The 57,671-nt window shown below is 50.7% G+C and carries 40 protein-coding genes and 3 tRNA genes (1 of these 43 running past the window's edge); 33 read left to right on the plus strand and 10 right to left on the minus strand.

Features of this window, described 5'->3' with window-relative positions; all coding sequences use genetic code 11:
• Positions 1 to 400: 400 nt before the first annotated feature.
• The 21 genes from metK (at position 401) to ST42_RS02150 (ending at position 27,464) form a co-directional block, all read left to right on the plus strand.
• Entirely contained in the window at positions 401 to 1,675 is a 1,275-nt protein-coding gene (gene metK, locus ST42_RS02050; protein ID WP_044072086.1) for a methionine adenosyltransferase, read from the plus strand.
• A 235-nt stretch (positions 1,676 to 1,910) separates the two neighbouring features.
• The gene (locus tag ST42_RS02055; RefSeq protein ID WP_022317028.1) at positions 1,911 to 2,939 is read left to right on the plus strand and encodes a DUF4271 domain-containing protein; all 1,029 of its coding nucleotides are present in this window, start codon (positions 1,911 to 1,913) and stop codon (positions 2,937 to 2,939) included.
• 7 nt (positions 2,940 to 2,946) lie between these two features.
• Positions 2,947 to 3,699 (plus strand): uroporphyrinogen-III synthase, encoded by a 753-nt coding sequence (locus ST42_RS02060; RefSeq protein WP_022317027.1) that lies wholly within the window; start codon positions 2,947 to 2,949, stop codon positions 3,697 to 3,699.
• Positions 3,700 to 3,713: 14 nt separating this feature from the next.
• A complete protein-coding gene (gene rnpA, locus ST42_RS02065) occupies positions 3,714 to 4,184 on the plus strand; it encodes a ribonuclease P protein component (RefSeq protein WP_082026233.1) in 471 nt (156 codons plus the stop codon).
• Positions 4,185 to 4,190: 6 nt separating this feature from the next.
• Positions 4,191 to 4,433: a membrane protein insertion efficiency factor YidD gene (gene yidD, locus ST42_RS02070; RefSeq protein WP_022317025.1), complete on the plus strand. Its 243-nt coding sequence runs from the start codon at positions 4,191 to 4,193 to the stop codon at positions 4,431 to 4,433.
• Positions 4,434 to 4,481: 48 nt separating this feature from the next.
• Positions 4,482 to 5,780, plus strand: coding sequence for a tyrosine--tRNA ligase (gene tyrS, locus ST42_RS02075; protein ID WP_044065228.1), 1,299 nt, complete (start codon positions 4,482 to 4,484; stop codon positions 5,778 to 5,780).
• Between the two features lie 180 nt (positions 5,781 to 5,960).
• Positions 5,961 to 6,031: transfer RNA gene (locus ST42_RS02080), tRNA-Gln, on the plus strand.
• Between the two features lie 609 nt (positions 6,032 to 6,640).
• Positions 6,641 to 8,842 (plus strand): ribonuclease R, encoded by a 2,202-nt coding sequence (gene rnr, locus ST42_RS02085; protein WP_044072088.1) that lies wholly within the window; start codon positions 6,641 to 6,643, stop codon positions 8,840 to 8,842.
• A gap of 226 nt (positions 8,843 to 9,068) precedes the next feature.
• Complete coding sequence (locus ST42_RS02090) at positions 9,069 to 9,947, plus strand: transketolase (RefSeq protein WP_262503192.1); 879 nt, start codon at positions 9,069 to 9,071, stop codon at positions 9,945 to 9,947.
• Between the two features lie 21 nt (positions 9,948 to 9,968).
• The gene (locus tag ST42_RS02095) at positions 9,969 to 10,895 is read left to right on the plus strand and encodes a transketolase family protein (RefSeq protein ID WP_042520306.1); all 927 of its coding nucleotides are present in this window, start codon (positions 9,969 to 9,971) and stop codon (positions 10,893 to 10,895) included.
• 8 nt (positions 10,896 to 10,903) lie between these two features.
• Positions 10,904 to 12,391 (plus strand): glycerol kinase GlpK, encoded by a 1,488-nt coding sequence (gene glpK, locus ST42_RS02100; protein ID WP_044072165.1) that lies wholly within the window; start codon positions 10,904 to 10,906, stop codon positions 12,389 to 12,391.
• 48 nt (positions 12,392 to 12,439) lie between these two features.
• Positions 12,440 to 13,867: an L-fucose/L-arabinose isomerase family protein gene (locus ST42_RS02105; RefSeq protein ID WP_022316326.1), complete on the plus strand. Its 1,428-nt coding sequence runs from the start codon at positions 12,440 to 12,442 to the stop codon at positions 13,865 to 13,867.
• 257 nt (positions 13,868 to 14,124) lie between these two features.
• Positions 14,125 to 15,717, plus strand: a complete 1,593-nt coding sequence (gene rpoN / locus ST42_RS02110; RefSeq protein ID WP_044072090.1) for an RNA polymerase factor sigma-54 — start codon at positions 14,125 to 14,127, stop codon at positions 15,715 to 15,717.
• Entirely contained in the window at positions 15,714 to 16,331 is a 618-nt protein-coding gene (locus ST42_RS02115; protein ID WP_042520304.1) for a hypothetical protein, read from the plus strand. Before rpoN ends, ST42_RS02115 begins: the two co-directional genes overlap by 4 nt.
• A gap of 124 nt (positions 16,332 to 16,455) precedes the next feature.
• Positions 16,456 to 16,965, plus strand: coding sequence for a 5-(carboxyamino)imidazole ribonucleotide mutase (purE, locus tag ST42_RS02120; RefSeq protein ID WP_042520303.1), 510 nt, complete (start codon positions 16,456 to 16,458; stop codon positions 16,963 to 16,965).
• Between the two features lie 48 nt (positions 16,966 to 17,013).
• Positions 17,014 to 18,951 carry a 4-hydroxy-3-methylbut-2-en-1-yl diphosphate synthase gene (locus ST42_RS02125; RefSeq protein WP_082028551.1) on the plus strand — a complete coding sequence of 646 codons (1,938 nt, stop codon included), beginning with the start codon at positions 17,014 to 17,016 and terminating at the stop codon, positions 18,949 to 18,951.
• 78 nt (positions 18,952 to 19,029) lie between these two features.
• Positions 19,030 to 20,538 carry a GH3 auxin-responsive promoter family protein gene (locus ST42_RS02130; RefSeq protein ID WP_044072091.1) on the plus strand — a complete coding sequence of 503 codons (1,509 nt, stop codon included), beginning with the start codon at positions 19,030 to 19,032 and terminating at the stop codon, positions 20,536 to 20,538.
• A gap of 99 nt (positions 20,539 to 20,637) precedes the next feature.
• Positions 20,638 to 22,704 (plus strand): Ig-like domain-containing protein, encoded by a 2,067-nt coding sequence (locus ST42_RS02135; RefSeq protein WP_231556876.1) that lies wholly within the window; start codon positions 20,638 to 20,640, stop codon positions 22,702 to 22,704.
• 42 nt (positions 22,705 to 22,746) lie between these two features.
• Positions 22,747 to 23,562 carry a DUF3108 domain-containing protein gene (locus ST42_RS02140; protein WP_042520302.1) on the plus strand — a complete coding sequence of 272 codons (816 nt, stop codon included), beginning with the start codon at positions 22,747 to 22,749 and terminating at the stop codon, positions 23,560 to 23,562.
• A 1,005-nt stretch (positions 23,563 to 24,567) separates the two neighbouring features.
• Complete coding sequence (locus ST42_RS02145; RefSeq protein ID WP_044072092.1) at positions 24,568 to 25,620, plus strand: hypothetical protein; 1,053 nt, start codon at positions 24,568 to 24,570, stop codon at positions 25,618 to 25,620.
• A 1,334-nt stretch (positions 25,621 to 26,954) separates the two neighbouring features.
• A complete protein-coding gene (locus ST42_RS02150) occupies positions 26,955 to 27,464 on the plus strand; it encodes a low molecular weight protein-tyrosine-phosphatase (RefSeq protein WP_044065223.1) in 510 nt (169 codons plus the stop codon).
• Between the two features lie 619 nt (positions 27,465 to 28,083).
• Here ST42_RS02150 and ST42_RS13080 read toward each other — a convergent pair.
• The 4 genes from ST42_RS13080 to ST42_RS02170 form a co-directional block, all read right to left on the minus strand.
• Positions 28,084 to 29,853: a phosphoethanolamine transferase gene (locus ST42_RS13080; RefSeq protein ID WP_052488192.1), complete on the minus strand. Its 1,770-nt coding sequence runs from the start codon at positions 29,851 to 29,853 to the stop codon at positions 28,084 to 28,086.
• Positions 29,854 to 29,973: 120 nt separating this feature from the next.
• Entirely contained in the window at positions 29,974 to 30,720 is a 747-nt protein-coding gene (locus ST42_RS02160) for a glycosyltransferase family 2 protein (protein ID WP_044072094.1), read from the minus strand.
• Between the two features lie 70 nt (positions 30,721 to 30,790).
• Positions 30,791 to 31,408, minus strand: coding sequence for a DUF4294 domain-containing protein (locus tag ST42_RS02165; protein WP_156132591.1), 618 nt, complete (start codon positions 31,406 to 31,408; stop codon positions 30,791 to 30,793).
• Positions 31,409 to 31,476: 68 nt separating this feature from the next.
• Entirely contained in the window at positions 31,477 to 32,205 is a 729-nt protein-coding gene (locus ST42_RS02170; RefSeq protein WP_044072172.1) for a lipopolysaccharide kinase InaA family protein, read from the minus strand.
• Positions 32,206 to 32,441: 236 nt separating this feature from the next.
• On the opposite strand from ST42_RS02170, the gene ST42_RS02175 reads away from it, so the two are divergent.
• Positions 32,442 to 34,391 carry an LTA synthase family protein gene (locus ST42_RS02175; protein WP_044072096.1) on the plus strand — a complete coding sequence of 650 codons (1,950 nt, stop codon included), beginning with the start codon at positions 32,442 to 32,444 and terminating at the stop codon, positions 34,389 to 34,391.
• A gap of 679 nt (positions 34,392 to 35,070) precedes the next feature.
• On the opposite strand, the gene ST42_RS02180 is transcribed toward ST42_RS02175, so the two are convergent.
• The gene (locus ST42_RS02180) at positions 35,071 to 37,917 is read right to left on the minus strand and encodes a M16 family metallopeptidase (protein ID WP_044072098.1); all 2,847 of its coding nucleotides are present in this window, start codon (positions 37,915 to 37,917) and stop codon (positions 35,071 to 35,073) included.
• A gap of 367 nt (positions 37,918 to 38,284) precedes the next feature.
• Positions 38,285 to 39,940: a nucleoside kinase gene (locus ST42_RS02185; RefSeq protein WP_044065219.1), complete on the minus strand. Its 1,656-nt coding sequence runs from the start codon at positions 39,938 to 39,940 to the stop codon at positions 38,285 to 38,287.
• A gap of 89 nt (positions 39,941 to 40,029) precedes the next feature.
• Between ST42_RS02185 and ST42_RS02190 the strand changes: the two genes are divergently transcribed.
• From ST42_RS02190 to ST42_RS02245, 11 genes are all read left to right on the plus strand, one after another.
• Positions 40,030 to 41,724: a Na/Pi cotransporter family protein gene (locus tag ST42_RS02190; RefSeq protein WP_022316111.1), complete on the plus strand. Its 1,695-nt coding sequence runs from the start codon at positions 40,030 to 40,032 to the stop codon at positions 41,722 to 41,724.
• 1,252 nt (positions 41,725 to 42,976) lie between these two features.
• The gene (locus tag ST42_RS02200) at positions 42,977 to 43,465 is read left to right on the plus strand and encodes a TlpA family protein disulfide reductase (protein ID WP_042520312.1); all 489 of its coding nucleotides are present in this window, start codon (positions 42,977 to 42,979) and stop codon (positions 43,463 to 43,465) included.
• Between the two features lie 135 nt (positions 43,466 to 43,600).
• Entirely contained in the window at positions 43,601 to 45,316 is a 1,716-nt protein-coding gene (locus ST42_RS02205; RefSeq protein WP_044072099.1) for a DUF6029 family protein, read from the plus strand.
• A 5-nt stretch (positions 45,317 to 45,321) separates the two neighbouring features.
• A complete protein-coding gene (locus ST42_RS02210; protein ID WP_022316108.1) occupies positions 45,322 to 46,143 on the plus strand; it encodes an Omp28 family outer membrane lipoprotein in 822 nt (273 codons plus the stop codon).
• Between the two features lie 109 nt (positions 46,144 to 46,252).
• Entirely contained in the window at positions 46,253 to 46,942 is a 690-nt protein-coding gene (locus ST42_RS02215; RefSeq protein WP_156139274.1) for a hypothetical protein, read from the plus strand.
• 40 nt (positions 46,943 to 46,982) lie between these two features.
• Positions 46,983 to 48,944: a hypothetical protein gene (locus ST42_RS02220; RefSeq protein WP_156139275.1), complete on the plus strand. Its 1,962-nt coding sequence runs from the start codon at positions 46,983 to 46,985 to the stop codon at positions 48,942 to 48,944.
• Positions 48,945 to 49,245: 301 nt separating this feature from the next.
• Positions 49,246 to 49,321 (plus strand) — tRNA-Gly (locus ST42_RS02225).
• Between the two features lie 6 nt (positions 49,322 to 49,327).
• Positions 49,328 to 49,413, plus strand: a tRNA-Leu gene (locus ST42_RS02230).
• 60 nt (positions 49,414 to 49,473) lie between these two features.
• A complete protein-coding gene (locus ST42_RS02235) occupies positions 49,474 to 51,153 on the plus strand; it encodes a tetratricopeptide repeat protein (protein ID WP_042520289.1) in 1,680 nt (559 codons plus the stop codon).
• 100 nt (positions 51,154 to 51,253) lie between these two features.
• On the plus strand, positions 51,254 to 52,246 hold the full coding sequence (locus ST42_RS02240) for a TlpA disulfide reductase family protein (protein WP_042520288.1): 993 nt from the start codon (positions 51,254 to 51,256) through the stop codon (positions 52,244 to 52,246).
• A 70-nt stretch (positions 52,247 to 52,316) separates the two neighbouring features.
• On the plus strand, positions 52,317 to 53,864 hold the full coding sequence (locus ST42_RS02245) for a YifB family Mg chelatase-like AAA ATPase (RefSeq protein ID WP_044072102.1): 1,548 nt from the start codon (positions 52,317 to 52,319) through the stop codon (positions 53,862 to 53,864).
• A gap of 84 nt (positions 53,865 to 53,948) precedes the next feature.
• Here the strand turns inward: ST42_RS02245 and ST42_RS02250 are convergent, their stop codons facing one another.
• The 4 genes from ST42_RS02250 to ST42_RS02265 all read right to left on the minus strand — a co-directional run.
• Positions 53,949 to 54,728, minus strand: coding sequence for an SGNH/GDSL hydrolase family protein (locus ST42_RS02250; RefSeq protein WP_044072174.1), 780 nt, complete (start codon positions 54,726 to 54,728; stop codon positions 53,949 to 53,951).
• Positions 54,729 to 55,442: 714 nt separating this feature from the next.
• Complete coding sequence (locus ST42_RS02255) at positions 55,443 to 56,933, minus strand: succinate CoA transferase (RefSeq protein WP_042520286.1); 1,491 nt, start codon at positions 56,931 to 56,933, stop codon at positions 55,443 to 55,445.
• A gap of 94 nt (positions 56,934 to 57,027) precedes the next feature.
• Positions 57,028 to 57,657, minus strand: coding sequence for a hypothetical protein (locus ST42_RS02260; RefSeq protein WP_052488193.1), 630 nt, complete (start codon positions 57,655 to 57,657; stop codon positions 57,028 to 57,030).
• Between the two features lie 10 nt (positions 57,658 to 57,667).
• Positions 57,668 to 57,671, minus strand: partial view of an SRPBCC family protein gene (locus ST42_RS02265; RefSeq protein ID WP_044072103.1) — the 3' end only. It continues 410 nt past the right edge of the window; 4 of the gene's 414 nt are visible here — the last part of the coding sequence; the start codon falls outside the window, past its right edge — the gene reads right to left on this strand; it ends in the stop codon at positions 57,668 to 57,670.

The following is a 57,671-nucleotide window of genomic DNA, read 5'->3' on the forward strand; positions in this document are numbered from 1 at the left end:
GACAGACCGATTCTACCTTTTTACAACAAAGGTACGAAACTGTCTTTAGCAATCATAGTTTTACCTTGATTATTTTGGAGTTTATGCGACTTCGTCGCAATCTTCTGCAAACTTAGAGGTCATTAGGGCTTGCTTGGATTTTGTTTTTTTTAGAAATTAGAAAAGTGTATTTTGTTTGGCTTTAATCAGTTTTTTGCATTACCTTTTAATAAGGTAAGCTGCATCTCGGTAATTAAAATAAATAAATTTATTTTGCATTACTCTCAATTTAAATAAAAACTTTGCACTCGGAAATGTGAATAAATTCCCATTTCTCTCGTTTAATCAGTTTTTTGCATTACCTTTGCAAATTCATTGCATATAGGCAATATATTCAACTATTTTTTTAATTTAAATCATTATGTCATATCTATTTACATCCGAATCAGTTTCTGAGGGACACCCAGACAAAGTGTCTGACCAGATTTCAGACGCATTGCTCGATCAGTTCCTCGCATACGACACCAAAGCGCATTGCGCGATAGAGACATTCTGTACTACAGGTCAGGTGGTAATCATGGGAGAGGTTCGCTCCGAAGAATACGTTGACCTGCAAACAATCGCCCGCAAGACGATAAAGAAAATTGGATACACCAAGTCGGAATACCAGTTCGACGGTGACTCATGCGGTGTGCTCACTGCCATACACGAGCAGAGCGACGACATCAACCGCGGAGTGAGCCGTGAGGAGGACTTCGACCAGGGTGCCGGCGACCAGGGAATGATGTTCGGCTACGCCACAAACGAGACCGACAACTACATGCCTGTATCGCTCGACCTGGCACAGCTCATCATGCGAACACTTGCCGACATCCGCAGAGAGGGAAAGGTGATGACCTATCTCAGACCCGACTCAAAGAGCCAGGTGACAGTGGAATATTCCGATGACAACATACCTCAGCGCATTGATACCATCGTGGTGTCTACACAGCACGACGACTTCATCAAGAATGCCGACGGTACCGACAACGACGAGGCTATGCTCCAGAAAATCCGCGAGGACGTGATAAACATCCTCATACCGAGAGTGAAGGAGCAGATTGGAGAGAAAGTGCTCAGGCTCTTCAACGGCGACATCAAGTATTTCGTAAACCCGACAGGAAAGTTCGTGATCGGTGGACCTCACGGCGACACCGGACTGACCGGCCGCAAGATAATCGTTGACACATACGGCGGAAAGGGAGCACACGGCGGAGGCGCCTTCTCAGGAAAAGACTCCAGCAAGGTGGACCGTTCGGCTGCCTATGCCACACGTCATATCGCCAAGAACATGGTGGCAGCGGGAGTTGCCGACGAGATGCTCGTGCAGGTGAGCTACGCCATCGGTGTGGCAGAGCCGGTAAGCGTATACGTGAACACCTACGGCAGAGGCCATGTGGAGATGAGCGACGGAGAGATAGCAAAGAAAATCAGCGAGATGTTCGACCTGCGGCCGAAGGCTATAGAGCAGCAGCTGAAGCTCCGTCAGCCTATGTATCTTGAGACGGCAGCCTACGGACACATGGGACGCAAGCCGGAGACAGTGAAGAAGACCTTCACCAGCCGCTATCATGAAACGAAGACTATCGACGTGGAGCTCTTCACATGGGAGAAGCTCGACCTCGTGGACAAGATAAAGAAAGAATTCGGTCTTTAATCCCAAAGGTGGCAGAATGACCGTTAGGGTTTAACCACAAAACGGCAAGATGACCGTTCGGGAGTCTTAGATTGAAAAAACGTGGCAAGTGGAAAGCTTGCCGAACAGCAGACGAGTTGGCAAGATCCTCTCCTGACCTCCCTTTGAAGGGAGAGACTGTCAAGTCACAGGAAAACACCTTGTCAACTCGTTTCCTTGTCAATTCGGCAGGGAGAAAAAAAGAGAGTAATAGACAATGCTACAGACAGACTCAACAGAAACGAAACATAGTCAGCAACATGGTGTGCAGCTCATTGAGCAGCATCATGAGGAGATGCGCCAGCCATATCAGGTGTTGCATGAGCTGCCCCGCGATGCCACTCCGGCACAGCAGGACTCAGCTTTGCAGACGGTGTATGGCGCACAGCCACGTGTTCAGGAGGCGGTGCCGCTCGACTCCACCAGTCTGCTCAACCGTGCCAATGCCATCGGCAAGCTGGAGAACGTGGAACTGCCGCAATACTACAAGCAGAACTTCTTCTCCACCGATTCACTGTGGCATCCGGAGCTCAACGGCGGCCGCTACGGCATTGCCGGCGACCCCGTGCCCTATACCATACGCGGCGACAACATGATTACGGCACTGTTGCTCTGCTGCTTCATCCTCGCCTTCGTGGCATTCTCAAAGTCGAGATGGTTCATAATGAGGCAGACCAAGCAGTTCTTCAGAACAGAGCGCAGCGGCACTACGGTGATGACGGAGACGACAAACGAATTCCGTTTCCAGTTCTTCCTCGCTGCGCAGACCAGTCTGCTGCTGTCGCTCGTTGCCTTCTTCTATGCCCAGGAGCGCAATTCCGACACCTTCCTCGTCTCGTCGCAGTATCAGTTGATAGCGATGTTCTTCGGCGTCTTCGCCGGGTATTTCATGCTCAAGTCCATACTGTATACTATGGTCAACTGGGTGTTCTTCACCGCCCGGCAGAATGCGTCATGGATGAAGTCGTTCCTTTTCACCACCTCCGTCGAGGGAGTGGTGATGTTCCCCGTGGTAGTGTCGCAGGCATATTTCGGACTGTCGATGAAACACACCATCCTCTATGTGGGAGCCGTTGTGGTGTTGTCGCGATTACTGTCATTATACAAGTGCTTTTTAATCTTTTTCAGACAGAAAGGCGTTTATCTGCAAATAATTTTGTACTTTTGCGCCCTTGAAATAATACCGCTTCTTGCGCTCTGCGGCACGTTGTCGGTTTTGATAAGTTATTTGAATGTAAATTTTTAAGGCATCGATGATTAAGAAGATTTTAGTTTCTCAACCCAAACCTACTAGCGACAAGTCACCTTATTATAGGATTGCAGAAGATTTTGGAGTAGAGCTGGTATTTAGACCATTCATAAAGGTGGAAGGACTCTCTTCGAAAGAATTCCGCCAGCAGAAGATAAGCATCACGAGCTTCACTGCCGTGGTATTCACGTCTCGCCATGCGATAGACAACTTCTTCAAGATTGCTCAGGAGATGCGTTTTGAAATCCCTGACACGATGAAATATTTCTGTGTCACTGAGACCATTTCATTATATATCCAGAAATACGTGCAGTACCGCAAGCGTAAGGTGTTCTTCGGCAGCACCGGCAAGATCGACGACCTCGTGCCGCTGATGATGAAGCACAAGCAGGAGAAATACCTCGTGCCGCTGAGCGACGTTCACGACAACTCCGTGAAGAAGCTCCTCGACACAAAGGGACTCCAGCATACCGAATGCGTGATGTACCGCACGGTGTGCAACGACCTCACCGAAGAGGAAGTGAAGAACTTCGACTACGACATGTGTGTATTCTTCAGCCCGTCAGGTGTGGCAGCATACAAGAAGGCATTCCCGGATGGATGCGGAGCGGCACCTATGAAGGCAGCCACCTTCGGTCCTGCAACTGCCAAGGCAGCCCACGACGCCGGACTCGACGTGCAGGTGGAAGCACCATCAGAGAAATATCCTTCGATGACGAGCGCTCTGCGCCGATTCCTCATCGACCAGGAAGACTAATATAACACCCCTTGATGACTCTCCCGACCAGGAACACCCTAAGCAAGAGTGAGCGCCTGCACGGCAGGAATGCCGTGGAGCAGCTGTTCCAGAAAGCGAAAAGAAGCTCTATGGTTGTCTTTCCGCTTAGGGCGGTATATACCCTCACCACAGAAGAGGAACAGCAGGGCGAAGCTGCAGTGAGAGTGCTTGTCAGTGTTTCGAAGAAGCATTTCAAGAGAGCCGTGAAGCGCAATCGCGCCAAGAGGCAGGTGCGCGAGGCTTACCGCAAGAACAAGCATGCTCTCGCCGACATCATCGCCGGTATGCCGGGCACAGGACTCTCCATCGCCTTCGTGTGGCTCTCGGATGAGCCGCAGCCGTCTGGCGAAGTGGAGGCATCTATGGTAGCGTTGCTCAGCAGGATAGGGGAGAAGGCGCATCGCATCTACGACAACAGCAGGAAAGCGGAGACCCACAATCTCACGGATCAGGAACAACCGTAAGGCTCTATGGGCAAGATAGTGAAGTTTATCTCCAAAGCCCTCGTATGGCTGCTGTGCCTGCCGATACTGTTCTATCAGCGGTGCATATCCCCGTTTACGCCGCCATCATGCCGCTTCACACCCACATGCTCCGAATATGCCCGTGAGGCAATAGTGAAACACGGACCGATAAAAGGACTGTATCTCGCCATCCGGCGCATTCTGAGATGTCATCCCTGGGGAGGCAGCGGTTACGACCCCGTGCCGTAGGGGGGGGATGGGAAAGTCTGGTACTTAAAGAAATAAAACATTAACGATATGAAAAAGAACTTTGTTGAAGAACTTAAATGGCGCGGTATGCTGGCTCAGATGATGCCAGGCGCCGAGGAGTTGCTGCAGAAGGAGATGGTAACCGCATATCTCGGTACCGACCCTACGGCTGACTCACTGCACATCGGACACCTTTGTGGAATCATGATGCTCCGCCACCTTCAGCGTTGCGGACACAAGCCTATCATCCTCGTCGGCGGTGCCACAGGAATGATCGGTGACCCATCTGGCAAGAGCCAGGAGCGCAACCTGCTCGACGACAAGACTCTCTACCATAACCAGGAGGCAATCAAGAAGCAGGTGAGCAAGTTCCTCGACTTTGAGGGCACCGAGCCTAACAAGGCAGAGCTGGTGAACAACTACGACTGGATGAAGAACTTCACCTTCCTCGACTTTGCCCGTGAGGTGGGCAAGCATATCACCGTGAACTATATGATGGCAAAGGAGAGCGTGCAGCAGCGTCTCAACGGTACGGCCCGCGACGGTCTCTCGTTCACAGAGTTCACATACCAGCTGCTTCAGGGATACGACTTCCTGTATCTCTACCAGCACTACAACTGCAAGATGCAGCTCGGCGGCAACGACCAGTGGGGCAACATGACCACCGGTACGGAGCTTATCCGCCGCACTCTCGGCAACGATGTGGAGACTTATGCCCTCACCTGTCCGCTCATCACCAAGGCCGACGGCAAGAAGTTCGGAAAGACAGAGAGCGGAAATATCTGGCTCGACCCTAAGCGCACTTCTCCATACAAGTTCTATCAGTTCTGGCTCAATGTCAGCGACGACGATGCGGAGCGCTACATCAAGATATTCACAAGTCTCGATAAGGAGACCATCGACGCTCTCGTAGAGGAGCACAAGCAGGATCCGGGCAGACGCATCCTCCAGAAGCGCCTTGCTGAGGAGACCACGGTGATGGTACACTCCAAAGAGGCTCTCGACGCTGCCATCGAGGCGTCAAACATCCTCTTCGGAAAGTCTACAAAGGAGTCGCTGCTGAAGCTCGACGAGCAGACATTCCTCGACATCTTCGAGGGTGTGCCACAGTTTGAGGTAAACCGCGACGTGCTCGGACAGCCGGCAGTAGAGATTTTCACACAGGCAGCTCCAGTATTCGCCAGCAAGGGCGAGATGCGTAAGCTCGTGCAGGGTGGAGGAGTATCTCTCAACAAGGAGAAACTTGCGGCTTTCGACCGTCCTGTGACAGAAGACGACCTTATCGACGGTAAGTATCTGCTCGTGCAGCGCGGCAAGAAGAATTATTATCTCCTCATCCTCAAATAAGGATTACAACGTTCTTTCAACAAGGCGCTTGGCATGGGGATAAAATTCCTCGGTGATAATTTTTGGAATAGGCAAAAAAATATAGATAGCAAAATTTGGTAATGGTATAAAAAAACATTACCTTTGCAACGCATTAGACTTGGGAAACGGTGGTTTCTCAAAACAAAAAGATGATTTGATTGTCCTATGGTGTAATGGTAGCACTACAGTTTTTGGTTCTGTCAGTGGTGGTTCGAGTCCGCCTGGGACAACGGGGAGCGGCGAGCGAAGTGATTCGGTCGCCGTTTTTGTATGCTTTTGGCAAGAGTAATCTCTTGTCTTTTATGAGCCTCTTTTACCTGTATTCAATTCGCAATAGCTCACCATTACTCATTGTCCCCAAATCGGTCATTAGGGCTTGCTTGAATTTTGTTTTTTAGAAGAGTGGATTTTGTTTGGTTCTTGATTAGTAATAGCGAGCTATTGCGAATTAAAAGCAAGCAAAAGACGCCTTGAAAAGACAAAAGACTGCAAGTAGTTGTAAAACATTACATTGAACGGACTAATGACTGATTTGGGTTACACGACAAGTTGTATCTATATCAAGAATCTATACCAGAAAAGTTTCCCCTCCCCGTTACCGATTACTAAAAAAACGTAACAAAGGCTTTACAATTATCCGGTTTTATAGACATCGAAAGAATATTTTTTGTAACTTCGCAAAAAGAACAATGCATACCCCAATGATACGCGTCACTCCCCGAAATGCAGGAAGCAGTGATGAAAACAATATTTGCCGCTTGATGATTGTCAGGGAGGATGGATGAAAGCGTGTCGGATTGTTTTTTTTGATGATATTTGTAATATAAAACTTTACTATTATGGCAAAAGGTGGAAAAGGAAGAAAACGACTTAACAAGAAGCAGATTATAGATAAGCTCCAGGACTTCTTCTTGGAGAATCCCGAAAAGCAATATAGTTTCAAGGAAATATTCCGTGCGCTCCGTCTCGACACGCATCCCGCAAAGATGCTCGCCGTTGACGTGATGGAGGAAATGGCATGGGACGACTTCCTCGTCAGGAAAGGCGAAAGCGCCTATCAGCTCAACCAGAACGGACAGGTGCAGGAAGGCACCTTCCAGCGCAAGGCGAACGGCAAGAACACCATCGTTCCCGACGACGGTGCAGCCCCGATATTCGTGGCAGAGCGCAACTCCATGTTCGCCCTCACCGGCGACAAGGTGCAGTTCACCATCATGGCGCGCCGCAAGAACCACATCCGCGAAGCAATGGTGACAAAGATACTGCAGAGAGCCAAAGATACCTTCGTGGGCAAGCTCAGAGTGGAGAGAGACTTCGCCTTCCTCGTGTCAGACGGCAATATCTTCGTAAACGACGTCATAATCCCCAAGCGCAAGCTGAAGGGCGGAAAGACCAACGACAAGGCAGTGGTGAAGATCACCCAGTGGCCATCCAAGGAGAACAAGAGCATGATAGGCGAAGTGGTTGACGTGCTCGGCGAGACCGGCGACAACGATGTGGAGATGAACTCCATACTCGCTCAATACGGTCTGCCATACAAATATCCGAAGGCAGTGGAAGACGCTGCCAACAAGATAGACCCTACGATAACCGAGCAGGACTACAAGGAGAGAGAAGACTTCCGCGACGTCACCACCTTCACCATCGACCCACACGACGCCAAGGACTTCGACGACGCCCTCTCTATCCGCGAACTGTCGAAAGGCTTATGGGAAGTAGGAGTACATATCGCTGACGTGTCGCATTACGTCACCGAGGGGTCTATAATCGACAAGGAGGCAGTGAAGCGAGCCACAAGTATATACCTCGTAGACCGCACCATACCTATGCTGCCGGAGCGACTCTGCAACTTCATCTGTTCGCTGCGCCCCGACGAGGAGAAGCTCACATACAGCGTGATATTCGACATGAACGAAGAGGGAGAGGTGTTGCGCTGGCGGCTCCATCACTGCGTGATAAAGAGCAACCGCCGCTTCTGCTACGAGGAAGTGCAGAAAATCCTTGAAGACAATGGAGTGGTGGACGGAACAGGACAGCCAGCACCGCCACCAGCCAAGGGAAAGACATATCAGGGAGAGTATGCCACGGAGCTCATAATGCTCGACCGCATAGCCAAGAAGCTGCGTGCCGCAAGGTTCAAACACGGTTCGGTGAAGTTCGACCGTGAGGAGCTGCGCTTCGACATCGACGAAAAGGGCAAGCCGACACGCTGCTACTTCAAGATAGCCAAAGACGCCAACAAACTCGTGGAGGAGTTCATGCTCCTCGCCAACCGCACCGTGGCAGAGAGCGTAGGAAAGGTGGCGAAGGGAAAGAAGCCGAAGACATTGCCATACCGTATCCACGACCAGCCCGACCCAACGAAGCTGGAGACTTTGAGACAGTTTGTGGTGAAGTTCGGCTATAAGGTGAAGACCGACGGCACGAAGGGTGCCATCACAAAGAGTCTCAACACTCTGCTCGACGAATGCGCCGGCAAGAAGGAGCAGAAGGTGATAGAAACCGTGGCGCTGAGAGCCATGATGAAGGCAAAATACAGCATCCACAACATCGGCCACTACGGACTCGCCTTCGAGTATTACACCCACTTCACCAGTCCTATCCGCCGCTATCCCGACACTATGGTGCATCGCCTGCTCACACGCTATCAGGCAGGAGGACGCAGTGCCAACAAGGAGCACTACGAGGAACTGTGTGAACACTCCAGCGACATGGAGCAGATAGCACAGAACGCCGAGCGCGACAGTATAAAATACAAGATGGTGGAGTTTATGTCAGACAAGATAGGCAACACCTACGATGCCCACATCAGCGGACTCACCTCCTATGGCATCTATTGCGAAATCGACGAGAACCACTGCGAGGGAATGGTGTCGCTGAGAGACCTGAAGGACGACTACTACGATTTCGACGAGCGCAACTACTGTCTCATAGGCCGTCGCCACCACAACAGGTATCAGCTTGGCGACCCGATACGTGTGCAGGTGGCAAAGGCAAACCTGGAGAAGAAACAGCTCGACTTCGGAATCGCTGACGAGTAGACAGCTGCTACGCTCAGGATAAACTATTGATAATCATATCGTCATTGGCAACCGGTACTCTTCCGTCATGAGAGAGTACAGGTTGCCAATTACTGTATCATAATGAGGCAGATACCGTTGCCTCCGCATCATTCCCAACCGATATCAGCCGGCAGTATCAAACAAAATATCTCAAAAAATATGAGGCTCAAATCATACCAAGTTATTTTTTCACCGTCACTAAGGCATTACAAAAGAGTCCCATCCGCGTCTTGTATATAAAAAGAACAAAAAGAAGAAGATGGAAACAAAAGAACTCATAAAACAAGCCGAGATAAACCGCAGAAGGCTTATCGAAGTGGTCTACAATGCCAAGGCCGGACACATCGGCGGCGACCTGTCATGTCTCAATGTTATGACAGCACTCTATTTCGATATCATGAACGTCAGTCCAGCCGACGTGAAGAATCCCGACCGCGACCGTTTCGTTCTCAGTAAAGGACATTGCGTGGAAGCACTCTATGTCACCCTTGAGGCAAAGGGATTCCTGAAGAAGGAAATCACCGACACGCTCGGAAAGTTCGGTTCCATACTCAGCGGACACCCCACCATTGAAGTGCCGGGCATCGAAGTGAACACAGGAGCGCTGGGTCACGGACTCTCTATCGGAGTGGGTATGGCACTGGCTGCCAAGATGGACAAGAGAGACTACAAGACCTTTGTGATGATGGGCGACGGCGAGCAGGGCGAAGGCTCTATCTATGAGGCTGCCATGGCAGGACATCAGTATAAGCTCGACAACCTGGTGGCTATCATCGACCGCAACCATCTGCAGATAAGCGGCAACACCGAAGACGTGATGGCTATAGAAGACATCGCGGCACGCTGGACAGCCTTCGGATGGGACGTGAAACGCATGGACGGTGACGACATGGAAGACATCATGAAGACTTTTGCCGCCATCGACTATACCAACCACAAGCCACATCTCCTGATATCAAACACCACTAAGGGAAAGGGAGTGTCGTATATGGAGAATGTGGCAAAATGGCATCACGGTATGCCGAGCGAGGAACAGTATCGCCAGGCACTCAGCGAGATAGACGAAAGAATAAAGAACCTTTAATACACACATTGATATAGAACTATGATAGCTTGTAGAAAGAGTTTTACTGACACTTTGCTTGAATTGGCAAAGCAGGACAAGGATATTATTGCTGTAACGACAGACGCACGCGGTTCGGTGACGCTCAACGACTTCGCCGACCAGCTGCCGGAGCAGTTCGTTGAATGTGGTATCGCTGAGCAAGACGCCGTGGGAATAGCAGCCGGTCTGGCACACAGCGGAAAGAAGGTATTTGCCTGCGGTCCGGCATGCTTCTATGTGGCACGCAGTCTGGAACAGGTGAAAGTAGACCTTGCATACAGTGAGAATCCGGTGAAGATACTTGGCGTGAGCGGAGGAGTGGCATACGGAGCACTCGGAGCCACACACCACAGTCTGCACGACATCGCGGCATTGCGCACATTCCCGGGAATGAACATCGTGTTGCCATGCGACGCGCGCCAGACACGCAAGCTGGTGAAGCTGCTCGTGGATTTCCCACATCCTGTATACGTGAGAGTGGGACGTGCGGCAGTGCCCGACGTATATGAGAACGACGACTTCGACTTCCAGCTCGGCAAGGCAAACATGCTGCTCGACGGTAAAGACCTCACCATCATAGGATGCGGCGAGACCGTATACCACGCCCTTCAGGCAGGAAAGATGCTGAAGGAGCAGGGCATCAGTGCCCGTGTGCTCGACATGTCGTCGCTGAAACCTTTTGATGCCGAAGCCATCCGCAAGGCGGCAGAGGAGACAGGACGCATCATAACAGTGGAGGAGCACAGCCAGTTCGGCGGCCTCGGAGCCATCGTCACAGAGACGCTTTCGGAGAATCCGGTGCCCGTGCGCATCCTCGGCATACCAGACGAGAATGTGGTTCACGGTACCAACAAGGAGATTTTCGCCCACTACGGACTCGATGCCGACGGCATAGTGAAGGCAGCCAACGACTTTCTCAAGAAATGACAAGACAAATGGGTGATTATATCATAGCCATAGACCAGAGCACATCGGCAACAAAGGCGATGCTCTTCAATGACAGATGCGAGATGCTTCAGCGTGTCAACGTGGAGCACCACCAGTATTATCCCAAGGCTGGATGGGTGGAACACGACGCCGAAGAGATTTACGCCAATGTGATAGCTGCCGTGAAGCAGCTGATGAAGGATGCCGACATGGAGGCAAGCTACTCCATGGCAATCACCAACCAGAGGGAGACCGTGGTGGTGTGGGACAAGACCACCGGACATCCAGTATGCAATGCCGTGGTCTGGCAGTGCATGCGTGGCGTGGACATCTGCAACGAACTGAAGGCGCAGGGCTACGGACCGATGGTGATGGAGAAGAGCGGACTGCTCATCGACCCCTATTTCTCGGCGAGCGGAGTGAAATGGATTCTCGACAATGTGGAAGGTGCGAGAGAAAAGGCAGACCGTGGCGAACTGCTCATGGGAACGATGGACTCCTGGCTGATATGGAAACTCACCGGCGGGAAACGCCATGTCACCGACTATACCAACGCATCACGCACGATGCTGATGAATATACATACGCTGCAGTGGGACGACGACCTGCTAAGACTCTTCGGTATCCCTCGCAGCATGATGCCGGAACTGTTGCCATGCGACGGCGTGTTCGGCGATACTGTGGTGGAAGGATTCTTCCTGCAGCCTGTTGCCATTGCCGGAGTGCTCGGCGACTCCCATGGAGCGCTGGCAGGACAGATGTGTTTCGAGGCAGGACTCGGAAAGGCAACCTACGGCACTGGGTCGTCGGTGATGGTGAACATCGGCGAGAAGGCGGCGCCAGCCCCCGACGGACTCGTCACCTCTATCGGATTTGCCGCCCTCGGAAAGGTGTTCTATGCCTTTGAGGGAAACATACACAGTACGGGAGCCACACTGAAATGGCTGCAGGAACAGCTCAAGATGATTGACTCGCCAGCCGACGTGGAGCCTGAGGCGCTGTCGGTGGCAGACAATGGCGGCGTGTATTTCGTGCCGGCGTTTGCCGGACTCGGCGCACCATGGTGGAACGACAAGGTGAGGGCTGCTGTGATGGGTATGACGCTCGCCACTACGAGAGCGCATTTCCTGCGTGCTGCCCTGGAGTCAATAGCATATCAGGTGAACGACCTCGTGAAGGCGATGACGGTGAAGGCTGGCATAGACCTGAAGGAGATTCGTGTGGACGGAGGACCGACCAAGAACAGGTTCCTGATGCAGTTTCAGGCAGACTGTCTGAGAGTGCCGGTAAACTGTTCCGACGTTGAAGAGGCATCGGCATTGGGAGCCGTTGTCATGAACGGACTCTCTCGCGGCGTATGGAAGAGTTTCGATGAGGTGGCACGGTTGCGCCGCAGCCGATGGACCGTATGTTCGCAGGACAACGAAGCTTGGATGGAGAAGAACATAGAGGGATGGCACAAGGCTGTGAGACAGCTCATCAATTCTCCCGAATGAAATAAACCTTCTACATGTAAAAAATAAGAAACAAAAGACAAGAACATTATGAAGAAGAACAAAAAACAGTGTTTCGGTGTCATCATCGGCACACGTGCATATTTCAACTCTGAGCTTGCCAGAGACGTGCGCAAGCAGTTGCTGAAGACTTTGGACGCCGAGGGCTACGACTATGTGATACTCCCTGAAGATGCCACTCCTACGGGAAGCAGCAGCATAGAGACAAGAGAGGACGGACTGAAATGTGCGGAGCTGTTCCGCCAGAACCGTGACCGCATCGACGGCATCATCGTGTCGTTGCCTAACTTCGGTTTCGAGATCGGCATCATAAACGCAATCAGTGTTGCCGACCTGCATGTGCCGGTTCTTGTGCAGGCTTGCGACGACGAGAACGACAAGGTGGACCTCGACAGCCGTAGAGACGCATTCTGCGGAAAAATTTCAGTATGCAACAACCTCTACCAGTATGGCATCCCATTCACAGACACCACTCTGCATACATACTCAATATATTCCGACCTGTTGGCAAAAGATATCAACCGCTTCGCTGCCGTATGCCGCGTGGTGAACGGACTGAAGCATGCCCGCATCGGTCAGATAGGAACTCGTCCGCTGGGCTTCAACACCTGTCGTGCGAGTGAGAAACTGCTGCAGGCATCGGGCATCACTGTGGTGCCGGCAGACTTGAGCGAGATTCTATATGCCGCAGAGGCGATAGAAGACAGCGACACCGACCTGCTCCGCCAGATGGAGAAGGTGGCAGGATATGCCGAGGTGCCTGAATCATACAGGGAGAAACTGCGTCTGCAGTGCAAGTTCGGCGTTGCCGTAAACCGTTGGGTAGAGGCAAACCAGGTGGATGCCGTGGCGATACAGTGTTGGGACTCGCTGGAGCAGAACTTCGGTTGTGCTGCCTGCGTCACCATGAGTATGCTCAGCGAGGCTGGCATACCGGCAGCCTGTGAGACCGACATTGCCGGTGCCGTGTCTATGCTCGCATTGACGCTGGCATCCAAAGAACCGTCGGCAATCGCCGACTGGAACAACAACTTTGCAGAAAACCGCAACAAGTGTGTATGCACCCATTGCGGAAACTTCCCTAAATCGTTCATCGGCAACGACAACCTGCGCCTTGGCCCGCTTGGCGTGCTCGGCCGCACGCTCGGCAAGATTAACACTTTCGGTGCCGTTTACGCCAAGGTGAGCGCCGGCGACTTCACCTTCTTCCGTATCTCTACCGACGATACAAAGGGAATGATAAAGGCATACGTGGGAGAGGGAAAGATGACCGACGATCCATACGGCATGGATGGCTGCATCGTTGTCACCGAGGTGCCTGAACTGCAGAAGCTGATGAAGTATATCTGCAAGAACGGTTTCGAACACCATGTGGCACTCGTGCGTGCTGATGTGGCAGGTGTCATCGAGGAGGCTCTCGACAGCTATCTCGGCTGGGACCTTTATGTGCATGAATAACACATACACACTGCAATAATAAATACATTTTTCATAGATGATTAAAAACGAAGAGGGGATGTTCCATGTGAATGGCGCATCCCTTCGCCTTTTTTCACATGTCTGGTAGAATGTCTGGATATTATGACCATTTGCCGCTTATTTGTGCATAAAAGTAAACCGGGTTATTCCATTTCGGATAATTAAAACACTCTATAACGCAATTTTAAAGATAGACTGATGATAATAACGAATAAAATACTTAATTTTGCACCGTTATGTCACAGAAGCTAATTCAAAGTCAGGAGCAGAAGACTGTTCAGGTGCAGCGACTCACGCAGCAGCAGATGCTTGCGGTGAAGATGCTGGAGATGCCGCTTACCGAACTGGAGCAGAGCATACAGGCAGAGATTGACGATAATCCCGCCATGGAAAGCTCTTCGCCGGATGATGCGGCATTTGCCGGAGATTCTGAAATGGAGTCTGCCGACACTTCGGCGTTTGCCACCAATGAAACCCCGTCTGCCGGTAATGAAGCGTCAGCATCCGCCGGCGACAGCGACGACACCGTAGACGAGGCATCCGCGGCTTTCGATGCGGCGACAGAAAGGGAGGAGAGGGCTTCGGCACTCGACGACGCACTGTCGAACATCGGTATGGACGACCGTATGCCAGATGCCGACTATCCGTCATACTACGGCAATGCCGACTCTGCCGACTATGAGGAGATGGTATATGGCGAGCAGGCTTCTTTCTACGACAAACTGAAGGAGCAGATGGTTGACGTAGACCTCGACGACCGTCAGAGGGAGATAATGGAATATGTGATAGGGTCGCTCGATGGTGACGGACTGCTGAGGAAGTCTGCCGACAGCATTTCAGACGAGCTTGCCATCTATCATAACATATACTGCACGGAGGAGGATGTTAAGAACGTCATCACCCTGCTGCAGACTTTCGATCCTGCCGGCATAGGAGCTTCCGACCTGCGCGAATGCCTGCTGCTGCAGATCAGAAGGCGGCCCGACACTGAAATCACACGACTGATGCTAAAGGTCATTGACAAGTATTTCGATGAGTTCATGAACAAGCATTGGGACAAGATTGTGAAGCAGCTGAACATTCCCCCCACTACCGCCGACACGGTGTATTCAGAACTCCTCCGCTTGAATCCCAAGCCGGGGGCATCGCTCGGCGAGACCGAAGGCAGAAACATGCAGCAGATAACGCCAGACTTCATAGTGGATACCGCCGACGACGGCACCGTGACATTCTCCATCAACAGCGGCCATGTGCCAAACCTGTATGTCTCGCCCTCGTTCACCGAACTGCTCAAGGGCTACAAGGCAAACAAGGCGTCGATGTCGCGACGCGACAAGGAGGCGCTGCTCTATGCCAAGGAGAAAGTGGAACGCGCACAGGGATTCATCGACGCCGTGAAGCAGAGGCAGCACACCATGTATGTCACCATGAAGGCGATAATCGACATACAGCGCAAATACTTCCAGGACGGCGACGAGAGCGACATGAAACCCATGATACTCAAGGATGTGGCAGACCGCACGGGTCTCGACATATCCACGATATCGAGAGTGAGCAACATGAAGTATGCTCAGACACGCTGGGGTACGTTCAAGCTCCGCCATTTCTTCAGCGACGGAATAAAGACAGAGGACGGCGAGGAGCTGTCCACACGCAAGATAAAATTGGCATTGAGGGAGGTAATCGACGGGGAAGACAAGTCGAAACCCTATTCAGACGACGCCCTCACGAAGGTACTCGCCCAAAAAGGCTGTCCGGTAGCACGGCGAACGATAGCGAAATACAGGGAACAATTGGGAATACCGGTAGCAAGACTCAGAAAGAAATGAATGTAAGAAACATCATAAGGCTGGCAAAAGGGGTGAGCCTCTTTTCCTCGCCGTTCTATCTGCCCGTCATAGGGTTGGCTGTTCTGTTCACGTTCAGCTATCTCAACCGCATGCCCTTGGGATACAAGCTCTTCGTGCTTTTCATAGCCTACATCTTCACGATACTGTTGCCGGTATCGCTCATCAAGCTATACCATCGCTACCACGGATGGACACTCTTCGAACTTGGTGCCAGGGAGCAGCGTGTGATACCCTATCTCGTGTCGATACTCTGCTATTTCTTGTGCTATTACGTCATGATTTTCTATCATGTGCCGCATCTGATGGGCAGCATTGTGGTGGCGGCGCTTGTGGTGCAGATAGTATGTGCCATAGTGAACATGTGGTGGAAGATTTCCGTACACATGGCGGCGATGGGGGCAATGGCAGGAGCCTTGGCGGCATTCGGATTCAAGTTCATGTTCAATCCCGTGTGGTGGCTCTGCGGACAGTTCCTGCTCTCGGGCATGGTGGGCAGTGCGAGGATGATTCTCCGCCAGCACAATCTCCGCCAGCTCTACATCGGCTTCATAGTGGGAGTGTTGGTGGGATTCTTCACGGTGATATTCGTATGACACGCCTCAGTCTCTTTCTGAGGCAGAGTCTTTGATGCACCAGCAGCATTTCTCATCCGACGCTGTTCTCATGGGGATGTCTGGAAAATAAATTTGATAAGGACAACGATAAAAACATAAAGATATGAAACCATTAGTAAGTATTATAATGGGCAGCACCAGCGATCTGCCTGTGATGGAAAAAGCGATGAAGTTCCTGGATGATATGGAAGTGCCTTTCGAGGTCAATGCCCTCTCTGCACACCGCACTCCGGATGCCGTGGAGAAATTTGCCAAGGAAGCGGCAGGACGCGGACTGAAGGTCATCATCGCCGGTGCCGGAATGGCTGCCGCACTGCCGGGAGTCATCGCAGCATCAACCACACTTCCGGTTATCGGAGTGCCTATCAAGGGTAGTGCCTTCGACGGTATGGACGCCATGCTCAGCATCATACAGATGCCTCCTGGCATACCTGTTGCCACGGTGGGAGTGAATGGTGCGATGAATGCCGCCATCCTTGCCGTAGAGATAATGGCTCTTGCCGACGCTTCTCTCGCAGAGAAGATGAAGAACTACAAGGATGGTCTGGGTGCCAAGATAGAGAAGGCAAACAAGGATCTTGCCGAGGTGAAATATAACTTCAAGACTAATTGATTTTCCCGTTTCGGGTCTAACTCCGAATCGTTAAAATTCATAATCCCAATGGATATAAAGAATAATCATAGCCATAATCCCCATGCATGTGCAGGAGTAGGATGTGACACTGACGGATGGAGCGGTCTTTTCAACTACTCCCGCCGTGAAGCCCATGAGGTGAATGTCGGCGACACACCGCTTGGTGGCGACAATCCCATCCGTGTGCAGTCTATGACCACCACTCCCACTGCCGACACCGAGGCATGTGTGGATCAGGCAAAACGTATCATTGAGGCTGGCGGAGAATACGTGCGTCTCACCACTCAGGGAGTGAGAGAGGCAGAGAATCTCAAGAACATCAACGCCCGTCTCCGTGAGGAGGGCATCACTACGCCGCTCGTTGCCGACGTGCATTTCAATCCTCATGTAGCCGATGTAGCGGCGCTGTATGCAGAGAAGGTGCGTGTAAATCCCGGAAACTATGTTGACCCGGCGCGCACATTCAAGAAACTGGAATATACCGACGAGGAATATGCCGAGGAACTGAAGAAGATAGAGAAGCAGTTCGTGCCGTTTCTCAATATCTGCCGTGAGCACCACACTGCCGTGCGCATCGGAGTGAACCACGGTTCGCTCTCCGACCGCATCATGTCTCGCTATGGCGACACACCGGCAGGCATCGTGGAGAGCTGCATGGAGTTTCTGCGCATCTGCAAGCGTGAAGACTTCAAGGATGTAGTGATCTCCATCAAGGCGAGCAACACGGTGGTAATGGTGGAGTCTGTACGCTTGTTGGTTGACACCATGCGCCGTGAGCAGATGGACTATCCGCTGCATCTGGGAGTGACAGAGGCTGGCGAAGGCGAGGATGGAAGGATAAAGAGTGCCGTGGGTATCGGAGCGCTGCTCGCCGACGGTATCGGCGACACCATACGTGTATCGCTCAGCGAGGAGCCGGAGGCTGAGATTCCTGTAGCCCGTCATCTCGTGGACTATATCACGAAGCGTGCCGGCCATACTCTCATCCCAGGCCGGGTATACGACAAGTTCAACTGGGTATCTCCTGAGCGCCGCACCACGGTTCCCGTGGAGAATATCGGCGGCGACAACCTGCCTGTGGTGATAAGCAGCAGAATCCATGGCGATGAGGCTCCGGCTGCAAATGCCAACCCCGACCTCACCCCCGACTATCTATATATGGGAGCGAAACTCCCGGAGAACAAGGTGGAAGGTCAGAAGTATATCGTTGACTTCAATGTCTACGCACAGATTTCAGAGGAGCAGCGCCACAACGTGTTCCCGATATTCCCATACAATGCCATCCCGTTCCTGAGCGGAGTGGAAGCGCCGCTCAAGTTCCTTGTGTTGCCATACGGAGCGCCGAGCGCCGAATATATCCCATGCCTGAAGGCGCATCCGGAGATTGTCGTCATCAGCGTGAGCAACAATGTGAACCGCCTTGGCGAGCAGCGTGCTCTCGTGCATGAACTTATGACTGAGGGCGTAGCAAATCCAGTGGTGTTCTGCCAGATGTATTCCCACAGTCAGGAGGAGAAAGGCGACTTCCAGCTTGAGGCTGCAGCCGACATGGGCGCTCTGATGTTCGACGGACTCACCGACGGTGTGTGGCTCATGAACAACGGTACTCTCTCTGATGCCGACATCGACGCCACGGCATTCGGAATTCTCCAGGCAGCCCGCCTGCGCACCACCAAGACGGAGTATATCTCTTGTCCCGGTTGCGGAAGGACTCTCTACGACCTTCGTGCCACCATCGCCCGCATCAAGGAGGCTACAAAAGACATGAAGGGACTGAAGATCGGCATCATGGGATGCATCGTGAACGGTCCCGGCGAGATGGCAGATGCCGACTACGGTTATGTGGGAGCCGGCAGGGGCAAGATTTCCCTGTATCGCCGCAAGGAGTGTGTGGAGAAGAATATACCCGAAGAAGAGGCAGTGGAGAAGCTCCTGCAGCTTATCAGAAGCGACATAAAGGAATAATGCGATGATGCTTTCCTTTTTGCGGGAGGGCGACAACTCTTCCCGCATGCCTCAAACGACAACTATATACAGATTATAATGAGTTTAACAAAGATAATACGAGGAGCGTTCGTCTCCCGTCAGAAGGAGATAGAGCGATACGACAAGGAGGCAGAGGCACTGCAGATGGAAGTGCTCCACTATCTCATGAGCAATGCCAAGCACACCGAGTATGGACGCAAGTATTCCTTCGGAGCCGTAGGCTCATACTCTGATTACGCCAGTCATGTTCCGGTGAACACCTACGAGGAACTCAAGGGTTACATCGACCGTATGCGCCACGGCGAGTGCGACCTGTTGTGGAAAGGAAGCGTGAAATGGTATGCCAAATCCTCTGGCACCACCAACGACAAGAGCAAGTTCATACCCGTTAGCCACGACGGTCTGCAGCATGTGCATTATGCCGGAGGCAAGGATGCCGTGGCTCTGTATCTGCGCAACAATCCCGACAGCCGCCTCTTCGACGGCAAGAGCCTTATCCTTGGCGGAAGCCACTCGCCCAACTATGGCGTGGCAGACTCGCTTGTGGGCGACCTCAGTGCTATCCTCATAGAGAACATCAATCCGCTTGCCAACCTCGTACGTGTGCCCAAGAAAGCCACGGCTCTCCTTTCTGACTTCGAGATAAAGCGTGACCGAATAGCCAGGGAGACGATAAACAAGAATGTGACGAACATCAGCGGTGTGCCGTCGTGGATGCTCTCCGTACTCACCAGAGTGATGGAGCTCACCGGCAAGAAGCATCTTGAGGAGGTGTGGCCGAATCTTGAGGTGTTCTTCCATGGCGGTGTGGCGTTCACTCCATACCGCAAGCAGTATGAACAGCTCATCACCTCGCCAAACATGCACTATATGGAGACATACAATGCCAGCGAGGGATTCTTCGGACTGCAAGACGACCCTGCCGACAAGTCGATGCTCCTGATGATAGACTATGGTGTGTTCTATGAATTCATCCCTATGGACGAGTTCGACAAGGATAATCCTACCGTCGTGCCGCTCTGGGGAGTGGAGACAAACAAGAACTATGCGATGCTCATCTCCACCTCGTGCGGACTGTGGAGATATGTCATCGGCGACACCGTGAGCTTCACGTCCACAAATCCATACAAGTTTGTCATCACCGGCCGCACCAAGCATTTCATCAATGCCTTCGGTGAGGAGCTCATCGTTGACAATGCGGAGAAGGGACTCGCATACGCCTGTGAGCAGACAGGAGCCGAGGTGCTGGAATATACCGCCGCTCCGGTATTTATGGACGACAATGCCAAATGCCGCCATCAGTGGCTGATAGAATTCTCCAAGGAGCCTGCCGACCTCGACAAGTTCACGGAGCTGCTCGACAAGAAGCTGCAGGAGATAAACAGCGACTACGAGGCGAAACGCTACAAGAACATCACGCTGCAGCATCTGGAGATAGTGAAGGCGCGCAAAGACCTTTTCAACGACTGGCTCAAGTCGAAGGGAAAGCTCGGCGGACAGCATAAGGTGCCGCGCCTGAGCAACAGCCGCAAGCACATCGACGAACTGCTGAAGATGAACGGCTGACGCATGCTCCGCCTTCCACAGGCATGGCATCTTCGGGATGAAGACAAGACCTATGTGGCAGCGGCGCAATGAGCACAAACAATGACACATATTATATATATGATATACAGAAGAGCAAACGACTTTTTGAGAAATACCATTCTGCATTCCTTCTCTCTTGAGAAACAGGGATGGCTGCCGGCATGCCTGGTCTTGCTGACCATCACTTCGCTGCTCTCGTCTTGTGCAAAGATGGGACAGCCCGACGGAGGATGGTTCGACGAGATGCCTCCACGCATCATCGGCTGCACTCCGGCCGACAAGGGAGTGGGGGTGAAGGCGAAGAAAATATCCATCCTCTTCGATGAGTTCATCCAGGTGGACAATCCCACGGAGAAGGTGGTGGTGTCGCCGCCACAGCTCGAAACGCCGGAGATAAAGGGTGCCGGAAAGAAGATTGTGGTGGAACTGAAAGACTCGCTGAAGCCCAACACCACCTATACCATCGACTTCTCTGATGCCATCTCCGACATGAACGAGGGCAATCCTCTGGGCAACTACACCTACAGTTTCTCCACCAGCGACCACATCGACACGCTTGAGGTGGCAGGAAACGTGGTCAACGCCCAGAATCTGGAACCGGTGAAGGGTATCCTCGTGGGACTCTATGCCGTTGGCGATGAGGCTCTCACCGAGGGCAACTTGCTGAAGGGCTATAATGCCGCCGCCGACGGAAAGTCGCTCGACCCCTTTCTCTCGCAGCCTCTGCTCCGCGTTTCGCGCACCGACAGTCGCGGACGTTTCGTGGTGCGTGGCGTGGCTCCCGGCAGATACCGGGTGGTGGCGCTGCAGGATGCCGACGGCAACTACTTCTTCAGTCAGAAGAGCGAGATGATAGCCTTCTCGGATGATGTGATAGAACCGAAATTCACTGGGGCGGTACGCCAGGACACCATCTGGCGCGACTCCCTGCATATCGACTCCATCCGTTCCGTGGGATATACGCGGTTCATCCCCGACGACATCGTGCTGAGGGCATTCACAGAGACACAGACCGACCGCTTCTTCCTAAAGGTGGAGCGCAAGGACCCTCGTCTCTTCACCGTATTCTTCAGCGGCGGTGATGCAAACCTGCCTGTGGTGAAGGGACTGAACTTCAACAGCGACGATGCTTTCATAGTGGAACATTCGCTGCTGAACGATACCGTGAGCTATTGGCTGCGCGACACGGCGCTCGTAAACCAGGACACGCTGACTCTGCAACTATCGTATATGGCTACTGATACGCTCGGAAATCTCTCCCTCACCACCGACACGCTGGATGTGCTCTCCAAGGTGTCGTATGAAAAGCGGCAGAAAGACCGTGAGCGGAAATATGAGGAATGGAAAAAGCAGCAGGACAAGGCGAAGAAGCGTGGCAAGGAATATCAGGAGCAGATGCCTATCGAACTGCTGGAACCTAAATACAATGTTGCCACATATCTCGACCCGGACAGGAACATCACCGTGGAGATGCCTACGCCGTTGGCACGCATCGACACCTCGATGATTCATCTCTATGCCCGTCACGACACGCTGTGGTATCGCTCCAAGTTCATTTTCAGAGAGCGGAAGAAGGTGGCGCGCTCGTATGAGCTGATAGGGGAGTGGAGACCAGGCGTGGAATACAGTCTGGAAATCGACTCCACTGCATTCGTTGACATCTACGGAGCGCCTTCGCCGGAATACAAACAGGGATTCAAGGTGAAGCCGGAAGACGAATACGGCACGCTGCTCGTCAATATCAGCGCTCCTGACGACACGCTGCCAATGGTGGCACAGCTGCTCGACGCCAACGACAAACCGGTGAAGGCGGTGGCTGTGAGTGGCGGAGTGGCTGAATTCTTCTATGTCAACCCCGGCACGTATTATCTGAGGATGTTCACAGACACCAACGGCAACGGCGAATGGGACACGGGGTCTTATGTCGACGGCAGGCAGGCTGAGGCTACATACTATTATCCGGAGAGTATAGAATGCAAGGCGAAATGGGACATCACGCTGTCGTGGACTCCCGACTCCCGTGATGCTGCCCACCAGAAACCGTATGCCATCACCAAGCAGAAGCCGGAACAGGACAAGACCATCAAGCGCCGCAACGCTGAAAGGGCTAAGAAGCTCGGCATCAGCTACGACGGCAGACAGTGAGTGGAATCTTGATAGACACAACTTATTAACAACATTATCATCATGAAAAGATTTCGTCGAATAATGATAGTCGTGGCAATGGTCATGGCATCATGCACAATGGCATCGGCGCAGTGCTCGTTTCGCAACACAGCATTCAAGTCGGGCGAGTTCCTGTCATACAACCTCTACTACAACTGGAAATTCGTATGGGTAAAGGCCGGCACCGCCAGTATGTATACCGTAGAGAGCACATACAAGGGAAAGAGTGCCTATAGGTCGAGCCTCACCACAAGGGGCAACAACAAGGTAGACAATATGTTCGTGCTTCGCGACACGCTGCTCTGCTACTCTTCAAAGGAACTCGAACCGCTGTATTTCAGAAAGGGAGCACGTGAAGGAAAGCGGTATACCGTGGACGAGGTGTTCTACTCCTATCCCGGCGGCAAACCGCATCTGCGCTGCCATCGTCAGCGCAACGACGGTTCTCACTTATGGAAGAACCTCACTCCCGGCAATTGTGTGTTCGACATGATGAACATCTTCATGAGGGCACGCTCCTTCAGTTCGGCAAATTGGAAGAAGGGTCATGTCGTAGACTTCCCTATTGCCGACGGCAAGGGCACCACACCGGCTCGTCTGCGTTTCAACGGTACTACAAAGGTGAAGGCAGACAACGGCAAGAAATACCGCTGCGTGGAGCTCTCGTATCTGGAGTATGAGGACAGGAAATGGAAGGAGATAGTGCGCTTCTACGTCACCGACGACCAGAACCACGTGCCTATCCGTCTCGACATGTTCCTCAAGTTCGGCAGTGCGAAAGCATTCCTCACCAGCATGAAGGGTGTGAGAAACCCCATCTCTTCGCTTGTGAAATGACAGGCTGAAGATGCCTTGTACTGACATACAGGCGATAATCAGACAGCTAAGAGTAATCGTCCCTCCCCTACGGGGGAGGTTAGGTGGGGGCTGAAGTTATAGACAAAGTAGACAGTCTATACCTTGCTGATGTCATAGGCAGTGTTTCTTCGGTTATTGTCATTAGCCCCCTCTCGTTCTCCCCCGTTGGACAACCCATCCTAGCCTTCCCAAAGGGAAGGAACAAGTTACTCAGTATATTACCATCAGCCCCCCACCTAGCCTCCCCCGAAGGGGAGGGACAGTTACTATTACTATTGATAACCCTTTGATAATCTGATAACTACAAACGATAATCATGCAGCCAATGGTATCTGTCCCTCCCCTACGGGGGAGGCTAGGTGGGGGCTGATGTCAGTATTCTGAGTAACTTATCCCTTCCCTTTGGGAAGGTTAGGATGGGTTATCTTTCGGGGGAGGCTAGGTGGGGGCTGATGTGTTTAAATTTTTGTCCATCGCCGCAGGTGGATGGACGCATTATTCTCACTGATATATTTATTCTGCATTTTCATCTGAAAAAAGCATGGGTATTGTCTATATACTCTATTATTTTTAACCCAAATCGGTCATTAGGGCTTGCCTGGATTTTGTCTTTTTAGAAGGATGGATTTTGTCTGGCTTTTAATGAGTAATAGCAAGCTATTGCGAATTAAAAACAAGCAAAAGACGCCTTATAAAAGACAAAAGACTGCAAGCAGTTATAAAATACTACCATTGAACGGCCTAATGACCGTTTTGGGTTTAATAAATTCCGTCATATATGTTGCGATATTTAGGTTTCGTTAGATTTTCCTAAAAATTATTCTATTTTTGAACTATTGTGGATTCAATGTTTAATACATATCTTTGCAGCCGAAGGGTAATTAAAATGTTAACCTTTCAGATGAGAACAAAAAACGGCAAAATGAGTGACATGATGCCACATAATTAACTTACCTATTATCAATAACGAAAAAACAAAACACTATGAAAAGAAACTTCATTTATTCATTTTTCATCGCACTCGCTTGTTTGGGCTTCGTGGCCTGCGACAGCGATGACAACGACCAGACCAAGAATTTGCCTGAAGGATCTAAGCCTTCTACAAAGTTCACTGTAGGCAACTGCGAGGATGAGCAGAATGCAAAGGACGCCATAAAGTTGGATGTGAAGACATGGGGTGACGGAAAGACCGACAAGGAGTTCGTGTCTGTCGAACTGTTTGGCGACGGCCATTTCCTTATCACCACTCCTAATGCCCTCACCGCTCAGAAGCGTGCTGCCGACGGTCCACGCAAGGCGGGCTCTATTCTGAACAGGAGCAACAAGTCGCCGCTGCTGGCGCGTGTTGGTGAAAACAACGGTACCGACGACATCGACAACGGTCTGTATATATATGGTACATACACACGCGTGAAAGACGGAGTGTATAAGTTGAGCAACAACACTATGATTGAAATCAAGGACGGTGCTGTCAAGGGTACGGCAACCGTTACCTACACCAACCGCTATGGCGTGAGCATCACTATTGTCGTGTCTATCGACTACAACTACCAGCAGGATGCTGCCATGCGCCAGCTCTGCCGTTCGTGGAAATTCGACGAATCTGAGGTTTGGCTCTATGCTGACGACTTCTGCTTCGGATACGGCAAGCAGTGGATGACATTCGGCAGAGTGCAGCAGGAAATCACTCTCGCGCCTGAGGCTAAGAAGTGGGGATTTGATGAGGATGACGTTCTCGAAACTGACGACTGCTGCAAACGCATTGTATTCTCGCCTTGCGGTAGATACATCTGCTTCTTTGCTGACCACGATATCGAAGTGGGTCGCTGGGAATGGAAAGACATTAAGAACGGTGTGTTGCGCCTGTGGGAGCCTGTTGACCTTGACGACGACGATGATGACGATGATGACTGGGCTGATGTGACAGTGCGCTTCGACGGCAATCAGATGCATCTATACCAGGACTATATGGACAAGGATGACGGTGTCAAGTTCCGCGTTCTGGGTGTAAGCACTTTCACTGCAAGATATTATTGATATCTTAGTTTGTAGCACATGCCGTGATAGTGGCATGTAGAGGATATAGGGCGTGTCAAGGCTCGTGACAGCGAGTTTTGGCACACTTTCTTATTTGCTATATTTTATAACTGCCGTTTTACTATCTGACAAGTTTGTCGTACTTGCATTGAAAGTGAAAGACTGCAAGAAGTCATAAAAAAATAATGTAAACGTCCTAATGACCGATTGGGGTTAATCCTTGTTTTTCGAGGTGTCAGACTTATGGGCAAAAAAAAAGGGGCTCCGCTGAGTCCCAATCTTTGTTAACCTTAAATCTAATACTATGAAAAACACGATGCAAAGGTATGGATTTTTTGTAAAGTTGCAATACCAAACGGATAATTTTTGCATTTTCCCTAATCGTTATTGATGTATGTCAATAGAATTGTGTGCGAGAACAATATTTTTTAGTAAAACAATTTGTCCGGTATATTTTCAAGCAAGCTTGTTGTTCTGTCTTCGGTTTTAGATAAAATCCTCCCGTTCGGAAATGTGAATGCATTCACATTTCTCTCATTTATCCGGATTTTGCATTATCTTTAGATAACCCGTTGGTGGAATTAATTTGATCGATATGAGCAAAAGTTTCCCATATCGCTGATTCTCAGTAAAAACGAGAATTTCTGAAAAACTGTCAGATTGTCTGGTTTTTTATCGTAATATTCTGGCAATCAGACCGTTGGCTGCCAGGCAATTGTCAGCCTATTGTCTGGATGGTTTGCTGATGAAAAGAGAATTGTCAGATGAAAAGAATTATCAGATGAAAGGAATTAAGACGACAGGAATAGTATGCGCTGGCAGAATCCTGGAAACAGGAATATGGGTGTTACAACATTAACTTATTGGGCAGACGTCAGACAGCAAATCTGCCCAACAGGGGCAAGCACGTTGCCCATGATGGGCAAGCACGTTGCCCCAGTTGGGCAAGCAGCGTGCCCAATTTAATACAAACCATAAGATAAGCTGCGGCTCGGGATAAGAAATGAATGGATTCATTTCGTTCTGCTCTCGCCTTGCATTATCTTTAGATAAGATAAGCTGCGGCTCGGCATAAGAAATAAATACATTTATTTCGTTCTACTCTCGCCTTGCATTATCTTTAGATAAGATAAGCTGCGGCTCGGCATAAGAAATAAATACATTTATTTCGTTCTGCTCTCGCCTTGCATTATCTTTAGATAAGATAAGCTGCGGCTCGGCATAAGAAATAAATGCATTTATTTCGTTCTGCTCTCGCCTTGCATTATCTTTGCACTGGATTATTAACCGTTGCTGAGCGGAGACGCTGGCGACACATTATTATATATGATATTATGTTTGGAGAAGAAAGAAAGAACCCGCTGAAGAAATATCTTCTGTTTGTATGTCTTGGCAATATCTGCCGGTCGCCGGCTGCCGAGGGAGTGATGAAGAGTATTGTGGCTGACGACCCCAGACTCGACGGTTTTGTGGAAATAGACTCCGCCGGCATAGGAGCCTGGCATACGGGACAGTTGCCCGACAGTAGGATGAGGAAATGTGGCGCCAGCCGGGGATATGACTTCAGCAGCAGGGCACGACAGGTGAAGCCTCAGGATTTCGACCGCTTCGATTATGTCTTCGCTATGGATCATGAGAATGTTGCCGACCTCAATGGTGTGGCGCGCAATGCTACCGACAGGAAGAAAATCCTTTGTCTTGCAGATTATCTCACCGACCACAGGGATTACCACACCGTGCCAGACCCATATTATGGGACGCAAAAGGATTTTGAAATTGCTCTCGACCTTATAGAGGATGCTTGTAAGGAGGTGGCGCGCCTTTTGGCAGAGGAGAAACTTTAGCAAAAAACGGTCATCAGGCTGTTTTTATGTAATACCGAGTATTCAATGCTTCACTCTTTTCTTTATCTTTGTCGTTTTGTCTCGCATATCGAAACAAATGTTACAAAATGTAAGGATAAAGTGAAAAGTGAAGCTTTTTATGTTATATTCCTTGATGTATGTCAAAGAAATCAATAAGTACATTAAAAAACTTGCCCAAACTATTGTGTGCGGACACAAAAGGTTGTATCTTTGCAACGTGTTCGGGAGAATACATTTTTCATAGGTTAGTAGTTTGATAGATTTAAGGTAAAGATTATGTTATTAGATTTTAAGACGACTATGATGTTGATGGCAGTAGTCTTAGTAACACTGATTAGTTTTACTGGTTACAACCACAACTGATATCGTTAAAAAGAATTGTTTTCAGGAGGCCGGTTTGAGTGATCAAGTCGTCCTCTATTTTTTTATATATACCCCTCAACCAGAGTTCGGGAATTCCATACGACCGGTTTGGGATTACCTCCCCAAATCTTATCCACACAAATTTATTTCTGTGTATCTGAATTAATTCCGTGTAGACGCATCATCCGTGTGTACCTGCATTCATTTGGGTGCCCACATTATCTGTGTACCCGCATCATTTGTCATCCGCAATGCGAGCCTTTCCCTCGTAAGTGGTGAGGTCGTCGCGAGTATATCTGTATGTTTTGCTTGCCAATGACGAGGACTCGTCGAAATGGTTGGATTCCACATCGAAGATGCCGCACATCAGTTCGTAGGCAAGGTCGTTGGTGAAGAATGCGTCCTTGTTAGCCTTCAGAGCCTCTATGCGGTCGGGATGACACGCCATATATTCATCGGTGAAGCAAACGAAAAGCGGTATGCGCACATCGCCGAAGCCGGCGAAGTTTGGCGAACGGTGTCTGTCGGGAATCGTGGCGTGGTCGCTGAAATATACCATCGCCTGCAGGTTCAGGCGCTTGCTGGCATATTCATAAAACTGCCGGAGCACGTCGTCGGTATATCTCAGAGAATTCTCGAAGTTCAAGACATTGTCCTGCACCCCCTGTTCTCCCCATACCGTGCGGTCGGCAGGGTAGCGGTTGAGGAAGTTGAAGTGGCTTCCCTTGAGATGCAGCACGAGGAAGTTGTTCTCCGCCGGGTCCAGCTCGTCGAGGAAATCCACCAGCGACTCATCGTATTGCACCTTTCCCAAGTCCTGCTTCGTCCATTTCGCCACCTCCGCCGTGTTTGCCACCAGCGTTATCGGTGTGTCGTTGGCTCCGAGATGTCCCTGGTTGCTATACCAGTGAACGCGGTATCCCAGTTTGTGTGCGATGTCGATAACGGAGCAGGAGTCATAAAACTGTCTGCCGTTGTATTGGTTGTATTCCGTCAGTGCCTTTTCGAGCGACTGCACGGTGTGCATGGCACAGCTGTAAGAGTTGGGAAACAGCACGCAGTGCTCCTTGTCTTCCGCCATGCCGCGCATCCAAGGCGTGGTGTCGTGGTCCATCTTCGTGAACGCACTCATATAGTCGCGCGATGCCGACTCTCCAATCACCATCATTATAGTGGAAGGCTTGCCGAAGGGCTTTCCCAGTGGTCTCACGTTGAGGTCTTTCAAGCGGCGTTCCATCTCGGTGACGTAGCGTTTGTCGTTGGCGGAATACTCCTTTATGTCCAGCCATAGCCTTACAATCCCCGACCTCTGGAACATTCCGCGCCGCGGTTTGAACATATACCATGTGAACACCAGAGCCGCCAGGGCAGCCACAGCGATGCGCCATGGTTCCAGAGCCACGCCAGACCGAATGTTCATCATCACCACACCAGCCAGCAGCGCCACTATAGCCACCAGCAGCAGCGCCACCTTCCACCAGGAGTACGACCGTGCGAATTCTATTATCTCGTTGGGGTGGGAGTCTTGCAGTATTTTCATGCCGTTGGCGTCGATACAGGTGCCATAGAGCCTGTAGTATACTGCCAGCGACAGACTCACCATCAGCAGTGCCCATTCAGCTACAGCCACAATCATTCCTCCGCCCATCATGCCCACTGCGGCAGCCAGTCCGAAGATATAAATACCGCAAGCTATCTCACCGTAGTTCTCATAGTCAGGCGATTTCCTGCGGTTTGTCAGATGATAGAGCAGAGGGTATGTTGCAGCCCATGCCACGCCAGTGACAGCCGCCATGGCGACGGGCAGATTCGGTCTGATGCCTATTATGGCGAGCGGAATCCATACCATCAGCGACGACAGGGCGAAACGCCTTGTCTGCTGTCCGCGTGCGCTGTGGCTCATTCCGGCGTTGCATCCGTAGTATATGCCGCAGCAGATGGCGAAGGTGATGATCATTCCGATGAATGCCATAAATATTTTCAGATATGTAGGGTCGTTAAGCATAAGAATGGTAGAATTTCGTTTATTGTTTGTTTTGCATGTCTCCGATATGCCGCTCGTCAACTCGTCTAACTAATCTCCTCGTCTCCTCGTCTCCTCGTCAACTTGTCAACTCGTAATACTTCATTTCCCTCTCAGCCTGCACATCAGATAGGGCACTCCGAGCCGCATGATGAATTTCAGTCGCTGCGGCATGGGAATCGTCTCCCACACCACGCTGATGTTGTCGCGCAGTCCCTTCGACCGGTGGCTGTTCGACACACCTCCCGTGTCGAATATCGCTATCGGCAGGTTCACGTATCTGAAGCGCGCCCCCTTCTGATAGAGTTCTATGAAGGATTTGAAGTCGGCAGACAACCTGTGCTTGATGTCGAAAGGATTGCTGATGAGGCTGTCGCGGCGTGTGAACACGCACTGGTGGCAGAATATCATGCGGTGGTAGAGATAATAGCTCTCGGGAGCTTTCTTCACGTTGCCGTCTTTCACCACGTCGCCATACACCACGTCGGCGTCGGCAAGAGGCTGGCAGAATACGCGTCGCAACACATCATCGGCGGCGAACACGTCGCCGGCGTTCATGAATATCACCCATTCTCCCGTTGCCATCCCCACGCCCTTGTTCATGGCGTCGTAGATGCCGCGGTCAGGTTCGCTCACCCATGTCGTTATCGTTCCCGAATGGGCGTATCGCTTTATCGTGATGATGGTGTCGTCGGTAGACTTTCCGTCCACCACCACAATCTCCTTGTTGGGATAGTCCTGCATCTGCAGGTTGCCGAGAGTCTTCTCCAGCAGTGGTCCGGCGTTGAATGTAACGGTCACTATCGACACCTTCGGCAAGTTGTTTTCTGTCTTTGATGCTTGCTGCATTTTGCGTTTTTGTCCTTTGCGTGTTATATTGTAGGTGGGGCTTCTACCCAGTTGTCTCTCTGTCTCAGCGTTACAGCTGTCCGCTCTCCACGAGTCTCGCCACCCGTTCCGTCTCCTTGTCGTCGCCCTCAGGGTCGTATTTCTTCGTGAGGCTCGCACCGAATGTCCATGCGAAAGCCTGATAGAATCCTGCCCTTATCGGACCGAGGAATGCCTTTACCAGCTGGTACGACGACGAGTTGCACTCTCTGTATACCAGTTTTATGAGCAGCTTTCCCTGCGTCAGCGTCAGCTTCTTCATCCTCGGCGTGTATTCCTTCTTGATACATGCCTCCACGAGCTTCATGTGCTGGTCCTTCGCCTTCTTGTTGGGCAGCGTCTGCAGATATTCGTATGTCTCTATGATGATATGGTTCACCTCCTTGGCTATCGGCAGCACCTTCTTCACGTTGTAAACCAGGCGGTTGTATCTCTGCCGTTGCTTTGGAGTCTTGAACACCTGTGGCGGATACACGTACACGTTGTTCAGTTCCACATATTGTATGCTGTCCTTTCCGTGTAGCACCTTTCCCACCTTCACCATCGGCACGAAGGTAGGGTTGTCCATATCCACCTCGCGGTCCTCCGGTTTCGTGTCGTTGCCGAACACGGGGTTCTGCGCCCTCGCCGTTGTCAGCGTGAGCATCATGACCATTATAGCCAATAATATGAAGTATGGTCTGTTCCTCATCATTGCGCAAAAGATATTATGTTCTTTCAGAGGCGCAGCTTCTTTCTGTTCTCAAACTTGTCGAGCAGTGCCACAGCCTTTCTTACAGTCTCTTCTTCGTCCCATCCCCTGCGCCTGGCATATCCGCGCACCACATATTCGTAGAGGTCGCGCCGGTGAGTGAAGCGCTTCAGGTTTTCAAGACATTGCTTGTCGCTGGGCCATCCGTCGCAGAAATGCGACCGGTTGGTGTCTATCATGTCGAAGTGGTAATTGCCGTCGGCATCGGTAGTATAGAGGAAGTTTGCCGAGTTCAGGTCGCCGTGCAACACTCCGTGACTGTGCATCAGCACGATATAGTCAATCACGGCATCGGTGAGCTTGCGGTCGAAGTCCTCCTTGTTCACCAGTTCCTGGAACACCTCCTTGCCCTTGCTCTCCTCGTATACGAAATATCCCACGGTGAATCTGCCGTGCTCATATTCCTCCATGTAAGCCACGGCGCGTGGCGAACTGACTCCACGCTTTCTGAACTCGTCGGCAAACAGGAATGCCCTCTTCGCCTTTGTCCTGCGGAAATGTGTGTATATGATGCTCTGGATCCAATTCACCCGTTTGTATCGCTTGGCAATGAATGTCAGACCGTCGTGTTCGAGACGTCTCACACTGTTTCGCTTGTCTTTCAGCACCTCTCCCGTGTTTGTGCTGAACAGCGACGGTATGCTGTTGATGTAATCAGAATATTTCTTGTATCGTTCGGCTATTACTGTCTTCATGCTATCTTTTAGTGGTGGAACGTCTGCTGCCTTTTCCGGGCTTGCAGATGGGTACATACGCTGCAAAGGTACATATTTTTATACTTATGCCGCTTAAATTGTTCTGAAATAACTAATTTTGCAGCGTAATTGACGATATTGGGGCTGTCTGCCGCGGGCTACAGGCATAAATACCTGAGTATCATGGTGTCAACCGATACAAATGCGCCCCAAGAAGAAGGGGGATAATCATAAGAATGAAAATGAATAGAAGCAAGCAGTTTTTCTTGTCGTTGGCATGGCTGGTCAGTGTCCATGCCTTGATGTTGGTAGTTCTGACAGTATTCAGATTAGTGGAGCTGACGTGTCTCCACGGGATGATAACCGACCATGGGGCGAGTGTCGTCACGGCATTCGTCAAGGGCGTGTGGTTTGACAATGTGGTGGCATGCTACATTTCGGTGCTTCCTCTCGCCGTGACCCTCCTTGCCGCCGCCTTCGGATATGCCGGCAAGAAGCTGCGCAAGGGGGTGTGCTATTGGTATTTCGTGTTCTCAGCCATCGTGTTCATGGCATCGGCGGCAAACACACCCTATTTCGAGTATTTCTTCAAGAATATCAACTCCTCCATCTTCGAATGGTTCGGCTATGCCGCCACCACAGCAGGCATGGTGTTTCAGGAGAAATCGTATATACTCCATATCTTCCTCTATTTCGTCTTCCTCGCCGCATATATCGTGGCGATGATATATATGCGCCGCTATTTCGACAGACGGATAGACCGCTGCCGCAGGGACGACCGCTTCGTGTTGCCGGTGGCGCTGCGCTTCATCGTTTCAGTATGTGTGGTGCTTCTCTGCCTCTTCGGCATCAGGGGCCGTATGGGCTACAACCCCATTAAAATCAGCCAGGCATACTATTGCGACGACCCGTTTCTCAACCAGCTCGGCATCAACCCCGCCTTCAACCTCCTTACCAGTGCTCTCGACGACATGCGCAAGGAGAACCGCGACCTGCATCTCATGCCATATGCCGAGGCAGTGGGTCTTGCCCGCCAGTCGCTGGGCATAACGGGAGCGGTGGACAGCAGCTGCGTGATGCACCGTGAGGTGGCTGCCGTGGGCGAACCGCGTCGTTGCAACGTGGTGGTGATACTCATGGAGTCGATGTCGGCGAGCCTGATGCAGACCTTCGGACAGCAGCAGCGCCTCACGCCGAATCTCGATTCGCTCTACAACCATTCCCTCGCCTTCACCCGTTGCTATAGTGCCGGAATACATACCAACCACGGTATGACAGCATCCTTATACTCCTTTCCGGCGCTCATGTTCCGCAATCTGATGAAGGGCACGGTGACGCCACACCGCAAGGGAGTGCCAACAGTGCTCAAGAAGTATGGCTACCACAATATGTTCTTCATGACCCACGAGGCACAGTATGACAACATGAAGGCGTTTTTCACCACCAACGGCTACGATGAGATTTACTCGCAGGAGAATTATCCTAAGGAGGAAATTGTGAACAGCTTCGGAGTGTCAGACCATTTCCTCTTCGACTATGCCCTGGGCACCATCAACAGCCGTGCCAAGAGCGGCAAACCGTTTCTTGCCACTCTCCTCACCATCAGCAACCATCCGCCATACGTGATACCTTCGTTCTTCAAACCCAAGACGCATGACCCGGAGACGCAGATTGTGGAATATGCCGACTGGGCGGTGGGCGACTTCCTGCGCAAGGCGTCGCACGAACCATGGTATAAGAACACTATCTTCGTGATAATGGCAGACCACGGCAAACTCGTGGGCAAGGCTACCACCGAGGCTCCGGAATCCTACAACCACATACCGCTCATCATGTTCGGTCCCGGTGTGCCCACGATGCGCTACGACGGACTTGCCCAGCAGGTGGATGTGATGCCTACGCTGCTCTCTCTGCTCAATATGGGGTATGAGTATGACGGTTTCGGACAGGACCTCCTGCATACGTCCCGTCCTATGGTGTTCTATTCTGCCGACAATCAGATTATCGCCCGCGACGGCAAGCGTGTCTATGTGTACAATCCTAAGATGCAGAAGAACTTCTGCTATGTGGAGGATGCCCGTGGCACCCTGCATGAGACTCCTATGACCTCTGCCTTCAAGCCACTCCAGCGCTATGTCTTCTCGATGATACAGACGGCACAGTTCGTGTTGAAACGGCAGCAGTAGGTAATTACTCACCTGGATAAACCCATTCTGACCTCAAACCCATCCTGACCTTCCCAAAGGACAACCCATCCTAACCTTCCCAAAGGACAACCCATCCTAGCCTTCCCAAAGGGAAGGAACAAGTTACTCAGAATACTGTCATCAGCCCCCACCTAACCTCCCCCGAAGGATAACCCATCCTAGCCTTCCCAAAGGGAAGGAACAAGTTACTCAGAATACTGTCATCAGCCCCCACCTAGCCTCCCCCGTAGGGGAGGGACAGTTACTGTTGCTATTGATAATCTATTGATAATCAGATAACTACAAACGGCTATCATGCAGTCAAAGGTATCTGTCCCTCCCCTTCGGGGGAGGTTAGGTGGGGGCTGAAGTTCATAAGACGGAGTAATCTGTTCCTTCCCTTTGGGAAGGCTAGGATGGGTTGTCCTTAGGTAAGGTTAGGATGGGTTATCCCTTTGGGAAGGTTAGGATGGGTTGTTCTTTGGGTTTAGGTTAGGATGGGTTTATGTCATTATGGGTTTTAGCCCGAGAGAGGGCTGAAGTCAGTAGGAAAGCCTTTGTCTTGTCCTCTATTTTCAGACAAAACGGGATAAACCTGTATTCAGGAAAACCCACAAAAAAATCCCAGCCGCTATCTTGCGACTGGGATTTTTTAGATATTTCTGTCAGCGTGAAATCATTATTCCTGTGGGAGCATGATAACGCTCACGCTGTTCTTGCCGATGAAGTTGTCCTTCACATACTTAGCAACAGATGCTGGAGTGAGGGCGTTGACGAGCTTCTCGTAGTCAGTGTTGATGTCAACACCTTCCTCGTCCCATGTCTGGATAACGTTCATCCAGTAGCCGTTGGTCTTCAGACCATCCTCATAGCGCTTTACCATCAGGTCCTTGGTCTTGTTCAGCATGTCAGCGTCGATTGTAGAACCGAGTTTCTGCAGCTCCTCGCGCATGATCTGGATAGCGATGTCCTTCTTCTCAGGCTTAACAGGGCAGTAGCCGTAGATAGCGTTGAATGGAACGTCGCCGCCGAGGTTGGCGAAACCGCCGGCGTTAGCTGAGTATGCAGCGCTCTGCTCCTCGCGGATAGTCTTCAGATATACCATGTCGAGCACCTGTCCGGCTGCGTCGGCCTTGATAGAGTTGTCGAGAGTGAATGGCACGGTGTTGTTATACCAGAACATGTAGATGTTAGACTTAGGAGTCTCCATCTTGCGGTGGAATGTGTTGTCCACGGTGCCTGTAGCATACTTGGAGATCTTGTTGAAGTTCTCGTGAACGAACTTCTTGCCCTTCTTCACTGAAGGCAGAGAAGCGATGTAAGTCTCGATGTACTGACGGACGAGAGTCTCGTCGAAGTTACCTACGATAGTGAATGTGAAGTCAGCAGCGTTGGCAGTGCGCTCCTTGGCGATCTGCAGGATGCGGTCGTAGTTGGCGTTGTCGAGATCTTTCTCTTCGAGAGAAATCTGACGGGCGTCGTGAGCGTGGAGAGTATAGGTTACAGAGTCCTGGAGAGCGCTCTCAGCAGAGAGAGACTTGTTCTTCAGGGCAGCGCGATACTGGTTGATAAGCGAGTTGAAAGCCTGCTCGTCCTTCTTGATGTTAGTGAAGTAGAGATAGTTCATCTGGAACATTGTCTCCATATCCTTCGGTGTGCAGCTTCCGCTGACATACTCGTGGAGGTTAGATAAAGACAGGTTCACGTTGGCGTTCTTGCCGGCGAGTACCTTCTGCAGCTCTGTGCTGCTGAAGTTTCCGAGTCCGCTGTAGCTTATCACGTCGTTGAACAGGTCGAGGTTCACTCTCTCCTTTGCGTCGTAGAGAGACTTACCACCCTTTGAAGAACCGTTGAACAATACCTCACCCTCTTTCAGGTTAGTCTTCTTCAGCAATACGCGTGCACCGTTGCTCAGTGTCAGCTCCTTGTATCCGAACTTGGCATTCTCCTTCTCAGAAACGATCTTGCCAGCCTTTGGCTGCTCTGCGATGAGAGGCTCCTGCTTAACATTGTCTACGTAAGCCTCGATCTTCTCTGCGCGGGCATCGTCGTAAGCCTTCTTCAAGCTTGCCTCTGTAGAGTATACCATACCTTCCTTCTCAGTTGTGGTGTTGTAGATCACAACGTTAGAGTCGCTGAGGCTGATGAGCTGCTTCATAGCCTCGTTTACCACGTCCACAGGCAGCATTGGAGTGAGCTGCTGCATGATCTGGTAAGTCTGCTCGATAGAGAGCAGAGGCTCCTTCTCAAGATAGTTTCTTGCGCAAGCGCGGCCGAACACGTCGTTGTTGATCTTGTCGCGGTTGGTATACTGCTTCTCAAGGGCGCTCATGTAGTTTGCCTTGGCACGCTCATACTCAGTAGCGGTGAAGCCGAACTTGGCAGCACGCATAGCCTCGCGGGTCAGGGCAGCGAGAGCAGCCTCTGTCTTTCCGTCCTTTGGAGTGGCGTTGAATGTGAACGCATCCTTTGTCTTGGCGAAGATATAGTTGCCGGCATATCCGTAAGCGCTTACGAATGGGGCGTCAGCCTTCTGTGCTTCCTCCTGCAGACGTGCGTTCAGCATGGCAGAAGCCATGTCGGTAACGAAGTCTTCGATGAGGTATGGCAGATAGCCTTTCTGGTCTTCCGGAGTAGAGTCATACTTGAACATCAGCTCCACTGAGTTCATCTGCTCCTCCTTGTCCTTGTCAACGATGATGATTGGCTCAGCATTGTCTGGAACCTGCTCGTCAACGATAGGTGCCGGGTTTTCCGGGTTCTTGATGTCAGAGAACATCTCCTTGATCTTAGCCTCGGTGCGGTCTACGTCGATGTCACCAACCACGATGATAGCCTGGTTTGTAGGGTGATACCACTTCTCGTAGTAGTCGCGCAGAGCCTTAGGCTTGAAGTTGTCGATTACCGACATCAGACCGATAGGGTAGCGCTTGCCGTACTTGCTGCCAGGGTAGAGCTTCTCGAGGTTGCGCTCGAACATACGGCTGCTTGCCGATGTGCGCATACGCCACTCCTCGTGGATAACGCCGCGCTCCTGGTCGATTTCTTTAGGATCGAGAGTCAGGTTGTTGCTCCAGTCCTTTAGGATGAGCAGACAAGAGTCGAGGGCTGCGATGCCACGGTCTGTAGGAACATTGTTGATGTTGTATACAGTCTGGTCGATAGATGTGTAGGCATTCAGGTCGCCGCCGAACTGCACGCCGAGTGAACGGGTGTAGTCGATAACACCGTTGCCAGGGAAATTCTTTGTTCCGTTGAAGCACATGTGCTCAAGGAAGTGTGCCAGACCGCGCTGGTTCTCTTCCTCCTGGATAGAACCCACACGCTGGGCGATGTAGAAGTTCACACGCTTCTCTGGATAACCGTTGTGGCGCACGTAGTAAGTCAGTCCGTTTGCCAGTTTGCCTGTCCTTATTGCTGGATCGATAGGCAGGGGCTGCATCATTGGGTTGGCCTCCTGTGCGTTGATGCCCAGTGCGCCTGTGACAACCAATGCCGCAAACACTAAGATTTTTCTGATTTTCATGTTTATTATTGTTTAAAATTATTGTATGTCTTTCTTCGTAAAATATCCGGTAATGGTGGAAATAACTCCACAAAATTAGGAAATTTACAATTACCATACGATTTAAACCCTGATTTTACTACAGAAAAGCCTTGATATATAACCTATTTTAACATATTTGGCTGGCATTTAGTGGAATAGACCATCCGGTTTTGCCTGGAGTCTGATCCAAATCGGTCATCAGGCAGTTGGTGTTTTAAGAAAATCCAAGTAAGTCCTGATGACAGATTGGGTTAAATCAAATTCCAAGCAATGCCTTATGACCGATTTGAGTTTAAAGACAAATCGCTCCCTTCCCTCTTCGGAGGTCAGGATGGATTGCCCCTCATCAATATTTGAAAGAGCTTCCGCCGAGGAACTCCCTGAGCAGCGAAGTGGGCGGTACCTGGCGGTTTGTGATAGGCTTGATGTATTTCAGGAACTTCAGCAGCCTGTATGCCTCACTGTATTCGTCACAGTTCTCAGGCACCTGCTCAAGCAGCGGCACCGCCTGCTGCTTTATCACCGCCAGCTCAAAGATCATCGCCGTGTTGAACATGGCGTCGGCATTCTCCTGGAACGGGAATATCCATTTGTTCTCGCCAGCCCTCACCGAAGGCCAGCGGTGTATTGTCTCCATGGCGTTCACGCCGCGGTATTTGTAGTCGCGGATGATGCGTCGGAGCAGACGGTTGTCGGTGGTAGGTACATAGTTGTGGCTGTCGAGCAATATGGTGGTGAATGCTGAGGCATAGACACGGAATATCTGTTCGTCGGGAATCTGTGCCGTCAGTTCCGGGTTCAGTGCATGTATGCCTTCCACCACGAGCACGTCGTTCTCGTGCATCTTCAGTTTCTTGCCGCTCTTCTCGCTGCGTCCCGTCTGGAAGTTGTATTTCGGCAGCTCTATCTCCTTGCCGTTGAATAGGTCGTTCATCTGTTGGTTGAGCAGCGGGATGTTGAGGGCGTAGAGACTCTCGTAGTCGTATTCGCCATTCTCGTCCTTCGGTGTGTGCTCACGGTCAACGAAATAGTCGTCGAGTGATATGGCGATAGGTTTTATGCCGTTGGTGAGGAGCTGTATTGAGAGTCGTTTGCACGATGTTGTCTTTCCGCTCGACGACGGTCCGGCGATGAGCACCATCTTCACCTTCTTCCTTGCGGCTATCTCGTCGGCGATATGCGCTATCTTCTTCTCCTGCAGAGCCTCAGAGAGGTTTATGAGGTCGGTGGTCATACCTTTGTCCACAGCCTCGTTCAGGTCGCCGATGGTGCGCAGACCGAGTATGTCCTGCCAGTGGTGGTGCTCCTTGAAGATATCGAACATCTTGTCCTGGTGTATCAGTTCGCCGAGCTGTCCCGGGTCTTTGAGCGACGGTATGCGCAGCAGCAGTCCGTCGAAATATTTCTCCAGTCCGAAGAGTTTCAGCTGCGACGTGTTGGTGAGCAGCGAACCGTAGTAGTAGTCCTTGTATCCGTCTATATCATAATAGGTGGTGTATAGCGAACCGGTGCTTCTGAGCAGTTTCACCTTCGACTCCCTGCCCTCGAATACCTTTATCGCCTCCTCCGTGGTGCATTCGTGGCGGCGCAGCGGCAGTTTGGCGTCGATAATTTCCTGCATGCGCTGTCTGATTCTTGCTGCCACCTGCTCCGTCACTTCCTCGCCGATGATGAGGTCGCAGTAGTAGCCGTTAGACACCGGAATGTCTATCCATACGTTGCCTTCGGGATAGAGGTCGTGCACCGCCTTGCAGAGCACCATGAAGAGGGTTCGGGTATATGTCCGCTGTCCTGAAGGCGAGGTGAGGTCGAGATATTCCACGTCCTTGTTGTGGTACACCCTGAAGTTGAGTCCTTCAACCTTGTTGTTCACCTTTGCACTAACCGGACCGTATTTCATATCGAGGCCAGAAGCGTCATAAATTTCAGAAAGTGTGCTTCCGATTGCAGAGTTTAAAACTTTTTTATTATTTTTGCAACGGATTTGTACTACTTGTTTCATAAGTGTTACATTTTTAGGGATTCACGTTTGTAAAGTTACTCCCTTTCTGCGACATTAATGCGCGTCAGCATCATAAATAAATTTAAAATATGTCGATTTGGATTATTTTTAAGATCATTGGATCATTGGCTCTGCTCATCTATGGCATGAAGGTCATGAGCGAAGCCTTGCAGAAGATGGCCGGTTCGCAGTTGCGCCACATCCTCGGCACCATGACCAAAAACCGTTTTACCGGACTGATAACCGGTATGTTCGTAACAGCGTCTGTGCAGTCGTCCACTGCCACCACCGTGATGACAGTATCCTTTGTCAACGCCGGTCTCCTCACACTCGCCCAAGCCATATCGGTGATTATGGGAGCCAATATCGGTACCACGTTCACGGCATGGATCATGACACTGGGATTCTCGTTCAATATGGCGAACGTGGTGTTCCCCGTGTTCTTCATAGCACTCCTGTTGATATACAGAAAGAAGCACCGTTATGTAGGTGACTTCCTGTTCGGCGTCGCTTTTATGTTTTTCGCCATTTCCACCCTCGGCGCCACTGGCAAGGAAATGGACCTCAGTCACAACCAGTCGGTAATAGAATTCTTCTCGTCGTTCGACAAAGACAGCTACCTCACCATATTCGCGTTCCTCGGATTGGGAACGATACTCACATTCTGCATGCAGTCGTCGGCAGCCCTCATGGCCATCACCATGGTGCTCTGCTCCAGCGGTGTGCTGCCGATATATATGGGTATAGCCCTCGTGCTCGGTGAGAACATCGGTACCACCATCACCTCAAACATCGCGGCGATGGGAGCCAACACCCAGGCAAGGCGTGCCGCCATGGCACACCTCTCGTTCAACGTGTTCGGAGTGTTGTGGGTGCTCTGCATATTCTATCCCTTCATAGATATGGTATGCGGATTCGTGGGCGTTGACCCGCATTCAGGCCACATCGACGCCTCACGCCTCTCTGTGGTGCTCGCCGCCTTCCACACCACCTTCAACGTGTGCAACACGGCAGTGCTGATATGGTTCATACCACAGATGGAAAAACTCGTATGCACCATCATCAAGCCAAACGCCATGAAGGACGAAGACGACTTCCGCCTGCGCTACATCGGCGACAACACCCTCATGGCCACTCCGGAGCTTTCGGTGCTCGAGGCACGCAAGGAGATACAGTCGTTTGCAGAGCGCATACAGCGTATGTTCTCTATGGTGAGAGAACTGCTCGGAGTGAAAAACGAGAACGACTTCGTGAAGCTCTTCACACGCATCGAGAAATATGAAGGCATCTCCGACAATATGGAGATAGAGATTGCCAACTATCTCGACAAGGTGAGCGACTCACACCTCAGCGACGAGACGAAGGCGAAAATACGCGCCATGCTACGTGAGATATCAGAGATAGAGAGTATCGGCGACAGCTGCTACAACATAGCACGCACGCTGAACCGCAAACTGCGTGGCAAGGAGGACTTCACCGAGCAGCAGTATGACCATCTTCACCAGATGTTTGAGCTCACCGACGACAGTCTCACACAGATGAACGTGATGCTCTCCAGCAGACGCTACGACCTCGACGTGAACCGTTCGTTCAACATAGAGAACGAGATAAACAACTACCGTACGCAGCTCAAGAGCCAGAACATCAACGACGTGAACAACCATCTCTACACCTACGCCATCGGTACGATGTATATGGATATCGTGAGCGAGTGTGAGAAACTTGCCGACTACGTCATCAACGTGGTGGAGGCACGTATGGGAACAAAGCAGCGCGAGGCATAACCACGCCTGACCGCAACACGCCTGACCGCAACACGCCAGACTACAATCACGCCAGACAACAGCCACATCTGGCTGACAGAATAATCCACAGTGGGGGACAAGGGCAGAAAACGACAAGTCATCGTCGCATCGCCCTTGTCTCCCATTGTCGTTTTCTGCCTCTTCCTAAACCATGAACTTTGGGGCATCCGTATGGCATCAATTCTGCCCAAGTGGGGCAAGCTGCTTGCCCCACATGTGAAAGCACCTTGCCCCACTTGGGCAAGCACCTTGCCCATTTTTAACCCCAATCGGTCATTAGGGCTTGCCTGGATTTTGCTTTTTAGAAGAGTGGATTTTGTTTGGCTTTTAACCCAAATCGGTCATTAGGGCTTGCCTGGATTTTGTTCTTTTAGAAGAGTGGATTTTGTTTGGCTTTTAATGAGTAATAGCGAGCTATTACTCATTAAAAACAAGCAAAAGACGCCTTATAAAAAACAAAAGACTGCAAGCAGTAAATATAAAATACAATAAACGGCCTAATGACCGTTTTGGGTTTAATGAGTAATAGCGAGTCAGACAGTTTTCAAACCATCCAGACAATTCAGAACAACTGTCAGGTCGCTAACTGTCTGTATGTCAAACCGATATAAAGAAAACCAGATGGTCTGACAGTTTCGGAGGAAATTTTATAGTATTGAATATAATTTTACAAATCATCAGCAGTCACTGGATATGCCATCGAGAATACGAATGGATATGCCATTGAGGATACGAAGCAGTCAAGTCTGTAATGATCAGTCCGTCTTGATTTATTGTAGTGTTTATATCCCCCTCACAATATATATCCTCCTCACATTAATTATATACCCCACCTCTACATTATATATCCCCTTCACATTATATATTATATGTATGATTTCCTGTATTCTTTTATATTGATATAAAGAGCATGTTTCCCGACAATCAGCTATTTCCGTCAGGTGACCGATTTCGCGGTTAATGCCGACTTTAGCCATGTGTCTTCTTCCATTCAATGAAGATGCACTTGTTGTCATGATAATAAGTGTATAAATATCACATAATAATGAAACAAACCCCAAATTTGCGTCATTTGTTAAATAATCGAGCCATTTTCTTTATTTTTCTTGTTTTTTATTTGGGAGTAAACAATATAAAAATTAATTTTGCCACGAAATACACAATACATGTTATTAATAATCGATTAAATATCATACTCATGAGAAAGAATTGTATATTGAATCTGAGCAAGATGAGCAAGAGTCTGCTCGTTTTGGCAATGCTCCTCTTCGCTGTTGTGGAGAACGCGAGCGCACAGCTTCCATCGTTCAAGCTGAAGAACATCGAGGGCAAGACAGTTGACACCTCTACTCTCAGCAACGACGGAAAACCGTTTATCATCTCATTCTTTGCCACATGGTGCAAGCCATGCAACCGTGAGCTCAGCGCTATCGGCGAGGTTTACGAGGACTGGGTGGCAGAGACTGGCGTGAAGCTCTATGCCGTTTCCATTGACAAGGCACAGAACGCCAACAAGGTGAAGCCTCTCGTTAACCAGCACGGATGGCCATACGAGGTACTCCTCGACTCCAACAGCGAGTTCCGCAAGTCGTTCGGTGGCGAGATGATTCCGTTCGTTATCATCTGCGACGGTGAAGGCAAGGTGGTGTTCAAGCACAACGGCTACACCGAGGGTGCCGAGCAGGAGCTGATAGAGAAGGTGAGAGAACTCATCAAGTAATAAAGAAATTTCATAAGCATTATGTTATGGAAGGGATTTCCATGGCATGATGCTTTTAATCCTTTTTTTTGACAATGGCAGAAGCCTGGGCGCTTCTTCTATATACCTTATTAACTTATAAAAGACAAATCTCAAATGAGACCAATTCTATTTTTCTCACTCGCAGCAGCCCTCGCCGCCACGACAACAGCGACGGCACAGGAGAACAACGACGACAAGTTCGTTGTAAGCGGTAGTATCCAGAGCGATGTCATCATTCCTCAGGAGGATACCGAAATCGGGGCAAAGAAATACAACGAGTGGGCTCTTACTAATACCTATGCCGATATTGCGGCACGTAGCAACCACCTCGATGCCGGACTCCGTTTCGAGTTCACAAAGCATCCGCTGCCAGGTTATGCCGACACAGACAAGAGCTTCAAGGGATGGGGCGTGCCAAACTTCTATATCAAGACACACTTCGACAAATTCGACCTTACGCTCGGTACTTTTTATGAGCAGTTCGGTTCGGGCTTCATCCTCCGCACATACGAGGAGAGAAGTCTCGGTATCGACAACTCGCTGCTCGGAGGCAAGCTCGTGCTGCGCCCTGCAAAGGGAGTTCAGATCAAGGCACTCTCGGGAAAGCAGCGCCACTACTGGAAGTGGAACGACGCATGGGTGACAGGCGGTGACCTGGAGCTCAGCCTCGACCAGTGGTTCCGTGGCTTCCAGGAAAACAATACATACCTCACACTCGGTGCATCATGGGTGAACAAGTATGAGTCGGCAGACGAAGACAACGTTATGGTGCCCGGAGCTTCATACAAGCTCAAGTTCCCGTCAACGGTAAACGCATTCGACGTGCGTGCCAACCTGCAGACAGGCGACTTCTCGTTCCTCGCCGAATATGCGTGGAAGACCCAGGACCCATCATTCGAGAACAAGTATGTCTACCGCACCGGCCGCGTAGGAATGCTCTCTGCTTCTTACTCACGCAATGGATTCAGCGTGCTGGCTCAGGCAAAGCGCTCTGACAATATGGGATTCCGCAGCGCACGCAGCGTGACAGGACTCTCGTCGAACATCAACAACCTGCCTGCATTCACAATGGAGCAGACATACACCCTCGCAGCTCTCTATCCTTATGCCACACGCTCCGACGGCGAGTGGGCTTTCCAGGGAGAAATCGGATACAAGTTCAAGGGCAGATACGCTCCAAGCTTCAAGCTCAACTATTCTCACGTGTTCGACATCGACAAGAACTTCAGCAAGGGTCCTCACTATGACGGATACGGATATGGCTCAAATGGTTATGGTTCGGCATTCTGGAAGATAGGCAAGTCGTTCTACCGCGACTTCAACATCCAGTATGAGCAGAAGTACAGCCGTGACTTCAAGCTCAACTTCATGTATATGAACCAGTATTACAACAACGACGTGCTCACGGCAATCGAGCGTGAAGACGGTGCACACGTCGGCGACGTGCTCAACCACATCTTCATCGCTGACGCCAAGTGGAAGATGACTCGCAAGATGACTCTCCGCGGTGAGGCTCAGTATATGAAGTCTTCTGACGGCAAGGACTATCAGATATTCAAGTGGAACTCAAACGGCGCACAGGGCGACTGGATCAGCGGACTGCTCGAGCTCTCTGTACTTCCAAACTGGATGTTCACTGTATCTGACCTCTACAATGCCGGTGAGACAAAGCACCACTATTATATGGGATCCGTGACATTCAACTATGGTGCACATCGCCTGCAGGTGGGTTACGGACGTACACGCGCCGGATTCAACTGTACTGGTGGCGTCTGCCGCTATGTGCCAGCAAGCAAGGGCGTAACATTGTCGTATAACTATAACTTCTAAATCTCATGAAACTAAAGAATATTCTATATAGCTCGGCAGTAGTTGCCGTTGCGGCTCTCTTCACGGCATGTTCTGACATCGACGAGAACGAGCGCTTCGAATACGTTAAGCCTGCATCAGTAAACCGTGCCGTGCTCATCGAGGACTTCACAGGCCAGAACTGTGTTTACTGCCCTAACGGAACTGAAATCATCGAAGGTCTCCTCAAGCAGTATGGCGAGGATCACATCATCGCTGTTGGTATGCACAGCGGTCCGCTCGGATTCAAGGGCAGCAAGAAATATGTAGGTCTCAAGACCGACATCGCTGATACATACTATAACGCATGGGGCGTGACAACACAGCCTACTGCTACTATCAACCGTTCTGTAGTGCTCTCCGACTATACCAAGTGGGGAGCAGCAGTGGCTATTGAGCTGCAGAAGGAAGCCAAGCTTTCGCTCAACTTGACAAATACTTATGACGAGGCTTCTCGTCAGCTCACTATCAACGTTGAGGCTTACGGCACTGACGGCAATACCGACGGCAAGCTCACCGTATGGCTGCTCGAAGATGGTGTGAAGGCTTATCAGAAGGACCAGAGCGGATATAACTACGACTATATCCACAACCACGTGTTCCGTGCCAACGTTACCGCTGACGCATGGGGTGATGCAATCTCCGTGAAAGAGGGCGTGAAAAGCGAGAAGAGCTACACCTACACTCTGCCCGAGGAATGGAATGCCGATAACGTCAGTGTAGTGGCTTTCGTCAACGGTGCCGACAACCACAACGTGGAGCAGGTGACCAAGAAGGCAATCAAGCCACAGTCATTGTTGACAAAGTAATTTATCCTCAGGGAGTCCGGAAATTCCGGACTTCCATATATGCTTTGAGCCGACAGGTCGCTCAGGGCACTTCAAATACAAAACCGATTAAAATCAAAAAAAGAAAAATATGAAATCATTTAAGACCCTTTTGTTGGCTGGTTTGAGCCTCATGGCTTTCACTACAGTCTATGCGCAGGAGGAAGAGGAGGTGGAGACAGACCTCACTACCCTGCAGTTTGTTGACGCTGACGGCAATGTAATCGCTGACGGCGCAACCGTAAACTTTGCTCCTACAGATCCAGAGGAGACCCCTGGAGGCTTTGAAATCAAGCCGGGAATCTTTGTAGAGAATCTTACAGACGAGCCGGTGTATACAGCTGCACAGGTTAATATTACTGCAATGAGCAGTGGTTCTTTGATGTGCTGCTTCCCTGCGAACTGCTATAATAAGTTTGAGCTTGAAGAATTTACAACCGATCCTTCAGAGCCTATCCAGGCAAAGGCAAAGCACAGTCTCAATACAGAATGGTATGCTGAGGCATATGGTTCTTGCACTGCTTCTTTCCAGTTGAAGATTTATGAGGCGACACTTGCTCCGGGTCAGTTCGTTCCTACCAAGGTCCTCAGAGCCAACGGTCCTAAGATCACTGTAAACTTCATCTACAATGACCCTGCAAGCATCAACGGCGTTTCCAACGACGGTGCGAAGGCAGTAGCATTCTTCAATGCAAACGGTCAGCAGATCAACAACCTGCAGAAGGGCTTGAACTTCATCAAGTATTCTAACGGCAAGACAGTGAAGACTGTTATAAAATAATCATCCGGAAATATTCAATAACAATTAAATTTAATAGAACATGAAAAAAGTTTTACTTTCTATGGTTGCTCTTCTCATGTCTACATTCACTTTTGCACAGGTGAATGGAGCATTGAAGCTGGAGCGCAACGCTACACCTGCAAAGGTGGCTGTCAAGGCATCGCCAAGAAAAGCCCTTGCTGACGGTCAGCGTTATCTCGGTTATTACTCATCAGACAATTTCGGTCAGCCTGGTTTGGGTATCGCTAATTTAGGAGCTTATGAGAGATGTAAGGCAGTCACAGCAATGAGTGCTGATTTCCTCAAGCCTTTCGTGGGTATGAAGGTTGTAGGTATCAGATATGCCGTCCTGGCTTCTAACTTGGTATCTAAAGTGATGCTCGGTGATTGTGAGTTCACAAGCCAGGGCGTAGGATTCGGCGATGAGGTCCTCTTGAGCAAGGACGTTACTTCTTCAAATGCGGGCTGGAACACAGTGATGTTCGATGCTCCTTACACTATTCCTGCCAACACCGCTCTCTACGCAGGATTCCAGTACAACCAGAAGGCTGATAAGCAGGGTGGTTATTTCACAAGTGAGTGCTATCCTCTCTCTCTCATCAACGAGGGCGTAACAGGAAATCCTCTTTATATTTATACCGACGTTCCAGCAAGTAAAGGCGGTAACGGTGAGGGATGGTATAACTTCGGCGCTGACTTCGGTAACATCTGTATTCAGCTCATCGTTGAGGGACAGCCGGCTGGCAACTTCCTCTCTCCAGTTCAGTTGGATGAATTCCAGACTGTAGTAGGCAAGACAAAGAACGTTGAGGTTCTCTTCCAGAATGTATGCAACGGCTCTCTGAGCAGCTACTCTTATACATATACTCAGAATGGTGTCACATCTGCAGAGCAGACTGTTGATCTCGCAGCAAACACTATTGAGACTATCGTGAAGATTCCTGTTCCGATTGAAGGCGCTGCCGCTCCTGGCAAATACGATTTCACTCTGAACATCACAAAGGTGAACAATGTTGAGAACGCTGCTGCCGTTACTTCTATCAAGAGCAAGAACGAGACAATGGCAAAGGATTTCAAGCCTGTTGTAGTTATGGAGGAATACACAGGTTCTACATGTCAGTTCTGCCCACGTGGTATTGTTGGTATGGAGAAGGCTGCCAAGACCTTCGGCGACCAGTTCATCGGTATCGGTATCCACCAGTATGACCGCTCAGACCCAATGTACACAGCTAACTGGGCTAACCTCAGTTGGCAGGGTGCTCCTGGTTGCAAACTCAACCGCAACGGAAGCCAGATAGACCCATATTATGGTTCAGAGACAAGCATCTGCGACGATATCGCAGCTCTTCTCACCAAGATTCCTGCAGCTTCACTTACTGTAAAGGGTGAGTGGGGTGCTGAAGATGACGGTACTATCAACGCAACAGCCACTGTTGAGGCACAGACTGAAAAGGAATACCAGCTCGTATTCGCTGTTACAGCAGACAACGTGAAGGGCGAGGGCAATCTCTGGTCACAGACAAACGGCTTCTCAAAGAAGGCAGGCCAGTTCACATACGAGTCTCTCCCAGAGGATATGCAGTTCCTTTACAACGAGCCAATCTACTACTATCCCGCATTCAACGAAGTGCTCGTAGCAAGCTCTTATGTTCGTACACTCAACAAGTGTGCTAACGTTAAGGTTCCTGCAGAGGGTACAGTGGATGGTACATACCAGCTCCAGATGCCTGTTACAAACAAGACTCTCCTGCCGGCTATCGACAAGGACCAGCTCAACATCATCGCTTTCGTTATCGATCCAACTACAAAGAAGATCGTCAACGGTGCCAAGGCTAAGCTCCCGACATGGGTAACAGCAGTGAAGGGTGTTAAGACCAATGATGTAAACGCTGTTGAGGTAGCTCGCTACACAATGGACGGACGTCAGGTTTCTGCTCCTGTAAAAGGCATCAACCTCGTGAAGATGTCTGACGGCACAACACAGAAGGTGCTCGTAAAGTAATATCGCAGAGATAAAAATCTCCTTTATAGATAATATGGAGTTGTGAAGGCGGTTCGCCGTTGGAGCAACTCCATATTTTTTGTCTTCATAAAACATTTACATTTGACGGTTAATGACCGTTTGGGAATTGTCCAATCCGTTGCCCACGTCTATTTATCGTATTGTCAATGGTTTCCGAGTTGAAACTTGCGAAAGTTAAGTGACTTTATTGAATAATGGGTTAAAATCTCTAAATAAGCAGGGGTAATGCGATTAGTTTTTTGTGTATTTCGATAAATACCTATATCTTTGCAAGGCTTTTGCGGAAATAGCTCAGTTGGTAGAGCACAACCTTGCCAAGGTTGGGGTCGCGGGTCCGAGTCCCGTTTTCCGCTCCAGAAGATGCCGCAATGGTGGAATTGGTAGACACGAGGGACTTAAAATCCCTTGGCCAGGAATGGCCGTGCGGGTTCGAGTCCCGCTCGCGGCACATATTTAATATCACATTTAGCGTTATAATTATAACACTTTTCTTTATATCTTTATCAGTATGCAAAAGAATGTAGTATTGTTCATGTCAGCAGCAGCGTTACTCGCGCTTTCTTCATGTTCATCTAAATTAGGTGCATTGAGCGCTGACAATTTTAGTGTTAATCCCAACCCGCTCGAAACAGAAGCAGGTAAGGTGCCAACAACAATCAACGGCAAATTCCCGGAAAAGTATATGAAGAAGAAGGCTGTTGTTACCGTAACTCCAGAGCTGCGCTATGCCGACGGCAAGACAGCAAAGGGCAACGGAGCTACTTTCCAGGGAGAGAAAGTGGCAGGCAACAACCAGACAATCCAGTATAAGGTTGGTGGAAACTACACAATGAACACCAGCTTCGACTACGTGCCGGAGATGCAGAAGAGCGACCTCTATCTCACCTTCGACGCTTACGTAGGCAAGAAGAAAGTAAACGTGCCTGAAGTTAAGGTAGCCACAGGCGTTATCTCAACATCAGAGTTCTACAAGAAGACACTCGCCAGCGACGGTGCCTGCATCGCGCCAGACTCATTCCAGAGAGTGAAGGCTCAGAAGCAGGAGGCAGAAATCAAGTTCCTCATCAACCAGGCTAACCTGCGCAAGAGCGAGATGAAGAACAACTCAGTGAAGGAGTTCGTTCAGATGCTCAAGAAGATCAACCGCGACAAAGAGGGACTCAACATCAAGAACGTGGAAGTTGCAGCTTACGCTTCTCCAGAGGGTGGCGTGAAGTTCAACGACAAGCTCGCAAGCAAGCGTCAGAACACATCAGAGAAGTATGTCAAGCAGACTCTGAAGAAGACAAAGGTGAACACCGATGTGGATGCAAGATATACAGCACAGGACTGGGACGGATTCCAGAAGCTTGTTGCAGCGTCTAACCTCCAGGACAAGGACGTAATCCTCCGCGTGCTCTCTATGTATCAGGACCCACAGGAGCGCGAGCAGCAGATCAGAAACATGTCTGCCGGTTTCCGTGAGCTCGCTGACGGTATCCTGCCGGAGTTGCGCCGTTCACGTCTCATCATCAACTACGAGACAATCGGACGCAGCGACGACCAGATCAAGGAGCAGTACAATGCTGACCCAACCAAGCTCAGCGCCGACGAGCTTCTCTATGCTGCAGCTCTTGAGGACAACGCTGACAAGAAGGAGGCTATCTACAAGAAGACAGCAGAGATCTATCCTAACGACAACAGAGCATTCAACAACGTTGCCGCTCTGGAGTTTGCAAAGGGTAACAACGACGCTGCCAAGGAATATCTCGAAAAGGCTGTAAACGCAAAGAGCGACGCTGCCGAGGCTAATGCCAACAAGGGTCTTGTAGCTCTGCTCGAGGGTAACACCGCAGAGGCACAGAACCACATCGCCAAGGCTACCGGCGCCAACGACCTGAACAAGGCTCTCGGTGCTCTCAACATCGCCAACGGCAAATATGCACAGGCTGAGCAGAACTTCAACGGAGTGAACAGCAACACCGCTGCTTTGGCACAGATTCTGAACAAGAACTATGCTGGCGCTATCTCTACTCTCAACGGAGTGAAGAACAAGACTGGCGTGACAGACTACCTGCTCGCTATCGCCAACGCACGTCAGGGCAACAACGATGCTGCTTCTTCATATCTGAAGAGCGCGCTGCAGAAGGATCCAAGCCTGGCTTCATACGCAGCAAACGACCTCGAGCTGATCAATGTCAGCAAGTAAGGTCATCGCTATGACAATATAATAAACTGATCATACACAGAGGAGGATGTAAGCAACATATCGTTTGTCTACACCCTCCTCTTTTTTTTATTCCAAGAAAATGAAACGCATACTCTATTTCTTCATCACCATCATGGCGATAGCCTTCACTGCCTGTTCCGGCAGAAAGGGATACTTCACCATTGAGGGTCGCTTCCTAAACATGAACCAGGGAGAACTCTATGTGTATAGCAACGACGGACTGACAAACGGCATCGACACCATAAAGGTGAACGGCGGACGATTCTCCCTCGACATTCCATGCAAGAGGAAGGGAACGCTGATGATCGTCTTCCCCAACTTCTCAGAGCAGCCCGTCTTTGCCGAACCCGGCAAGAGCGTAGACATAAAGGCGGACGCCTCACACCTGAAGCAGATGACAACCACCGGCACAAAGGACAACGAGCTGATGAGCGACTTCAGACAGGCGGTGGCATCTGCAAGTCCGCCAGAAACGGTGAAGATGGCAGAGACCTTCATCAAAGACAATCCGAAGTCGCAGGTGGCAATATATCTGATGAACAAATATTTCGTATGCAGCGGAAACACCGAATACGTGAAGAAAGCCAAGGAGCTGCTTCCGTTGATAAACCAGCCTGACAACGGCGGACTCGTGAGGATGCAGCGCAACATCGACATGCTGCTCGCCTCATGCAAGGGAAACATGCTGCCGGCATTCAATGCCACTACGACCGACGGCAATTCCGTGAGCAATGCCACATTCAGAGGCAAGACAACGATAATATTCACATGGGCTTCGTGGAGCTTCGAGAGCGAGAACATGATGCGCCGTGTGAACACTGTCATCAACAACGCCGGCGGCAGCGTGGCTGCCCTGGGCATCAATGTAGATGCCAGCGCCAAGATATGCAGCAGGGTGATGAAGAACGAATCGCTGACTTATCCGTCGGTATGCGACGAACAGCTTTTTGAAAGCAAGCTTCTCTCGAAACTCGGACTGCATGCCGTGCCCGACAACATCATCGTGGGGGCCGACGGCAAGGTGGTGGCACGCAGCGTGCCGATAGACGAGATAGAACGTTATCTCAGATAATGCAAAGCCCCCGATAGGCATACAACAGAATAGACATAAATACACTCACTACCCATAAACCAGAAGACTAATGCTCGTAAAGACATACAGCGCCGCCGTGAACGGACTTGAGGTGACCACAGTGACGGTAGAGATAAGCCTCACCAGAGGAATCATGTTCCACCTGTCAGGACTCGCCGATACGGCGGTGAAGGAAAGCCACGACCGCATCGTTGCGGCATTGCTCAACAACGGATACAAATTCCCCGTTGCCGACATCACGGTGAACATGGCTCCCGCCGACCTTCGCAAGGAGGGCAGTGGCTACGACCTGCCATTGGCGATAGGTATCCTTGCCGCCATGGAGAAGGTGGAGACGGAGAATCTCGACAAATACATGTTTGTCGGAGAACTTGGTCTCGACGGCAGGCTGCAGCCCGTACGCGGTGCCCTGCCCATAGCCATCCGTGCCAGGAAAGAGCAGTTCAAGGCTCTCATCGTGCCGCGCCAGAACATCCGTGAGGCGGCGGTGGTGAACAATATCGACGTGTATGGCATGGACAGTCTTGCCGATGTAATCGCTTTCATCAACGGCACGGCAGAATTTGAACCAACGAGGATTGACACGAGGCGCGAATTCTACGAACAGCAGTCTAATTTCGATCTCGATTTCGCCGACGTGCGCGGACAGGAGAACGTGAAGCGTGCCATGGAAGTGGCTGCCGCCGGCGGTCACAACATGGTGATGATAGGTCCGCCGGGAAGCGGAAAGTCGATGATGGCAAAGCGTCTGCCCTCTATCCTCCCTCCGCTCTCGCTTGCCGAGAGCTTGGAGACCACACAGATACACTCCGTGGCAGGAAAGCTCGGCAAAGGGATGTCGCTCATCTCGCAGCGCCCCTTCCGGTCGCCCCATCACACTATATCCCAGGTCGCCCTCGTTGGCGGCGGCATGAATCCGCAGCCGGGAGAGATATCTCTCGCTCACAACGGTGTGCTCTTTGCCGACGAGCTGCCGGAGTTCAACAAGGCAACGCTCGAGGTGTTGCGTCAGCCGCTCGAAGACCGCAAGATAACAATAGCCCGTTCGAAATACACCATAGAATATCCCTGCTCATTCATGTTCGTGGCGAGCATGAACCCCTGTCCGTGCGGATATTTCAACGACCCCACACACCATTGTGTCTGCACCCCCGGTCAGATACAGCGATATATGAACAAGATCAGCGGTCCGCTTCTCGACCGCATCGACATCCAGGTGGAAATCACTCCCGTGCCCTTCAAGGATATCTCCAAGGCACAGCCCGGCGAACCGAGTTCTGTCATCCGCGACCGTGTCATCAAGGCGCGCCACCGTCAGGAAGAGCGTTTCAAGGATATTCCTGGCGTATATTGCAACGCACAGATGACCGAGCGCATGATACACCAGTATGCCGAACCCGACGAGACAGGCATCAACCTCCTGCGTATGGCGATGGAGCGTCTGAATTTGTCAGCCCGTGCATACAACCGTATTCTGAAAGTAGCCCGTACCATCGCCGATCTTGAAGGATGTGAAAACGTGCAGTCAGACCATCTCGCCGAAGCCATCAGCTACCGCAATCTCGACCGCAGCGACTGGGCGGAGAGAGGACTGTGATTGAGGGTTCCGTAGATTGTAGTGTGGAAAGTCGTTAGCAAGTAGTTTAACCCCAAATGGCCTAATGACCGTTTGGGGTTTATGTCAGAACACCGGTAGGGTGGCGAGCTGATACATCAGCGTTAGTGCCATGCGGCGATGTCCCTCGTTGTTGGGATGCAGACGGTCGGTATCTCTGTTGTTGAAAAATTCAGCCTGTTCGTCCATCAAAGGATAGAGTCCGGATAGGGCGTTCATGTCGATTACCGGAACACTCCAGATGTTGCCGGCCTCCTTCACCGACTCCACGTAGCTGCTCACATATTCACCACATTTGTTGCGATATTCCTCCGTAGGCTGCCAGTTGGTGTCTTTCAGATAGAATCCCGCACGGTGTATCGGAGTCACCAGGACCACCTGTTTGCCGGGGAACATCCTCTTCACCTTGTCCAACGCTATGTTTATCCTTCCGCGATAAGTGGAATCCGTCATACACATCCTCTTGCGCATTCTCTTCACCAAGTGTTTCTGCTCGTGAATGCCAGCCATCACCTCCTCTTCCTGCTCGGTGAACCATTCTCCGACAGGTACCCCGGCATTGAAGTCGTTGGTGCCGATGAAAATCAGTATGGCGTCGAACTCGTTGCCATGCTCCGCCTTGAGCTTGTCAGCCTGTCGCGGAATGTCGTTCCATTGCCGTCCGCTCACGGCATATACGTATGGCGTGATGCCGAGCCATTCCTGCAGCAGACTCCAGTATTTCCTGTTTGCCGCCTTGTGGTTAGGGTCGGTGATGGAATCTCCGAAATATGCCACCCGTTTCCCCTTCCATGGATGGCATCCCCATGAGGAACTTGTTCCTGTAGTGGATTGCGTGACAAACATCCCGGCAGAAGTGTTTCCGGGCGTTTCTACGCCGTTTTCCTTTGCTTGTGTGGTGGCCACAGCCGTTGCCAGCAACAACGCCGTGAGAGTAGAATTTAGTATATTCATTTGTTTTTGGATATTCGTTTGCCCCAATCAGTTTGGTCTCCGATTTGGAGATACCCCCCAATCGGCCATTAGGCCGTTTGTTGTTTTTTTATATACTGCTTGCAGTCTTTTGTTTTTTATAAGGTGTCTTTTGCCTGTTTTTAATTCGCAATAGCTCGCTATTACTCATTAAAAGCCAAACAAAATCCACTCTTCTAAAAATACAAAATCCAAGCAAGCCCTAATAACCGATTTGGGGATATAAGCAAATGAGCCTGAGTCCATATCCGAACCCAGACTCATCAGTATTGTTTTAACCCAAATCGGTCATTAGACCGTTTTTTGGTATTTATTTAAATTGCTTGCAGTCTTTTGCCTTTTAACCCAAAACGGTCATTAGGCCGTTTATTGTATTTTATATTTACTGCTTGCAGTCTTTTGTTTTTTATAAGGCGTCTTTTGCTTGTTTTTAATTCGTAATAGCTCGCTATTACTCATTAAAAGCCAAACAAAATCCACTCTTCTAAAAGAACAAAATCCAGGCAAGCCCTAATGACCGATTTGGGTTTAAGAGCAAAATCCAAGCAAGCTCTGACTACCGGTTTTGGGTTAAATAAGCTTCTTCCATTACATCTCCGTCAGATGCATGTCGCCCTTTTCAGCCAGTGCGATATGCATGGCGAAGGCCTTTCCGAGGTTGTGGCGTGTCTGTCCCATCTGTGCATGCTCAAGATAAGCACGCAGGATAGGTCTGTAGTCAGGATGCGCACAGTTTTCTATTATGAGATGCGCACGCTCTATCGGACTCTTGCCACGCAGGTCGGCAACGCCCTGCTCCGTGACGATCACGTTCACGTCGTGTTCAGAGTGGTCCTGATGGCTCACCATCGGCACTATGCTGCTTATCAAGCCACCCTTTGCCGTTGACGGACAGGTGAAGATGCTGATGTATGCGTTGCGTTCGAAGTCGCCGCTTCCGCCGATACCGTTCATCATCTTCGTTCCGCTGATGTGTGTAGAGTTCGCATTGCCGTAGATGTCCACCTCGATGGCAGTGTTGATGGCAATCACACCCAGTCGGCGTATCACCTCAGGCGAGTTTGATATCTCACTTGGGCGGAGCGTGATGTGGTCTTTCAGATAGTTCATGTTGTCGTAAACCTGCTTCAGACACTCGTTAGACACCGTGAGCGAGCAAGACGATGCGTCTTTCACTCTGCCCTCAAGCATCATCTCCACCACGCTGTCCTGCATCACTTCAGTGTATACATTGAAGTCAGGCACCTCCTTGTGCTTGCCCAGTGCGCCGAGGATGGCGTTTGCCGTGCTTCCCACACCGCTCTGCAGCGGGAGGAATGTTGAAGGAATGATGCCACGCTTCATGTCGTTTACGAGGAATTCAGCCACGTTGTGTCCTATCTGGTCAGTAATAGGGTCGCTGTCCTTGAAGGCACGTGCCTCATCGGGGAGGTTACACTCCACGACGCCCACAATCTTCTTGGCGTCGATTTCCACGTATGGCTTGCCGATGCGGTCGCCCACATTGATGATAGGTATAGGCTGGCGCATTGGCGGATCGAGCGGCTCATATACGTCGTGCATGAACTTGGCGTCCTTGCTGTGGAAGGTGTTAAGCTCCAGAATCACGTGCTTTGCCATTCTCGCTACGGTAGGGCTGATGCCACCTGCCGATGTGAGATACGCCTTGCAGGTGTCTGCACCCTCCTCGATGTCGCACACTTCGAGGATAGCCCAGTCTATGTCACCATAGAATCCGTAGCGCAGCTCCTGTGCCATCTGGCTCAGGTGTATGTCGTTGTAGGATATCTCTCCCTTGTTCACGCTCTTGCGGAACGAAGGGTTTGTGGTATATGGTGCACGGTATTTTATGGCGTGTGCCTCGGTGAGCACACCGTCGGTGCTCTCTCCTGTAGATGCTCCAGTGAATATATTAACCTTGAACTCCCTGCCGGCTTCATGCTCGGCAGTGGCGATTGCAGCCAGTTCTCTCGTTACCGCCTTTGCCGAACCGGCAGGCGTGAATCCGCTCATTCCCAGCGTGTCGCCGTTTTTGATTAATGCGGCTGCGTCGGCCGCCGTCATACGTGTGTAAGCCATATAATACTTTTTTTAATGGTTAATATTTTTTCCCCGATCCGGCAATGAGGTCATTCCGGGAAAGCCCTAATTACCGATTCGGGTTAAGGCCAAGTCAGTTGTTCACAGTCAGAATGCCAAACGTGCCGGTGGTATTGCCGCGGTATTCTATCATTCCGCGTCCTTTGTCGCCTTTGATGAGAATTCCTCCGCTGTTCATGTCATACACCCTGTGGCAGTATCGGCAAGTCGCCGTGCCGTCGGTATTCATCGTCAGGGCATAGCGAGTCAGTCCCGAACTCTCATAGCAGTTGCGGCACTGGCTGTCGTAGGCATAGAATTTTCCCGTCTGGTTTCCGAATCCCACGATGATGGCATTGTATATGCCTATCGTCCATTGTGCCTTCTGGTCTATCGCCGTCAGCATTCCGTAGCTCGGTTCGCTGTTTTGGTTGGTTTCAAACTTGAACCGTGTCTTGCCGTCTTTTGATATCCTGCAGAACACACCCGGCGACATGGCGTTCATCGCGCTGCCAAGAGTCATGTTCTGCATCGTGGAGTTGTTGATGACGAGGTGACACGGATAGTTGCTGTATTCCGAGTCGGCACAGGCAGACAGCAGCATGACTGCCGCTCCGGCATAGAGCGTCAGCCGCTGTCTGTGGCATGGGCAGTGGGCGATGATGCCGTGGAGCATCTCTGCCACTTTACCCCTTATGATTTTCTTTTCCCAGAACTTGTTCATTGGTGTGAAATCAA

Source organism: Prevotella pectinovora (assembly GCF_000834015.1).
GTDB classification, from domain to species: Bacteria; Bacteroidota; Bacteroidia; order Bacteroidales; family Bacteroidaceae; genus Prevotella; species Prevotella pectinovora.

Bases quoted from the DNA above. Each gene is read 5' to 3' on its own strand.
- ST42_RS02180 (WP_044072098.1), bottom strand. From the start codon at position 37,917: ATGAAAATCAGAAAAATCTTAGTGTTTGCGGCATTGGTTGTCACAGGC.
- ST42_RS02095 (WP_042520306.1), top strand. From the start codon at position 9,969: ATGATAGCTTGTAGAAAGAGTTTTACTGACACTTTGCTTGAATTGGCA.
- ST42_RS02175 (WP_044072096.1), top strand. From the start codon at position 32,442: ATGAAAATGAATAGAAGCAAGCAGTTTTTCTTGTCGTTGGCATGGCTG.
- tyrS (WP_044065228.1), top strand. From the start codon at position 4,482: ATGAAAAAGAACTTTGTTGAAGAACTTAAATGGCGCGGTATGCTGGCT.
- rpoN (WP_044072090.1), top strand. From the start codon at position 14,125: ATGTCACAGAAGCTAATTCAAAGTCAGGAGCAGAAGACTGTTCAGGTG.
- ST42_RS02220 (WP_156139275.1), top strand. From the start codon at position 46,983: ATGAAAAAAGTTTTACTTTCTATGGTTGCTCTTCTCATGTCTACATTC.
- ST42_RS02170 (WP_044072172.1), bottom strand. From the start codon at position 32,205: ATGAAGACAGTAATAGCCGAACGATACAAGAAATATTCTGATTACATC.
- ST42_RS02060 (WP_022317027.1), top strand. From the start codon at position 2,947: ATGATTAAGAAGATTTTAGTTTCTCAACCCAAACCTACTAGCGACAAG.
- ST42_RS02210 (WP_022316108.1), top strand. From the start codon at position 45,322: ATGAAACTAAAGAATATTCTATATAGCTCGGCAGTAGTTGCCGTTGCG.
- ST42_RS02235 (WP_042520289.1), top strand. From the start codon at position 49,474: ATGCAAAAGAATGTAGTATTGTTCATGTCAGCAGCAGCGTTACTCGCG.
- ST42_RS02245 (WP_044072102.1), top strand. From the start codon at position 52,317: ATGCTCGTAAAGACATACAGCGCCGCCGTGAACGGACTTGAGGTGACC.
- ST42_RS02250 (WP_044072174.1), bottom strand. From the start codon at position 54,728: ATGTTTGTCACGCAATCCACTACAGGAACAAGTTCCTCATGGGGATGC.
- ST42_RS02255 (WP_042520286.1), bottom strand. From the start codon at position 56,933: ATGGCTTACACACGTATGACGGCGGCCGACGCAGCCGCATTAATCAAA.
- ST42_RS02215 (WP_156139274.1), top strand. From the start codon at position 46,253: ATGAAATCATTTAAGACCCTTTTGTTGGCTGGTTTGAGCCTCATGGCT.
- ST42_RS02140 (WP_042520302.1), top strand. From the start codon at position 22,747: ATGAAAAGATTTCGTCGAATAATGATAGTCGTGGCAATGGTCATGGCA.
- yidD (WP_022317025.1), top strand. From the start codon at position 4,191: ATGGGCAAGATAGTGAAGTTTATCTCCAAAGCCCTCGTATGGCTGCTG.
- purE (WP_042520303.1), top strand. From the start codon at position 16,456: ATGAAACCATTAGTAAGTATTATAATGGGCAGCACCAGCGATCTGCCT.
- rnpA (WP_082026233.1), top strand. From the start codon at position 3,714: ATGACTCTCCCGACCAGGAACACCCTAAGCAAGAGTGAGCGCCTGCAC.
- ST42_RS02165 (WP_156132591.1), bottom strand. From the start codon at position 31,408: ATGATGCTCACGCTGACAACGGCGAGGGCGCAGAACCCCGTGTTCGGC.
- ST42_RS02105 (WP_022316326.1), top strand. From the start codon at position 12,440: ATGAAGAAGAACAAAAAACAGTGTTTCGGTGTCATCATCGGCACACGT.
- ST42_RS02260 (WP_052488193.1), bottom strand. From the start codon at position 57,657: ATGAACAAGTTCTGGGAAAAGAAAATCATAAGGGGTAAAGTGGCAGAG.
- glpK (WP_044072165.1), top strand. From the start codon at position 10,904: ATGGGTGATTATATCATAGCCATAGACCAGAGCACATCGGCAACAAAG.
- ST42_RS02130 (WP_044072091.1), top strand. From the start codon at position 19,030: ATGAGTTTAACAAAGATAATACGAGGAGCGTTCGTCTCCCGTCAGAAG.
- rnr (WP_044072088.1), top strand. From the start codon at position 6,641: ATGGCAAAAGGTGGAAAAGGAAGAAAACGACTTAACAAGAAGCAGATT.
- ST42_RS13080 (WP_052488192.1), bottom strand. From the start codon at position 29,853: ATGCTTAACGACCCTACATATCTGAAAATATTTATGGCATTCATCGGA.
- ST42_RS02200 (WP_042520312.1), top strand. From the start codon at position 42,977: ATGAGCAAGAGTCTGCTCGTTTTGGCAATGCTCCTCTTCGCTGTTGTG.
- ST42_RS02115 (WP_042520304.1), top strand. From the start codon at position 15,714: ATGAATGTAAGAAACATCATAAGGCTGGCAAAAGGGGTGAGCCTCTTT.
- ST42_RS02150 (WP_044065223.1), top strand. From the start codon at position 26,955: ATGTTTGGAGAAGAAAGAAAGAACCCGCTGAAGAAATATCTTCTGTTT.
- metK (WP_044072086.1), top strand. From the start codon at position 401: ATGTCATATCTATTTACATCCGAATCAGTTTCTGAGGGACACCCAGAC.
- ST42_RS02205 (WP_044072099.1), top strand. From the start codon at position 43,601: ATGAGACCAATTCTATTTTTCTCACTCGCAGCAGCCCTCGCCGCCACG.
- ST42_RS02240 (WP_042520288.1), top strand. From the start codon at position 51,254: ATGAAACGCATACTCTATTTCTTCATCACCATCATGGCGATAGCCTTC.
- ST42_RS02055 (WP_022317028.1), top strand. From the start codon at position 1,911: ATGCTACAGACAGACTCAACAGAAACGAAACATAGTCAGCAACATGGT.
- ST42_RS02125 (WP_082028551.1), top strand. From the start codon at position 17,014: ATGGATATAAAGAATAATCATAGCCATAATCCCCATGCATGTGCAGGA.
- ST42_RS02135 (WP_231556876.1), top strand. From the start codon at position 20,638: ATGATATACAGAAGAGCAAACGACTTTTTGAGAAATACCATTCTGCAT.
- ST42_RS02160 (WP_044072094.1), bottom strand. From the start codon at position 30,720: ATGCAGCAAGCATCAAAGACAGAAAACAACTTGCCGAAGGTGTCGATA.
- ST42_RS02145 (WP_044072092.1), top strand. From the start codon at position 24,568: ATGAAAAGAAACTTCATTTATTCATTTTTCATCGCACTCGCTTGTTTG.
- ST42_RS02190 (WP_022316111.1), top strand. From the start codon at position 40,030: ATGTCGATTTGGATTATTTTTAAGATCATTGGATCATTGGCTCTGCTC.
- ST42_RS02185 (WP_044065219.1), bottom strand. From the start codon at position 39,940: ATGAAACAAGTAGTACAAATCCGTTGCAAAAATAATAAAAAAGTTTTA.